We start from the raw sequence: 55,684 nt of genomic DNA, 5'->3' as shown, positions 1-55,684 counted from the left end.
GGTGCTTGCGGCTCGACTTGTAGGAGCAGTGCTCCGACCACATGACCGAGAAGACGCCGAGCTCGACGAGGTTGGGCTCGCGGTTCAGGCGGCGGACGATGAGGTCGTACTCCTCGCGCTTCAGGCCGAACTCGGCGGCGGTCTCGACGAGGGATTTCTGCGGGGCGGCGCTCATGGGGCGCCTTCTAACCGGACTCTCCGGCGCGCGCGATAGGGGGAACGGCGCAGGGCCGGCGGGCGCACGCGGCGCGCCGGCCCTGCGGGGCTCAGGGCGCCGCCGGCTTCAGCGGATAGACCGGGTAGGCCGGCCGCCTCGGCGTGGGCGCCGGCTCCTTCTTGAGGGCCTCCATGGCGAGCGCCACGGCCGCCTCGAGCTGCGGGTCGTGGCCCTGGGCGACAGCCTTCGGGTCCTGCTCGACCACGTGGTCGGGCGCGACGCCGTAGTTCTCCACCTCCCACTCGCCCTTGGGGTTGAAGAAGCCGACGCTCGGCGAGGTGACCTGGGCGCCGTCCATCAGCACCGGCGTCTGGCCGATGCCTACCAGGCCGCCCCAGGTGCGCTTGCCGACCAGCGGGCCGATGCGGTTTTGCTTGAACATCCAGGGCAGGGCGTCGCCGCCGGATCCCGAGACCTCGTTGGCGATCATCACCTTGGGCCCAAGGATGGCGTGGGCCGGCGTCCGTTCGATGGCGCCGTAGCGGGGCGCCCACCAGCTCTGCAGCCGGCGGCCCAGCACCTCGACGATGTAATCGGCCATCTGGCCGCCGCCGTTGAAGCGCTCGTCGATCACCGCCCCCTGCTTGTCGGTCTGGGCGAAGTAGTAGCGGTTGAAGGCGGTGAAGCCGCCCTCGCCGGTGTCGGGCAGGTAGACGTAGGCGAGCTTGCCGCCCGAGAGCTGGTCGACCTTGCGGCGGTTGCTGTCGATCCAATCGAGGTTGCGCAGGCGGTATTCGCTGGCCACCGGCACGACGTTGACGTTGCGCGCGCCCTGGCCGTTCGCGGGCCCAACGCGCAGCGTGATCACCCGGCCGGCCGTGCCCTCCAGCGGGAGCTGGATGTCCGTGGCGGCGGGGAGCGGTTTGCCGTCGATGGCCAGGATGCACTCGCCCTCGCGGACGTTGAGGCCAGGCTGGGCCAGCGGGGCCACCGCGTCCGGCGACCAGGCGCCGCCGGTGTAGATCTTCGAGACGCACCAGCGGCCGTCCCGGATCACGTAGTCGGCGCCGAGCAGGCCGCCGGGGACGCGGCGCGCCGACGGCACGGCCCCGCCGAACCCGCGCAGGTGGCCGACCGAGAGGCCGGTGAGCCCTTCCTGGAAGACGTAGTTCAGGTCGGAGCGCGACAGCACGCCGGCGGCATAGGGGGCGAGGCGCTTCTCGGCCGCGTCGATGTCGAGGCCGTGGAAGCCCGGGTCGTAGAAGTAGGCGCGCTGGATGCGCCAGACCTCGCGGTACATCTGCGCCCACTCGGCTGGCGGGTCGACGCGGACCTCGAGGGCGTCCAACGACAGGGCGCCGTCGCCGGCCTTGGGCGGGGCGTTGGCGGCGACGATCGCATAGCTCGGCGGCTTGCGCGGCGCGCCGGGCGCAGCGCCGCCGGGCGGGGCCGGAGCCCGCGTGCCGAGCAGGATCTTCTCGCCGTCCGCCGTCAGCTCATAGCTCGCCACCCGCTCGGCCAGCTTCTCGACCTTGCGGTCCTCCAGCGTGAAGCGGTTCAGCACCAGGTCCGGCGGCGCGCCGTTCTCGCCTTCGCCGACCTGCTCCTGGAAGTAGATGACCCCCGGCTTGCCGGCCGACAGCACGGAATAGGCCCGCGCCGGGATGGGCAGGGCCACCGTCCGCTTGGTGATCTCGGCGAGCGGCCGGCCTTCCAGGTCGACCTCGATGGCCTTGGCGGCCACCGGCCTCGCGGCGCCCTTCGGTCGCGCCTTGCGGGCCGCCTTGGCTTCGCCCGCCTGGCCGGCCGGGGTGGCGTCGGCGTCAGCCTCGTCCGCCGCCTTGGCCTCGGCCGGGCTCTTCTCGTCGTCAATCTGCGGAGCGACGGGCGAGAGCGTGTCGCCCTTCAGCGTAAGCGCGTAGATCGACCGCGTCGGCGTGTAGAGGTTGCTGGTCATGTCCAGGCCGTAGACGGTCGGCCCGGCGTTGTTGCTGCCCAGGAAGTAAAGCTGCTTGCCGCTGCGGTCGAAGGCGGGCTGCCGCGCGTCGGCCATGGGGTCGGTCACCTGGGTGACCGTGCCGCGGTCCGCCGACCACAGGAACAGCGCGTTCAGCCGGTTCGGCATCGAGCGCGGGAAGGCGAGCCACCGGCTGTCCGGCGACCAGGCCATGGAGCTGCTGGTGTTTGAGAACCCGCCGTAGGTCCCCGGCTCCCCCACCGTGGTCAGCTTGCCGGTGGCGAGGTCGAGCACATAGCTGCGCAGCCGGTTGTCGTAGAAGGCGATCTTCCGGGAGTCCGGGGACCAGAGCGGATCGAAGAAGTAGGCGGGCTCCGCCACCAGCGGGAACTTGCGCACCTGCCCCTCGCCGGCCTGGGGCGCCACGTGCAGGGCGTAGCGGCCGGACTCGTCCGAGAAGTAGGCGATCGACTGGCCGTCGGGGCTCCAGGCCGGCTCGCGCTCCATCACCCCGGGCGTGTTGGTCAGGTTGCGGACGGGGCCGTTCTTGGCCGGCGCGGTAAGGATCTCGCCGTGCGCCTCGACCGCCACCCGCAGGCCGGTCGGGGAGACGGCCACCTTCTGGACCTCGCCGGCGACGTTGAGAATCCGGGGGCGAACGTCCGGCATGTCGCCCGCCACGGTGACCGAGACCGGCCGCGGCTCGCCGCCGCCGGGCTCCAGCAGGAAGAGCTCGCCCAGGCGATCGAAGATCAGCGCCTGGCCATCGGTGGCCAGCGTGCGGATCTCGGGACCCGTGTTGCGGTAGACCTCGGCCACTTGGCGATTGGCAGGGTCATAGCTGAACACCGAGGCCGGGCCGTTGCGGTTGGACAGGAAGTAGACCTTGCCGGCCAGGAACACCGGCGAGAAGTCCGCCGCCTCGGCATGCGGCACCTGCACGGAGTCGAGGCCCGGCAGCGAGGTCAGCCAGATGGTGCTCGCCCGGCCGCCGCGATAGTTGCCCCAGGAGACGTAGCGGTTCAGCTCGAAGCCGCTCGCCGGCGCCAGTGGGTTGTAGGCGATCATCCCGCCGTCGGCCGAAAGCTGGCCCGCATAGGCCATGGGCAGGGGGAGCGGCGTCGCCTGGCCGCCGGCCGCGGGTGCCTGGAACATCTGGGTGTAGCGGCTGGCGGCCGTGCGGTCCGAGCGGAACAGCACCTTTGCGCCGTCCGGCGACCAGCCCGTGGCCACGTCGGCGCCGGGGTGCCAGGTCAGCCGCTTGGGCACGCCGCCGGTCACCGGCACGGTGAAGACGTCGATGTTGCCGTCGTAGTCGCCGGTGAAGGCGATGGTCGCCCCGTCGGGCGAGAACATCGGCCCGCTCTCGGACCCGACGCCGGTGGTGAGCCGGGTGGCTCGCCCGCCGGCCCGCGGGACGGTCCAGATGTCGCCGCCGTAGGTGAAGGCGATCAGGTCGCGGCTCAGCGCCGGCTGCTGGAGGATCTGCGGCGCGGCCTGCGCCGCCCCGGCGGCAGCCAGCACGAGGACGCTCGCCGAGGCGAGCCGGTGGAGAAGATTGAGACGCAAGTGCCCGCTCCCGTTGTGTGGGTTGAAGCTTCGGCCACGCAGCATGCCCGGGTCAATCCGGACCCGGATCAGCCGGGACCGGCAAATTACAGATGTAGTTGCGAATTTGCAGCGCCTGCGGTCTACTCCCGTCGGGGCGGAGAGACCGGGACATGGCAGGCGCGCGGATCTCGGGTTCGGACTTCGGCGGCTCGTTCCACGCCGCGGGGATGATCGGCCTGCTGGCGATGCTGCTGACGATCCCCGGCTACATCCTGCTCAGCGGCTGGCTGGAACGTCGGGCCGAAATCCGCGCCTGGACCATCGACGGGCCGCCGTGCCCGCAGCCCGCGATGCTCGATCCCAAGGTGGTGGGGACGCGGCCGGCGAAGGTGTTCAGCTACCGCGGGGCGCGCTTCGCCCGCCAGTCCGGCCATGCGAGCTGCGTGGCGCTCGACGAGGGGGGGGCCTTCGAGCGGCGCCTCTACACCGTCTGCCAGTTCAATGCGCCGGCCGGACTTGCGGTGACCACAGACGCCGGGACGTGGCGGTTCCAGCCAGGCGCCGGTCGCAACATCACCGTGACCGTGCGAGGGGGACGGGCGGCCTGCGTGCTGAACGGCTGGTTCGAGTTCTAAACCTTTGGATCAACCGTAAGTAGACTTGTGACCCGCGTTCTCTCGCCGCGGTCTCCTTCGAGGATATTTCACGGGGGTAACAACTTGTTCGTCAATTGCACAGTATTCGTTTGGCTAACGTCAACTTAGCCAAGAATACTTAGGGCGCTATGTTCCTGGACGATCTCCGCATCTCGCGCAAGCTGGCTCTCGGCTTCGCCGCCGTGGTCCTGACGCTCATCGGCATGGGCGGCTGGACCTTCTACACGCTCAACGCGCTCGGGCAGGCCCGCGCCGAAGCGGCCCAGGCCGGCGAGGTGACGGCGCGGCTGGAGGAGGCGAAGTTCTACCTCGCCCGCCAGGAAAACAGCTACCGCGGCTACCTGCTGTCGGCGAACCCCTACTATCTGGAGCGGATCGCCAAGCACCGCGGCAACTTCAAGAAGCGCCTGGCGGCGGCCAGCGAGCTCGTGAAGAACGAGCCCGAGGCGGTGAAGACGCTGCGCGACGTGGGCGCGGCGGCCGACAACTGGCACGCGCAGATCGTCGAGGCCGGCCAGGTCCTGGCCGCAGACCCGATCACCCGTCAGCAGGCGGTGGACATGGTCGGGCCGGACGGCGCCGCCGACGGCCTGATCGCCCCGGCCGAGGACGGCATCGAGGCCCTGTTCGAGGCCAAGAGCAAGGAAGGCGAAGCCCTGGAGGCCCGCCAGGCGGAGGTGACTCGCAACGCGTACCTGACGCTCGCCGGCTGCATCGTGCTGGCCGCGCTGATCGCCGCCGGCCTGGGCATGCTGCTGACCCGCGCCATCGCCCGGCCGGTGACCCAGCTCACCGAGGCCATGCGCAAGCTGGCCGCCGGGGACTACACCGTCGAGGTCCCCGCCCAGGGCCGCCGCGACGAAGTCGGCCTGATGTCCGACGCGGTCACGGTGTTCAAGGACGCCGGCATCGAGAAGCTGCGCCTGGAGGGCCTCACGGCCGAACAGCGCAAGGCCGCCGACGAAGAGCGCGCCCGCAACGAGGCCGCCAAGGCGCGCGCCGCCCAGGAGCTGGCGGACGTGGTCGCCGCGCTGGGCACGGGCCTGGAGCGCCTGTCGGTGGGCGACCTGACGCACCGCATCGACCGCGCCTTCCCCGACCAGTACGAGAAGCTGAAGGCCGACTTCAACGAGGCCATGAGCCAGCTCGAGAACGCCATGGCCGTGGTGCTGGGCAATGTGCGCGGCATCCGCTCAGGCTCGAGCGAGATCGCCACCGCCGCCGACCACCTGTCGCGCCGCACCGAGCAGCAGGCGGCCAACCTCGAGGAGACCGCCGCGGCGCTCGACGAGATCACCGCCACCGTCCGCAAGTCGGCCGAGGGCGCCACGGAATGCGCCAAGGTGGTGCAGGAGGCCCGCTCCGACGCGCAGTCGAGCGGCACCGTCGTCGCCGAAGCGGTCGCCGCCATGGGCGAGATCGAGAAGTCGGCCGGCGAGATCGGCAGCATCATCGGCGTGATCGACGAGATCGCCTTCCAGACCAACCTGCTGGCGCTGAACGCCGGCGTGGAGGCGGCCCGGGCCGGCGAGGCCGGCAAGGGCTTCGCGGTGGTGGCGATGGAAGTCCGAGCGCTCGCCCAGCGGTCCGCCGAGGCCGCCAAGGAGATCAAGGGCCTGATCTCGGCCTCCACCGACCACGTCGGCCGCGGCGTGGAGCTGGTGGACCGCACGGGCTCGTTCATCGAGCGTATCGTCGAGCGGGTGGCTCAGATCGACGGCCTGGTCACCGAGATCGCCGCGGGCGCCCAGGAACAGTCCAAGGGGATCGCCGAGGTGAACAATGCGGTGAACCAGATGGACCAGCTCACCCAGCAGAACGCCGCCATGGTGGAGGAATCCACCGCCGCCAGCCACGCGCTGAGCCAGGAGGCCGACGTGCTGGACCGCTCGGTCGCCCGCTTCAAGGTGACCGGCCAGCCTGCCGCGGCCCCGGCCCCGGCCCCCGCGTCGACCCCGGCCCAGCGGTCTGTCCCCATGATGAAGACGGTCGGGAGCGGCCCCGCCGCGGTTCGCAAGCCCGCGCCGTCGCCGGCCACGTCCCCCGCCGCGGCGGAGGACAACTGGGAAGAGTTCTGAGGTCCTGGCTGGCCGCCTATTCGGCGGCCAGCATCACCGGCGGGCGGCGCGCCTCTTCCATGTCGCGCTGCAGCCGGGCGAGCTCGCGGGCCAGCGGCGCGTGCACCGGGCGGCGACCGTCGGCCTCCGGCGCGCCCAGGAGCCCCGTCGGGCAGAGCCGGGCGTCGTTCCAGCCCGGATAGTTGCAGATGGGATAGAGGCAGATCCCCTGCACGGGCACGCCGCTGTCGCGGGCCTGCTCCACCTCCGAGGCCACATAGTGGATCCAGGCCGAGCGGGCGGAGCCTTCGGCGCCTGTCTCCGCCACGATGATCGGCCGGCCGTAGCGGCTGGCGATGTCGGTCAGCATGGTCGAGAACGGCCGCCAGGAGTGGTGGCCGAGGGGCACGAAGTTGCCGGCGGGCGTCCACTGGTTGTGGGAGTAGAAGTTCAGGCCGACGATATCGAGCACTTCGGCGTGGCCGCCGAGGTCCGGGTCGCGCCGGCCGGCGAGCATGTCGAACGCCTCCCACTGGGCGTCCGCCATGCGGCGCGCCGCCGTGACGTCGTCCGGGTGCATCGACTGCGGAACGATGTGCACGCAGGGCTCGCACCACAGGATGCGGGCGCGTGGATCGACCCGGCGGACCGCGTTGGTCGCGGCCACCGCCGCACGCACGAGCTGGCGCTTCAGCTCGGGACCCTGACCCTGTCCGTACGGCGCCCACTCCCCCTGGTCGCCGGCCATGTAGGCGAAATAGGAGATCTCGTTCATCGGGCACCACAGCGGGACCGCGTCGGTGTGCTCGGCGTGGACCCGGGCGGCGGCTTCGGCGAAGGCCGCCATACGTTCCACGAAGTCGGGCGACCAGATGTCGAGCCAGTCCGGGTGGCCGTAGTGCCAGAGGTCCCACACCACCTGGACGCCGGCCTCGGCCGCGGCGCGCAGCATGGGCCGCCAGCTCGACCAGTCGTACTGCCCCCGCGCGGGCTCGATCAGGTGCCAGCGCAGGCCGTCGCGCGCGGTCGCCAGGCCATTCGAGGCGATCGCCGCATAGTCCTGCGCGGTGAAGCGGTCGTGGCCCTGGGCGATCAGCGAATCGACGCGCGCGCCGTCGCGCCGCCGGTGCGTGGCGCAGTCGAAGCCGCCCATGAAGAAGCTGGAGAAGGGGGATTGGGGCGTGCGGTCCACGGAGCCTCCTTGGTCGCGAGGCGATCCATTAGCGCGCTAAGTGTCGGCCGAGGGGCTGACATTTGGGCGCTGCGACCGGGCGTCGCGGGCAGGGCCGTCCGGGCGCCGCGCTCCCGCCGCCTTGACCCTCGCCCCGGCGCATCGTCTCCTCCCGCCGCGTCTTGGGGAGGGGATTTCGGATGATTGGCGGGCGAGGAGTCTGGGCAGCGGCCATCGTGCTGGCGGCGGCGCCGGCGGTTCAGGCGCAGGAGGCGCCCTCGGCGGCGTTCCACAGGCTGCTCGACGAGCACTGGGCCTGGTACCTGAAGAACAACCCGCAGCACGCGACCGTACTGGGTCACAAGGCCTACGCCCGCGATCTCGGCGACCCCTCGCTCGCCGCCATGGACCGGGAGGCCGCCGACGCGGCCGCCTTCATCCGCCGGCTGGACGCCATCCCCGTGGCGCAGCTCTCGCCCACCGACCGGGTTAGCCACAGCATCCTGCGGCTCGATCTCGCCAACCAGGTGGAGCGGAACCGGCACGTGCAGCGGGCCCAGCTCTTCTCCAACCGCCGCGGCTGGCACCTGTCGTTCGCCCGCGACGCCACCGACACGCCGCTGTTCAACAAGGCCGACCACGAGGACTACCTCGCCCGGCTCGCCGCCTATCCGGCGTTCAACCGCAAGGCCATCGAGACCACCCGCAGCCTGGTGAAAGCCGGCGCCACCCACCCCTGCGCCGCCATGGGCGGCTTCGAGCGGTCGATCACCACCCACATCGTGGACGATCCCACCACCTCGGACTTCTACGCGCCGTTCCGCAAGCCGCGGCCGACGACCATCGCCGAGGCCGACTGGTCCGACATGTCGGCCCGGGCCCGCACGCTGATCTCCGCCCAGGTGGTCCCAGCCTATCGTGAGTTCCGCGACTTCTACGTGAAGGAATACCAGCCCCGCTGCCGCAAGGACTTCGGCGACGCGGGCATGCCGGGCGGGGCGGAATGGTACGCCTTCAAGGTCCGGCTGATGACCACCACCAACCGCACGCCGGACGAGATCCACCGGCTCGGTCTCTCCCAGGTCGCCCGCATTCGCGGCGAGATGGACGAGGTGGTGAAGCGCTCCGGCTTCGCCGGCGATCGCAGGGCCTACGCCGAGCACCTGCGGACCGATTCGCGATACTATCCGAAGACCGCTGACGAGCTGATGCGCGAGGCCTCGTTCCTGGCCAAGAAGATCGACGGCGAGATGCCCAAGCTGTTTGGCCGACTGCCGCGGCTGCCCTACACCGTGAAGGAGGTGCCGGCCTCGATCGCCGCGGGCACGACCACGGCCTACTACACGCGCGGCAGCGAGGCCTCGGCGCTCCCCGGCGTCTACTGGGTCAACACCACCAAGCTCGACCAGCGGCCGCTGTTCGAGATGCCGGCGCTGACGGTGCACGAGGCGGTGCCGGGCCACCACCAGCAGCGCAGCATTCAGCAGGAGCTGGACCTGCCGGAGTTCCGGCAGCACGCCGCCTCGTTCACCGCCTTCTCGGAAGGCTGGGGTCTCTATTCCGAGCGGCTCGGCATCGACATGGGTCTCTACGACACGCCGGCGAAGGACTTCGGCCGGCTGTCCTACGAGATGTGGCGGGCCTGCCGCCTGGTGGTCGACACAGGCCTGCACTCGAAGGGCTGGACCCGCGAGCAGGCCATCGAGTTCATGGTCGAGAACACCGCCCTGTCCCGTGCCAACATCGAGGCGGAAGTTCACCGCTACATGGTCGATAGCGGCCAGGCGCTGGCCTACAAGACCGGCGAGCTGAAGTTCCGCGAGCTGCGCGAGAAGGCGGAGACGGCCCTCGGCCCCAGGTTCGACCTGCGGACCTTCCACGATGTCCTGCTGGAGAACGGCGCGGCCCCGCTGGATGTGGTGGACGCCCATGTGAACGCCTGGATCGCGGCGCAGGCCCAGCCGCGCTGAGGCCTGCCGCCCGGGCCGGCCCAGCTAGCGCCGCGGACGCTTGTCCCGGGGCGGCGCGCCCGCCGGCGGGCCGTTCGGCCGGCCGCCGGGCTTGCGCGGCGGGCCGCGGCGGGGACCGGCCGGACGGCGCTCCTGCGGGCCGGGCTCGCCGGCCGGCTCGATCCTCAGGTCGCGGTCGTCGGTGGCCTTCTGCACCGCCTCGCGGAAGCGGCCTTCCGCGGCGCGCGAGATCTGGAACTTGGTCTCGCGGTCGAAGATGCGGATCTGGCCGATGTCCTGCTTGGTGACGTGGCCCAGGCGGCAGATCAGCGGCACCAGCCACTTCGGGTCGGCGTTGTTGCGCCGGCCGAGCGACACGCGGAACCAGGCCGCGTCGGCGACCTCGTAGCTGGAATCTTCGCTGCGCGGCGGACGCTCCCCGCGGACCGGCCGCTCGCGCTCGGGGGGCGCGTCGAGGATCTCCTCCGGGTCCGGCAGGCGGGCGCGGTACACCCGCAGCAGGGCCGCGGCGACGGCTTCCGCGCCACGTTCCTCGATCAGGCGCCGGACGAGGTCGAGGTCCTCGGGCGCCGGCGCTTCGGACAGCGCCGGGTCGGCCAGCAGGCGCTCCTGGTCCCGCGCGCGCACCTCGTCGGCGGTGGGCGGGCCGGACCACTCGGCCTGGACGCCGGCGGAATCCAGCAACTGCTCGGCCTTGCGCCGCCGGTTGTGCGGCACGAGCAGGACCGAGGTCCCCTTCTTGCCGGCCCGGCCGGTTCGGCCCGAACGGTGGAGGAGGGCGGCCTTGTTGATCGGCAGCTCGGCGTGGATCACGAGGCCGAGGTCCGGCAGGTCGAGCCCGCGGGCGGCCACGTCGGTGGCGACGCAGGCTCGCGCATGGCCGTCGCGAAGCGCCTGCAGCGCGTCAGCGCGCTCCTTCTGCGACAGCTCGCCCGAGAGCTGGACCGCCGCAAAGCCGCGCTCGCGCAGCGCGCCGTAGAGGTGCCGGACCGACTCCCGCGTCGAGCAGAAGATCAGTGCGCCCGGCGCCTCGAACCAGCGCAGCAGGTTGACGATGGCGTTCTCCACCTCGGTGGGGGCGACGCGCACCGCGCGGTACTCGATGTCGCCGTGCGCCTCGTCGCGCCGGATGGTGTCGATCCGGTGCGCCTCGCGCTGGTAGCGGCGGGCGAGCGCGACGATGTCCTTGGGCAGGGTGGCGGAGAACAGCAAAGTCCGCCGCTCCACCGGCGTGGAGTCGAGGATCTCCTCGAGGTCCTCCCGGAAGCCCATGTCGAGCATCTCGTCCGCCTCGTCGAGGACGGCGACACGCAGGTCCTTGAGGATCAGGTTGCCGCGCTCGAGGTGGTCGCGAAGGCGGCCCGGGGTGCCGACCACGATATGGCTGCCGGCGGCGAGCGCCCGCTGCTCGCGCCGCGCGTCCATGCCGCCCACGCAGGTGACGATCTTCGCCCCGGCGGCGCCGTAGAGCCAGCCGAGCTCGCGGGCGACCTGCAGGGCGAGCTCGCGGGTGGGCGCGATCACCAGGCCGAAGGGCTCCTCGGCGGGGCCGAACGCGTCGGCCTCTCCGAGAAGCTGGTGCGCCGCCGCCAGGCCGAAGGCCACGGTCTTGCCCGAGCCCGTCTGGGCCGAGACCAGCAGGTCGCGGTCGGTGGGCGCGTCGAGGACGGCCGCCTGGACGGGGGTAGGCTCGGCGTAGCCCTGGGCTTCGAGCGCGCGCGCCAGGGCAGGGTGGGGCGTCGGAAACGGCATCGGGCGGTCCTTGAGAGCGCCTCGATAGAACGTGGCGTAGGCGAAACGGAGCGGGCTCCTAGCAGAAACCCGCCCCTTCGGCGAGCGCGGCTATTTTCCGGCCACCACCGGCAGCTCGATCATGCTGGCCTGGGCACCGGTGTGGAACACCCGCTGGGTAGCCTTCCGGTAGTCCTGCGGCCTGGCGAAGAAGATGTTCGGCACGAAGGTCTGCGGGTTGCGGTCGTAGAGCGGGAAGAGACTCGACTGCACCTGCACCATGATCCGGTGGCCCGGCTGGAACACGTGGTTCGTGGTCGGCAGCTCGAAGCGGTACTTCTGGACCTTGCCGGCCGGGATGGCCGTCGGCTTCTCCAGGCTGTCGCGATAGCGGCCGCGGAAGATCTCCAGCGCCACCGGGAGCTGATAGCCGCTCATGTCGAGGTCCGAGGGCACGAAGTCGGGCTGCACGTCGATCAGCTTCACCACCCAGTCGGAGTCGGTCCCGCTGGTGGAGGCGAACAGGTTCACCACCGGCTCGCCCGAGATCTGCAGCGGCTCCGTGAGCGGCTCGGAGACATAGGTCAGGACGTCGGGCCGGCTGGCGGCGTGCCGCTGGTCGGACACCAGCCAGAAACGCCACTGGTCCGACTGGTCCGCGCGGACCGGCCGGGGGATGTAGGGCACGGGCTTGGCGGGGTCGGAGACGTACTCGTCGAAGGCCGGGCCGCCCGCCGGCCGCTCGAAGCCGACCTTCAGGCCGGGCTGCAGGTAGAGCGGGCGCATCTTCGCCTCGCAGCCGTTTTCGCAGGCCAGCGGCCATTTCGGATAGCTGCGCCACTCCATCGTTCCGGTCTGGAAGATGGTCACCGGCGCGATGTCGGCCTTGGGGGCGCCGGTCTTCAGGTGCTGGTCGAGGAACGGCTTCAGCACCTTGCGGCGGAACTCGGTGGCCGTGTCTCCGGGCAGCTTGATCGCGCCGAGCTGCCGCTGCTCGTAGTTGACGCCGGAGTGCCGCCACGGCCCCAGCGCCAGGAAGTTCATGTCGTTGTTGGTGTCCTTCGGCTCGGTCGCCTCGTAGGCGTGCAGCGCGCCGTATATGTCCTCCTGGTCGAAGAGGGCGCCCACCCACAGCGTCGGCACCTTCAGCGGCCGCTTGGCGAGGATCTTGTCCAGCGCCTGCTCCTGCCAGAAGGAGTCATAGGCCGGATGCTCGGTCATCTTGCGGAAGGCCGGGAGCTGGTCGATCCCGGCCCGCCTGGCGAACTCGCCCACCGAGCCCGCCCGAAGGAAGTTGTCGTAGTCGTCCAGCGCCTCGCGCGGGACGCCGTCCCCCTGGCCGCGGACGGTCATCTGGTTGAGGAACCAGTCGAACATGGTCTGGCGGAAGGCGCCGTTCTGGAACCAGTCGTCGCCCATCCAGCCATCGATCATCGGGCTCTGCGGTACGGCCGCCTTCAGCGCCGGATGGGGATCCACCAGGGCCATCGCCGTCGTGAAGCCCGGATAGGACGAGCCGATCATGCCGACGCGGCCATTGGATTCCTTCACGTTCTTCGTCAGCCACTCGATGGTGTCGTAGGCGTCGGTGACGTGGTCGACCGGGGTGCCGTTGAGCGGCCCCCGAACGGGCCGGGTGAGCACGTAGTCGCCTTCCGACCCGTACTTGCCGCGGACGTCCTGGTAGACCCGGATGTAGCCGTCGGCGAGGAAGGGCTCGTCCATCTGGCCGCCGGTGGCCGCCGCGTAGGGCGAGACGTTCCGCTGGCTGGCCCGCTTGGCGTTGTAGGGCGTGCGGGTGAGCAGGATCGGCGCGTCTTTCGCGCCCTTGGGCACGATCATCACCGTGTAGAGCTTCACCCCGTCGCGCATGGGGATCATCACCTCGCGCCGCTCGTAGTCGTAGCGGTCGGTGGGCGCCTTGAAGCTGCCGGTGATGTCCGGCGTCATCGGCGGCGTCTGGGCCGTGGCGGCGGTGGCGAGGGCGAGGACGGCCGCGGCGGCGGCGAGGAGGGTGCGCTTCATGGACCGCGACCCTAGCGGGGTCGCGGGCACAAGCTCAAGCGCAGGCGCGTCGTATCAGGCGCTGGCCAGGGCGCTCTGGAAGAGGATGGCGCCGTCGGCGCTGCCGAGCTCGGCCTCGAAGGCGCGGTCCGGGTGCGGCATCAGGCCGAGCACGTTGCCGCGGCCGTTGACGATCCCCGCGATCTTGCGCGCCGAGCCGTTGGGGTTGTCGAGGTAGCGGAAGACCACCTGGCCCTCGCCCTCCAGCCGGTCGAGGGTAGCGTCGTCGGCGAAGAAGTTCCCCTCGCCGTTGCCCACGGTCATCGTCACCTCGCGGCGGCCTTGGTACCCCGCGGTGAAACGGGTCTGGGCGTTGGTGACCTCCAGCTCGACGGGCTTGCAGACGTACTTCAGCCCCTCGTTGCGCAGCAGGGCGCCGGGCAGCAGGCCCACCTCGCAGAGGATCTGGAAACCGTTGCAGATGCCGACGGTGGCGACGCCGCGCTCGGCGGCCGCCTTCACCTCGGCCATCACCGGCGAGAGCGCCGCCATGGCGCCGCAGCGCAGGTAGTCGCCGTAGGAGAAGCCGCCGGGCAGCACGATGAGGTCCAGGCCCTTCGGCAGCTCGCTGTCGCCGTGCCAGACCATGGACACCTCGGCGCCGGTGGAGCGCTCGATGGCGACCTTGCAGTCACGGTCGCAGTTGGATCCGGGGAAGACGACGACGGCGGCTTTCATGGGGGGCTCACGTGGCGGTGGAAGGGGCGAAGGTCAAGCGTCAGCAGGTGCGTCACTGGCGTCGCCAGCTCTTCAGGCTGTCCAGATAGGCGTGCAACTGGTCGTAGCCGGCCCGATCGCCGTAGGGGCAGCCGGTGGTGACCACGTCGGAGCCCTTCACCTGCTGCATCATGATCGCCGGATGCCCGGGCGCACCGGCGCGGGTGATCAGGTACGACGCCTTGCCGTCGTGGGTGGAGTAGTAGTCGTAGGGCTCGGCGGGGTCGCCCGGGGCCTTGTTGAGCGGCTGGGCGGTGACCGCGGCCGAGAGCGCCTCGAATGTCTGGGCGCAGTCGAGCGCCAGCGGCGCGGCCGACGGCGGCTCGCGCTTGGCGCACGCACTGAGGGTGAGGATGGGAAGGAGCGCGAGGGGCAGGGCCCTCACGCCACCTCCACGCGATAGCTTTCGATCACCGTGTTGGCGAGCAGCTTCTCGCACATCGCCTTGACCTCGGCCTCGGCCGCCGCGGGGTCCGAGCCCTGCAGGTCGAACTCGATGGTCTTGCCGACGCGGACGTGCTCGACGCCGCCCCAGCCCAGGCCGTGCAGCGCCTGCTCGACCGCCTTGCCCTGCACGTCGAGGACGCCGGGCTTCAGGAACACGTGCACCTTGGCTTTCACTAGTGGAGGCCCCCCTGAATCACGGTGGGCATCTCCTTCATGATCCCGAGCCGGCGCGCAACCTCGGTGTAGCTCTCGATGACGTTCCCGAGGTCGCGCCGGAAGCGGTCCTTGTCGAGCTTCTCGTTGGTCGCGGTGTCCCACAGCCGGCAGCTATCGGGGCTGATCTCGTCGGCCAGGATGATCCGGGAGAAGTCGTTCTCCCAGATGCGGCCGAACTCGATCTTGAAGTCCACGAGCGTGATGCCGACGGCGCCGAACATGCCGGTCAGGAAGTCGTTCACCCGCAGGGTGAGCGCCATCATGTCGTCGATCTCCTGGGTCGAGGCCCAGTTGAAGGCGGTGATGTGCTCCTCGGCCACCATCGGGTCGTGGAGCTTGTCGTCCTTCAGGTAGAACTCGATGATCGAGCGGGGCAGGGCCTGGCCCTCGGGCAGGCCGAAGCGCTTCGACAGCGAGCCTGCGGCCACGTTCCGGCAAACCACTTCCAGCGGGATGATCTCCACCTCGCGGATGAGCTGCTCGCGCAGGTTCAGCCGCTTGATGAAGTGGTTCTGAACCCCGATCGAGTTCAACCGCGTCATGATGTACTCGCTGATGCGGTTGTTGATGACGCCCTTGCCCTCGAGCACGGCCTTCTTGGTCGCGTCGAACGCAGTGGTGTCGTCCTTGAAGTACTGGATCAGAGTGCCGGGCTCGGGACCTTCGTAGAGGATCTTGGCCTTGCCCTCGTAGATCTTCTTACGGCGGGTCATTCTCAAGCCTTCTCCCAAGCGAGGCGCTTACCGGTCGGCGGAACGAAAAACGCGCGCGTCTGATCCAGTGCGCGCGCGGGTCCGACTCGGCCTCTCGCTCAATATAAGGCCCGCGGAAATTAGCGGATGCGGAAGCCGCGCGCAAACGTGGGGACACACCGCCGCTTTCGATTGCGGCCCGGCGCCTCACGGGATATGTGGTCGCCCGCTTTTCGCGCCGCGCCCGGGGACCACATGACCACCTTCGACGACCGTGAACGGGGTTTCGAGAAGAAGTTCGCGCTCGATCAGGAGCAGGAATTCAAGGCCACGGCCCGCCGTAACCGCCTGCTCGGACAGTGGGCCGCGGGCCTGATGGGCCTGCAGGAGAGCCGCGTGGACGAGTACGCCGCCGCGGTGGTGAAGTCGGACTTCGAGCAGCCGGGCGACGACGACGTGCTGCGCAAGGTCTTCGAGGACCTGAAGGGCGCCGGCGTCACCGTCACCGAGGGCGAGGTCCGGATGAAGATGGCCGAGCTGCTGGCCCAGGCGCGCGAGAGCGTTCGCGGCGAAGGCTGAGGCCGCCGCAGCCTTTGCGGAGATCGATCAGGGCGCGCCCGTGCGGCGCGCCCTTGTCGTTTGCGCCTCAGGCCTTGATCTGGCTATCCAGGTACTTGCGGATCCCGGGGCCGAACGGCGGCCGCAAGGCCTGCAGCGGGCCGATGTCCTTCTTGATCTGGCTGAACACCGCCTTGCGGTGGCTGAACTCGCGGAAGCCGTCCTGGCCGTGGTAGCTGCCCATGCCGGACGGCCCGACGCCGCCGAACGGCAGCTCCTCCTGGGCCACGTGCATGATCACGTCGTTGATGGTGACCCCGCCGGGCGTGGTGGACGACAGGACCTTCTCCTGCTCCGCCGCATCGGCGCCGAAGTAGTAGAGGCCGAGCGGCCGGTCGCGCCCGTTCACATAGGCGATCGCCTCGTCCACGGTCCGGTAGCTCTTCACGGGCAGGACCGGCCCGAAGATCTCCTCCTGCATCACCTTCATGTCGTCGGTGGGATCGAGGATCAGGGTGGGCGCGATCTTGCGGTGCTCCTGCTGGCTGAGGTCCTCGTGCTCGGGCTTCAGCTCCACCACCTTGGCCCCCTTGGCGCGGGCGTCCTCCACATAGCCCATGATCCGGTCGTAGTGCCGCTGGGCGACGATCGAGGTGTAGTCCGGGTTGTCCTTGATGGTCGGGAACATCCGGGCTGCCGAGGCGCGGGCGGCCTGCACGAAGTCCTCGACCTTGTCCTGCGGGGCCAGCACGTAGTCGGGGGCGAGGCAGATCTGGCCGGCGTTCAGCGTCTTGCCGTTCATCACCCGGGCCGCCGCGACCTCGAGGTCGGCCGAGCGGCCGAGGATCACCGGGCTCTTGCCGCCGAGCTCCAGGGTGAGCGGCACGAGGTTCTCGGCCGCGGCCCGCATCACGTGCCGGGCGATGCTGGTCGCGCCGGTGAAGATCATGTGGTCGAAGGGCAGGCGGGCGAACGCCTCGCCCACCTCCGGGCCGCCGGTGACCACGGCGATCTCCTCCTCGGAGAAGGCGCGGGCGAACATCGCCTTCATCAGGTCCGAGGTGGCGGGGGTATACTCCGAGGGCTTGATCATGGCCCGGTTGCCCGCCGCCAGGATGCCGGCCAGCGGCGCGAAGGTCAGGTTCACCGGGAAGTTCCACGGGCTGATCACGCCGACCACGCCCTTCGGCTGGTAGCGGACTTCGGCCTTGGCGCCGAACAGACCCAGGATCGGCGGCGTGGTCTTGCGCTTCTCCGGCTTCATCCAGCGGCGCAGGTGGGCCTTGGCGTGGCGCAGCGGGCCGATGGAGCCCGCCACGTCGGTGAAGGCGGTGGCGTCGCGGGAGCGGGAGCCGAAGTCCGCGTCCAGGGCGTCCTCGATGGCCTTGCGGTTGTCCACGAGGAGCTGGATGCAGCGGTCGATCCGCTCGATGCGCTTCTCGGCGCTCGGCGCGCCGTCGCGCAGGTGGGCGGCCTTCTGGGCCGCCAGGATCGCTTGCATGTCCATGGTGTGACGTCCTCCCTGGTCCGGGAGCAGACGCGCGTTACGCTGGGGCCGTGAAGGCGGCCAGGTAGGGCCGGCTGACCCGCTTGGGGACCACCATGGACCAGGCCTCGCGGACCAGCAGCGCCAGCTCGGCCGCGTCGAGGTCCTCCAGCTTGACGTAGCTCCAGGCGCCGGTCGCCACCCGGCAGGGCTGGAAGGTCTCCGGCCGCACCTCGAACAGGAAGTGCTGGTGGTTCTTGTCCAGCTTCAGGACCGCCCGGCCACGCGACTGAAGCGCGAAGGTCTTCTTGCCCACGTTGAACCACGGCTCGTCCCACTGGGTGAGCTCCTCGGCCCCGGGCAGGCTGAGCGCGATCCGACGCAGGTCGTCGAAGGTGGCCATGCGCCGAGGCTAGCCTCCGCCGTCGTCGCCGTCATCCGGCAGCGGGGCCAGGATCTCGCAGACGACGCCGGTGCGCGCGAACTCGAGCCGTACCTCGCCGTTCAGCTCCCGGGCCAGCCCACGCTCGATCAGCCGGCTTCCGAAGCCCTGCCGCGTCGGCGGCGTGACGGCCGGGCCGTCCCGCTCGCGCCAGACGAGCCGCAGCGACCGGTCCTCCAGCGCCCAGCGTATCTCGACCTGGCCTGCCGGCGAGGACAGCGCCCCGTACTTGGCCGCGTTGGTGCCGAGCTCGTGCAGGGCCATAGCCACCGACAGCGCGGTCTGCGGCGGCAGCGTCCGGGGCGGACCATCCACCTGGAACCGCGAGTCCCCGTAGGGCTGGATGGCGCTGGCCACGATCTCGGCCACGCCCGCGCCTTCCCAGGTCCGCCGCGTGAGGATGTCGTGCGCCCGCGAGAGCGCGAGGAGCCGGTTCTCGAAATCCGCCTGCGCCTGGGCGAGCGATGGGGCGTTGCGCAGCGTCTGGGAGGCGATCGACTGGATGGTGGCCAGGGTGTTCTTCACCCGGTGGTTCAGCTCGTTGATCAGCAGCCGCTGGCGCGCCTCGTCACGCTTGCGCTCCGAGATGTCGGTCTGCACCGACAGGAGCCGGACGGGTCGCCCGCGCGCGTCCTGCTCGATCCGTCCGCGGTTGTGGATCCAGCGCACCTCGCCGTCGGACGGGCGCACGATGCGGTACTCGCGGTCGAAGGGGCCGCCGCGCGCCTGGTCCTCGAGGAAGCCCTGGCGGACGCGCTCGCGGTCCTCCGGATGGACCCGCGTCAGCCAGTCCTCGGAATAGGTTCCGCCCTGGCCGGACTCCGGCGGCAGACCCTGGAGCTGCAGGTATTCCGGCGAGCGGTGGATGCGGCCGGAGACCATGTCCCAGTCGAAGGAGCCCACGGCGCCGGCCGCCTGGACGAGCCGCAGCCGTTCCTCGTTCTCGCGCAGCCGGTTCTCGGCCCGCGCCCGCTGGACCGCGCCCCAGGTCCGCTCCACCAGCTCCTGGGCCATGGCCTGATCATCGTCGCTCCACACCCGCGGTTCGCCCATGTGCACCGACAGGAGCGCCACGAGGCGGTCCGCCTTCACCAGCGGGATGGCGAGGACCGCGCCGATGCCGATGGCCCGGAAACTGGCTGCGTTGCCTGCGGTGATGGGGTCCGCGGCGACGTCGTCGATGCGCACCGGCTGGCCGGCGCGAAGCCGCCCCGCCAACTCCGGCCCGAAGTCCTCGAGCCTGTAGCGTCCGCCGAAGTTCGGCATGTCGCCCTCGGCCCAGTCGTCCTCGATGATGATCCAGTTCTGGTCCGCCTCCATCTCGGCGAAACCCACGCGCCCGGCGGCCAGGGCCTGGCCCAGCAGGCTCGCGGCGGCGTGCTTGATTTCACGGGGCTCGGTGAGAGGGCGCAGGCGCTCGGCGATGGCGAGCTGGAACTTCAGCCTCCGCTCGCCCAGCACCTTCGAGGTGGTTTCCGTGCAGGCGCAGAACATGCCCCCCACGCCGCCGCTCTCGTCGCGCACCGGGCTGTAGGAGAAGGTCCACCAGGTGTCTTCCCAGTAGCCGTGGCGGAACATCCTGAGCAGCAGGTCCTCGGACCAGGTGGCCTCGCCGGCCAGCGCGGACTGGATCAGCGGCCAGATGTCGTCCCAGATCTCGCTCCAGATGTCGTGAAAGCGGCGGCCGAGGGCGGCCGGATGCTTGTCGCCGAGGATGGTGGCGTAGGCGTCGTTGTAGATGAAGCCGAGCTCGGGGCCCCAGGCCACGAACATCGGATGGCCGGAGTTCAGCAGGATGGAGACCGAGGTCCGCAGCGACTGCGGCCAGGTCTCGGGCGGGCCCAGGGGCGAGGTCGACCAGTCGTGGGCGCGCAGGCGCTCGCCCATCTCGCCGCCGCCCAGCAGGAATCCGTGCCGTGGCCGCACCTGTTCGTTCAGCGTCCCACTCCGCCTTCGGTCGTTTGCGCCGAACGCCCCCGCGCCAGCTAAGCGGAAACCGCCGGGGCGCGCTAGGGTTGCTGGCCGAAGACCCGGGCGAAGATCCGGTCGACGTTCTTGAAGTGATAACCGGGGTCGAACAGCTCGGACAGCTCCCCGCGGCTGAGGGTCACTTCGGGGTCGGCGTCCAGGAAGTCGAGGAAGGCGCCCTCGCCGCGCCAGACCCGCATGGCGTTGCGCTGGACCGCGGCGTAGCTCGCCTCGCGGCTCAGGCCCTTCTGGGTGAGGGCGAGCAGGACCCGTTGGGAGTGCACCAGGCCGCCCAGCCGATCGAGGTTCTTCGCCATGTTCTCCGGGTAGACCACGAGGCGTTCGACCACGTTCGCCAGCCGGCGAAGCGCGAAGTCGAGGTGGACGGTGGCGTCCGGGCAGATGCCGCGCTCGACGGAGGAGTGGCTGATGTCCCGCTCGTGCCACAGGGCCACGTTCTCCATGGCCGGCGTCACCGCGGAGCGGACCAGGCGAGCGAGGCCCGTCAGGTTCTCGGTCAGGATCGGGTTGCGCTTGTGGGGCATCGCCGACGAGCCCTTCTGGCCGACGTCGAAGAACTCCTCGGCCTCCAGCACCTCGGTGCGCTGCAGGTGACGGATCTCGACGGCCAGGCGCTCGATCGACGAGGCCACCACCGCCAGCGCCGCGAAATAGGCCGCGTGCCGGTCGCGCGGAATCACCTGGGTGGACACCGGCTCGACGGCCAGGCCCATCTTCTCCGCCACGTACTCCTCCACCTCGGGGGCGACGTTGGCGAAGGTGCCCACCGCGCCGGAGATGGCGCAGGTGGCGATCTCGAACTTCGCCATCGCCAGCCGCTCCTTGGCGCGCTGGAACTCGGCGTAGTGGCCGGCGAGCTTCAGGCCGAAGGTGGTGGGCTCGGCGTGGATGCCGTGGCTGCGGCCGACGGTGGGGGTGAGCTTGTGCTCGAACGCCCGGCGCTTGAGGGCGGCCAGCACCAGGTCCACGTCCTCGATCAGCAGGTCGGTGGCGCGGCTGAGCTGGACGGCCAGGGTGGTGTCGTTGACGTCCGACGAGGTCATCCCCTGGTGCAGGAAGCGCGCCTCAGGCCCCACGATCTCGGTGACGTGGGTGAGGAAGGCGATCACGTCGTGCTTCACCTCGCGCTCGATCTCGTCGATCCGGTCGGCGTTCCAGACCGCGTCGCGGCCCTTCTCCCAGATGACCCGCGCAGCCTCGGCCGGGATGACGCCGAGCTCGGCCATCTTGTCGGCGGCATGGGCCTCGATCTCGAACATGATCTTGAAGCGCGTCTGGGGGTCCCAGATGCGGGCGGCCTCGGGGCGGGCGTAGCGGGGGATCATGGACGCCGCATATCCCGGCGGGGGGACGGAAAGTCAAATTCTGAGCGTGGAAAAGTTGAGGGCGGCGGCCCGGCCGCCGCCGCCCTCGCTCTGGCCGAGCTACTGGCGATAGCTCAACCGGAGATAGAAGAACTGGCCCGGCGCGTCATAGGCGTTCGGGTCGTAGTTGTTCAAGCCGCAGGTGATGCAACCGGGCGGATCCTTGTCGAAGAGGTTGTTGACGCCGACGGCGACGCGCACGTCCTCGCTGAGGAAGGTGGGGGTCCAGCGAAGCTGGGCGTCGGCGTAGAGCCGGGACTCCAGCTTGTTGTCCGCGCCGGTCTCGTCCACCGAGGAGATGTAGCGCAGGCCGAGCGTCGCCCCCCAGTCGGCGCGGTCCCAGTCCGCCATGAAGTTGGACTTCACCTCCGGATAGGCCTGGTCCGGGCTGCCGCGTTCGGTGCCTTCGCGCGACACCGGGGCGAGCCCGGCGGCGGTGGGGACGAACTCGGTGAAGTCCAGCAGCCAGGTGGTGTACCAGCGCAGGCCGAACGACCCCGCGGCCCAGTCCGGCGAGCGCCAGATGACGTTCAGGTCCAGCGCCTCGGTGTCGATGCCGCCGATGTTGATCAGCGGGTTGGCGATGCCGACCACCTGGCCCGACGCCGTGCGGGTGATGGTGGCGCAGGCCAGCGCATCGCCCGTCTGGGCGCAGCGGTCGAGCAGGGCCTGCCCGTTCTGAGCCTGGATGGCGTCGTTGAGCTCGATCTTCGAATAGGCGAGCTCCACCGAGCCGCCGCTCGCCCAGCTCGTGTCGCGCAGCCAGCGGGGTTCATAGACGACCGAGGCGTTCCAGCTCTCGCTGGTCTCGGGCCGCAGCGCCGCGTTGCCCGAGGTGATCACCGAGATCTGCGGATTGAGCTGCACGTAGCTGCCGTTGGCCGGCACGCCCGCGGCGATGCAGTTGGCGCGGACGTTGGCCGGCGTGGCGGCGCTGAAGCCCGAGCAGGGGTCGACGACCTCCTGGTCGAAGCGCGAGGCCGAGCCGAACAGCTCGCCGATGGACGGCGCGCGGAAGCCCTCGCCCCACGAGCCGCGGACCAGAACGTCCTCCGTTGGTCGCCAGGAGAGGCCCGCCTTGAAGGTCTCGTCCGAGCCGCTGGTGGAGTAGTCGAAGAACCGCGCCGCCACCGAGGCCTCCAGCCGCTGGATGAACGGCATGTCGGCGACCAGCGGGATCCGCAGTTCGCCATAGGCCTCCTTGATGGTGATCGAGCCGCGGGCCGGCTGGGCCGGGATGTCCGACGAGAGGCCCGCAGCGACGATGGCGTCGGGCTGGAAGTAGCCCTCGGTCTCCCGCCGCTCCACGCCGACCGCGAAGGCCAGCGGCCCGGCCGGCAGGTCGAACAGGTCGCCGGTGAGGTTGGCGGAGACGTCACGCAGCTCCTGCTGCGAGGTGTCCTGCTGGGTGAAGCCGATGAAGGCGAGCATTTCGGGCGTGATCGTGCCGGCGCCGCCGAAGATGTTCAGCGGCACGCAGGAGCCCGTGCAGGCCGCCGCCGGGCCGAGCGCCTGCTGCACCCGCTGCGCGTTGACGTTGCCGGTGAAGGTCTGTTCGGCGTGGTTGCGGGAGATCACCCCGTTCACGTCCCAGTGCCAGTTGCGGCCGCCCACGTCCCAGTCGCCCTCAAGGGTGGCGGTGACGTTCCAGGTGTCGACGCGCTGCTCGTAGTGGCGGGGGCCGGCCTCCACGAGGCGGCGGCCGATGAAGGCGTAGGTGCCGGGGCCGAGGGTGAAGCCGAACGGATTGTAGCGCTGGGTGGCGTCGATCACGACCGTGTCCAGCAGGTTGCCGTTGCCGGCGTCCGGGCCCACGAACAGCGGCAGGGGCGCGGCCTGGTTGGCGGAGCGGCGCTCCACGTAGCTGGCCCGCACGCGCAGCCGCACATCGTCCGAGAAGTCGTGGCGCAGCGAGCCGAACACGCTGGTCCGCTCCAGCGGCGTCAGGATGTAGTTGTAGGGCTGGAAGTTGAACCGGTCCGCCGTGGTGAAGGCCTTGTAGCTGCCGGCCGCGCTGGTCGGATCGCCGGGGATGTAGGTGGCCCGCTGCCCCACGCCGAGCGCCTGGCGCAGGGTGACGTCGAAGTCCGTGCCGGTGTTCGGGTCCGAGATGATGAACCTGCCCAGCGGCGTGCCCGACGAGCAGCTCGTGTCGCACTCGGTGGCGTAGGGCGACGGGAAGCGCGAGATGGACCGGTCGGCGGCGTAGATCGGGTCCTGCTTGAACCAGCCGCCGCCGACGACGACCTGGGTCCGGTCGGCGCTGACGCCCCAGGAGACGTTGTAGTCCTGGGTGAAGCCCTCGTCGTCGCCGGTCTGGCCGATCTGGGCGCTGGCCTGCAGGCCGTCCTGGTCCTGGCGGGTGATGATGTTTACCACCCCGGCGATGGCGTCCGAGCCGTAGATCGGGGAGGCGCCTTCCTGCAGCACTTCCATGCGTGCGATCATGGCGGCGGGGATGGTGTTGAGGTCCACCGAGCCCGGCACGCCCGAGGCCGCCGCCCCCGGCACCCAGCGCAGCCCGTCCACCAGCACCAGCACGCGCCGCGAGGACAGGTAGCGCAGGTCGATCTCGGCCGAGCCCGCGCCCACGCCGCCCCCGTCGGGCGGGTTGCCGAAGTTGCCGGAGTTGTTGAACCGGGCGTTCAGGCCGCCGCCGGCCGACGGGATCCGCTGCAGCACGTCCGCGGTGGAGGTGAGGCCGGACTTGGCGATCACCTCCTGGTCGATCTGGACCACCGGCTGGTCGCGCTCCAGCGGGCTGGTGCGGATGCGCGAGCCGGTGACGACCACCTCCTCGACGGAGGTGTCCTGCGCGTGGGCGACGCCGAACGAGCCGCCGGCGGCGAGCGCCGTTGCGGCCAGAAGGGCGGCGCCCCTCAGGTGACGATGCATGATGTTCCCCCTCAGGAACCCGGCGATGCCCCTGTCCGGCCCCACGCCGCGAGACTCGCCGTTCATGGAACGAGGATACGGAGGGGGCGCGCTCGCGCGTCAAGCGAGCGGCAGAGGTGTGGCAACTCGCGGCTGATCGCCTGTGGCGGCGGCGCCTCAGCAGTTTTGGCGAGGCGTCGCGCCTGTTCGAGCGTCAGGCCGCCGCCTGGGCGGCCTTCGCGCGGGCGATGTCGCGGGGCAGGGTGATGGCGGCCAGCAGGTAGTGGACCCCGGCCCAGGCGTAGATCAGCAGGTTCGAGACGATGCCGTAGCGCGTGCCCTGGGCCATGGCCGCCTTGCAGGCGGCGTCCAGGGCGGCTGGCCCGCCTTCCGGCCCGATCCCGCCCGGGCAGGCGGCGTTGAAGCTGCCCAGCCCGCCCGCGTTCGCCCAGGCCTGCTGGGCGAAGAGATCGATGCACCAGCCGGTGAACGGCGGGCCGAAGCCGAGGGCGATCAGGTTCAGCACGAAGAAGAGCAGGGCCACCGCCGTCGCCCGCATCCGTACGTCCATGGCGTTCTGCACCACCCCGAAGGTCGGGCCGAGGTAGGTGTAGTGCAGGATCCCCGGCAGCAGCAGGATCGCCCAGGCGAGCTGATAGCTCTCCCGCGTGTAGGCCAGGATGTAGAGCGGCGTGGCGGCGATCAGGCCGATGGCCGGCACGAGCGCGTACCAGCGGACGCTGCGCTTGGAAGCCCAGTCGGTGAGCACCCCACCCAGCAGCGTGCCGAGACCGTTGGACACGCCGGCGATGAGGCCGATGGCGAGGCCCACGGTGGCCAGCCCCAGGCCGAACTCGCGGATGAAGTAGGGCGGGGCGTACTGGCCCGTGCCGTAGCCGGCGAAGCTCGCCATGGTGATGCCGGCGGCCATGTGGAACATGCCCCAGGAGCCGAACAGGCGCTTGGCCACCACCAGCATGCCGGGCGGCTTCTCCATAGTAGGCGTCGGCGCGGCGGAGATCGCTGCGGGAGCCGCGTCCGGCGCGCCGGCTTCGGACGCCTCGCGGCCGAGCGCGCCGGGCGTCTCGTCAAGCGCCACGCCCGTCTCGGCGGCGGCGAGCTGGCGGTCGCTCCAGCCCCGGGGCGGCTCCTTGATGAACAGCTTGATGGCGATGGCCACCAGCACGCCGGGCAGGCCCACCAGCATGAATGCCGCCTGCCAGGAGACGTTCTGGGCGATCCAGCCGCCGGCGATGGCCCCGAACATGGTCCCGAACGGAATGCCCAACGAGTAGATCGAGAGCGCCGAGGCGCGCTTCTTGGGCTCGAAATAATCGCTGATCAGGCTGTGGGCCGGCGGGCTGAGCCCCGCCTCGCCCACGCCCACGCCCACCCGGTAGAGCAGGAGCTGAAGGTAGCTGGTCGCCGTGCCGCAGAGCGCCGTGAACGCCGACCAGATGACGATGGCGATGGAGATGATGGTCACCCGGCTCTTCCGCTCCGCCAGCCGGGCGATCGGGATGCCCAGCGCGGTGTAGAGCAGGGCGAAGGACAGGCCGCCGAGCCAGCCGAGCTGGGCGTCGGTGAGCTTCAGGTCCACCTTGATGGCCTGGCCGATGGTCGAGATGATCGTGCGGTCGATGAAGTTGAAGGTGTAGGCGACCACCAGGAGCGCCAGGACCGTCCCCTTGTAGCCGTCGGTGTAGGCGGGCGCGGGCGTGGAAGCCCGGTCGGATGCGGCGCTCATCGGCGGCAGGCTCCCTGGTGCGGTCCCCTGCCGCTTCGGGGCGGCGGGGTTGTCGTTGCCGGCAGGTTAGGGGGAGAACGGCGCCGAGGGGAAGGGGCCCTTGCGGAAGGGAACGGCCGTTCAGGCCTCCGGCCCGCCGGGCAGGCGGGCCTCCAGCTCGGCCACCCGGGCGCGGAGCGGTGCGGTCAGCGCCTCCACCTGCTCGAGGGTGAAGCGCGGCGTGATGTGCTGCGGGCAGTTCCAGTCGAACGCCTCCAGCGCGATCACGAAGGCCCTCTCGACGTGGGCCCGATAGCCCGGCGCCTGCAGGGCGGCCATCAGCGCGGGATCTTCCTCGGCCTCCACCACCCGCACCCGGCCGAGCAGCTTGAGCCGGGCCTGGTTCGGGTAGTCCATGAGGATCAGCGACACCCGGTCGTCGCCCTTCAGGGCGCCCAGGCTGACGTACTGGCGGTTGCCGCGGAAGTCGGCGAAGGCCAGGGTCCGATCGTCCAGCGGCGTCAGGAAGCCCGCAGGCCCGCCGCGGTGCTGGACATAGGGCCAGCCGGTCTCCGTCACCGTCGCCATGTAGAAGCTGTCGCGCGCCGCGATGAAGGCGATCTCCTGCGGCCCGAGCCGATCCCGGGCCTCGAACTCCGGCGCCTCGAACCGCGCATAGGCCCCCCGCGAACCCAGCCTCGCCTGCTCCGCCTTCACTCGTGGCGTGAACATCAGCCTGGAAAAGGCGTGGGCCATGGGCGGCGCTCCGGTTCGGCGCGGCGGCGGCCACGCATTGACGGTGAAGGTGGGGAGCAGGCGCGGGCGCGGCAACGGGCGGCTAGGCCACTTCGAACGCCGGATGGAAGCTGACCTTGGCCGCGGGGCGGGGGCCGGCGAGCGTCAGGCGCTGGAAGGCGCCGGGCGGGGCGCGGCCGGCGTAGAGGTCGGGGTCGGGCTCGAAGCCGAAGCGCCGGTAGTAGGCGGGGTTCCCGAGCAGGACGCACCCGCCGGCGCCCTGCGCCCGGAGCCGCTGCAGCCCCTCGCGGATCAGGGCCTGGCCGACGCCGCTGCGCTGGCGCGCCGGCCACACTGAGACCGGGCCCAGCGCGAACCAGCCGGCCGCGCTGACGGGGGAGAAGGCCACGTGGCCCAGCACTTCGTCACCGTCCGCGGCCACCAGCGAGATGGCCAGCGCGCCGGCCGCCCTCAGGGCCTCGATCACCCGGGCCTCGGTCTGCCCGCTGAACGGCAGACCCTCGAACGCGGCCTCGGTCAGGGCGTGGATGACGGCGGCGTCTGCAGGACGCTCCGGGCGGATCTGCATGATGGAGAACCTGTCGAGGGCCCAGGCCCGCGCCGCGCGGCGGCCCCTTACCGCTTCTTGCCCAGCTCGGCGGCGATATCCTTGGTGAGGCGGCCGACCTTGCGGTGGGCGGCGGTGAGCTGCTCGCGTGTGACGCCCCAGCGCTTCATCCAGTACTCGACGGCCTGGCGCTCGGAGAGGTCGAGCCGCTCCTTGTCGATGAAACCACGCTTGTCCTTTAGGCCGGCCATGCAGCTCTCCTCCGCTTGCGGGGAGCTTCGCCCGGCGGCGGCCCGCTGACCACCCCTTGCGCGCGTGACAACGGGGCCGGGGGCTCTGCTAAGCTCGGCGGCCCCACAACCTGGAGCGGCGCGGCCGAGCCGTGCGCCGGCGCCCGATGACCGCGTTCCACCACCTGCTGGCCAACAACCTCGTCGCCAACATCACCAACTTCACGGTGTGGTTCGCCCTGACCTTCTGGGTCTATCTGGAGACCCGCTCGGTGTTCGCCACCGGGATGATCGCGGGCGTCTACCTGGTCTTCACCGCGGGGTTCGCCATCTGGTTCGGCAGCCTGGTGGACCACCACCGCAAGAAGCTGGTCATGCTGAGCTCGAGCGTGGCGTCGTTCGCGCTCTATGCCGTGTCGCTGGCGGTCTACCTGCTGGCTCCGCCGGGCGCACTGGCCGAGGTCGCGGGCGTGTGGCTCTGGCTGTTCATCTTCGTGGTCATGCTGGCGGTGATCGCCGGCAACATCCGCTCCATCGCGCTGCCCACCCTCGTCACCATCCTGATCCCGGAGGACCGCCGGGACCGGGCGAACGGTCTCGTCGGCATGGTCACCGGCGTGGGCTTTCTCACCACCTCGGTGATCAGCGGTTTCCTGGTGGCCTGGGGCGGAATGGGCGCGGTGCTCGGCTTCGCGCTCGGACTGACGGCGCTGGCCTTCGCCCATCTCGCCCCCGTGCGGGTGGACGAAGGTCGACCGGCGACGGCCCAGGCGGATGCGCCGGCCGGTCCGAAGCGGGTGGACATCGCCGGCACCATCCGCGTGGTCGGCGCCGTCCCCGGCCTCTTCGCCCTGATCCTGTTCGCCGCCTTCAACAACTTCCTGGGTGGCGTCTTCATGGCCCTGATGGACGCCTACGGCCTGTCGCTGATGCCGGTGCAGGCCTGGGGCCTGCTCTGGGGCTTCATCTCCATCGCCTTCATCCTGAGCGGGGTGGTGATCGCCCGCACGGGGCTCGGGAAGAACCCGCTGCGCACCCTGATGCTGGTCAATCTGGTGAGCTGGGGCGTCTGCTGCGTCTTCACCCTGCAGTCCTCGATCCCGATGCTCGCCGCCGGCTGCTTCGTCTGGATGCTGCTCGGCCCCTATGCCGAGGCCGCCGAGCACACCACACTGCAGAAGGTGGTGCCCCTGGAGCGACAGGGCCGGGTGTTCGGCTTCGCCCAGTCGGTGGAGCAGGCCGCCTCGCCGCTGACCGCCTTCCTCATGGGGCCGCTCACCCAGTTCGTGTTCATCCCGCTGATGACCACGGGCGCCGGGGCCGAGGCCATCGGCGACTGGTTCGGCCGCGGACCCGAGCGGGGGATCGCGCTCGTGTTCACGCTCTCGGGGGTGTTGGGGGTCGTGGCGACGATCGCCGCCTGGAACTCGCGCTACTTCCGGCAGCTCTCGCGGGCCTATGCCGGCGAGGGCGCGGCCGCGCGGGCCTAGCCGCGCCGGGCGGCGAGGGCGACCACGCCGGCCCCGGCGGCGGCCACCAGGGCGTCCTCCACAAGGCCGCTGCGGGTCTGTCCGAAGCGGGCCATGGCGCGCTTGCGGCCGGCCAGGGTGAGGTAGGCGAGCGGGATGGCGGCGGCGACCGCCAGCGCGGCGCCCGCCTTCTCGCGCCCGCGCGGGGCCAGGGCGGCCCCGGCGACCCCGGCGCTCATCGCCCGCGCCAGCAGGCCGAGGAAGGCGGTGCGGTCCGGGGCCGACTTCAGCTTGTCGCCGGCCAGCTCGCCAGCGCCCATCGCCAGCGCGCCGAACCGGAACAGGGGCTGGTCCAGCAGCACCAGCCGCCCCGGCGTCCGGCGTCCGGCCAAACGTGCGGCGGCGAGCGCGGCCATCGGCGTCATCGCGCGGGCGCTGGCCACGGCGCCGATCAGGGCGGAGGAAAGCAGGCTGGGGGTACGCATGGCGCGTGAACACCGCAACGGGGCGGACGGTTCAGCGAACCGCCCGCCACCGCCGGCGCCCCGCGGCGCTTCGCGCGCCTCAGACCTGCGCCAGGCCGCCGTCGACGAAGACCTCGCCGCCGGTCATGAAGCTGCTGTCTGAAGAGGCCAGGAAGGCCGCCACGGCGCCGGTCTCGCTGGGATCCCCCATGCGGCCGATGGGTGTGGTGGCGCCGAGCGCGGCGAGTCCTTCCTCGCCCACGACCTCGAGGGCGAGCTCGGTCAGGGTCGGTCCCGGGGACAGGACGTTCACCCGGATGCCCGTGCCCTGCAGGTCCAGCGCCCAGGTGCGGGCGAGGTTGCGGATCGCCGCCTTGCTGGCGCTGTAGACGCTGAACTGCGGGGTGCCCATCACGCCGGTGGTGGAGCCGGTGAGGATGATCGAGCCCCCGGGCCCCATCAGCGGCAGGCCCCTCTGCACGGTGAACAGCACGCCCTTCACGTTGATGTCGAAGGTCTGGTCGTACTGCTCGGGCGTGATCTCGCCGAGCGGGGCGAACGACCCGGTGCCGGCATTGGCGAACAGGATGTCGAGACCGCCGCGCTCCGCCTTCACCTGCCCGTAGAGCCGGTCGAGGTCTGCGAGGTCGGTCACCGAGCCGCGCACCGCCCGGGCGTTGGGGCCGAGCTGGGCCAGCGCTGCGTCCAGCGGTTCCTGCCGCCGGCCGAAGATGTAGACGAAGGCGCCTTCGTCGACGAACCGCTTGGCGGCGCCGAGACCGATCCCCGTTCCGCCGCCCGTGATCACCGCGGTCTTTCCATCCAGCCGTTTCATGATGTGCTCCTGGTTGAGGTTGCCATCAGCTGGCGGCGCACACACCTATCGACAAGTATGCACCTTTTGGTAAGTACCTAGGAATGTCAGATCCTGCCGATCCCGTCGCCTCGAGCCCGGCCCCGCTGGTGGCGAGCTGCACGGCCAACCTGCCCGGCTTCACCTGCGGCCTGGACGCCACGCTGCGGGTCATCGCCGGGAAGTGGAAGCCGCTGATCCTCTACTTCCTCGCCCAGGGCGGCCCGACGCGCTACGGCGAGCTGCGCCGGGCCATTCGGGACGTCAGCGACAAGATGCTGATCCAGCAGCTCAAGGAGCTGGAGGCGGACGAACTCGTGAAGCGGACCGACTACAAGGAAGTCCCGCCGCGCGTGGACTACAGCCTCACTCCGCTCGGGGTCAGCCTCGCCGAAGCCCTGGTCCCGCTCTGCACCTGGGGCACGGAGAACATGGCCGAGGTCAGCCGGGTCTTCGCTCAGCGGGCGGCGTGGAACGCCGGGCGGGGCTCGACGGGAACCTCGGGCTAAGGGGGGCGTCGCCCTCCAGAGCCGGCGGGTTTCCGGCCATTCGCCCGACCGGCCGCGAGCTCGCCGTCGGACCCGTCCGTAGACCGACGATCGCGAAGCGCCTAAGACATGGGTCGCCGAACGATGCGCGCCAGTCCGGGGGGACCATGCCGACCTATTTCAGCTCCACCGAGTTCCGGGCGCCGTTGCGCGCCGGCTTCGAGAACGCCTCGCACCACGAGATCGCGGTGGGCGACTTCACGGGCGACGGCAAGGTCGACTTCGTGGTCAGCTACTTTCTCTACCCGCTGGAGGACCGCAGCGTGCCGGTCCGCGTCATGGTGGGCGACGGGCAGGGCGGCTTCACCGACCAGACGGCCACGTTGTTCGGCGCCGCCGCGCCGCGCACCGTGCATGCGCGCGAGGCCGTGGTGGGGGACTTCAACCGGGATGGCCGAGCGGACCTGTTCATCGCCGACCACGGCTATGACGCCCAGCCGTTCCCCGGCGCACAGAACGCCCTGGTGCTCTCGTCGGGAGCGACCGGGCTGGTGAACGCCACCGGTCAGCTTCCCGCGATCGCCGACTACTCCCACTCCGCGGAGGCGGCGGACATCGACCGTGACGGTGACCTCGACATCTACGTTGGCAACGGCGGCGGCGGGACGGGCTATACGAAGCCGTTCTTCCTCATCAACAACGGCCAGGGCGGCTTCACCCGCTCGGACGCCCAACTGCCGGCCACGGTGCTCAACGGGGCGAACCACTGGACGGAGGCCTTCGTGGACGTCGAGGGCGACGGAGACCTCGACCTGTTCCTCGGCTCCAGCCTCAACAGCGGCTCGCGGCTGCTGCTGAACAACGGCCAGGGCGTGTTCACCGAGTCCGGCCGGAATCTGCCGCGAGGCGCGGCCAACGCCGACGGCGTCGAGGCGGTGGTGATGGACGTCAACCGTGACGGCCGCCCGGACCTGCTGGTCGGCTATACCGTGCCCACCGGCGGCGATATTCAGCGGCAGTTTCAGGTGCTGCTGAACGACGGGCAGGGTGGCTTCACCGAGGGCACGGCGGCCACCCTGCCCGCGGCGATGCTCTCCGGGACCTGGGTGCGGCGCTTCCACCTGACCGACGTGAACGGGGACGGCCTCACCGACATCGTGCTCTCCGACCGGTCGACCGCCCCGGTGCACCTCAATGACGGCGCCGGCCACTTCGTCGCCATGCCCGGCCTGCTGCCGGGCAACGAGTTCGACCAGATCACACCTCTGGACGTGAACGGCGACGGCCGCACGGACTTCGTCGCCGTGCGGGGCAAGTGGGACGGCCAGGAGCAGTTCCGGGTGGACATCGCGGGCGCCCTGCCGACCAACCAGGCGGGCGCCGCTGTGGCGGAGAGCTTCATGGCCGGCGCGCGGGCGACCACCGTCAATGCGGGCGCGGGCGACGACGTCATCGTCGGCGGCGCCGGTGACGACTACCTGCGCGGCGACGAAGGCAATGACCGCATCGCCGGCGGCGACGGCTTCGACGACGTCCACGGCAACATGGGCGACGACACGGTCTCCGGCGGGCGTGGGCCCGACTGGGTGGTCGGCGGCAAGGACAATGACCGGCTGTTCGGCGAGGACGGCGACGACGTGGTCTACGGCAACCTCGGAGACGACACCCAGGAGGGCGGGGCCGGCGCCGACTGGGTGCGCGGGGGCCAGGGGAACGACGTGCTGACGGGGGGCGCGGGCGACGACTGGATGAGCGGCGACCGCCACGACGACACGCTCACCGGCGGGACCGGGGCCGACATCTTCAACATCTTCGGCGAGGCCGGGACCGACCTGGTCACCGACTTCAACCGGGCCGAGGGCGACCGGGTGAAGGTGGAGCCCGGCTTCACCTACACCGTGGCGCAGTCCGGGGCGGACGTGGTGATCTCGCTGAGCGGCGGCGCTCAGATGCGGCTGGCCGGCGTGCAGATGTCCAGCCTGACCGACGGCTGGATCTATACCGGCTGAGCCGACTTCGCCGCGGCGAAGCGGCGCTCAAAGTCGCGGGCGAGCTGGCCGATGGTGATCTCGCCGAAGCGGGCCAGAAGGCGCTCCTCCGCCTCGCGCAGCGTTTCGCAGACCGCGTCGTTCACCGCCTGCTCCACCAGGCAGGCCGGATCGTCGTTGGCGATGCCGATGGCGAAGACGGCGGGCTCGCCCAGCGCCTCGTGGACATCGCGCAGGGTGATCTCGTCCAGCGGACGGGTGAGGACCCAACCGCCGCCGTGTCCCTTCTCGGACGCCACGTAGCCGCGCTCCCGCAGACCCGCGAGGGTCCGTCGCACGACCACCGGATTGGTGTTGAGCATCCGCGCGATGAGCTCGGAGGTCACGGGGCCGTCGTGCCGGTCCATGTGGATCAGCACGTGCAGCATCCGGGAGAGGCGGCTGTCGCTGCGCATCCGCGGACCCTAGCTCAGGAGGTCACGGAACAAAAGAAGTTGCGTAAAAGAGTGCTTGGCGCGATCATGTAACTCGTGAGATTGCATGAAGGAGCATTCCATGCGTTACGACGTGATCGTCGTCGGCGGCAGCTTCGCCGGCCTTTCCGCGGCGATGCAGCTGGCGCGCGCCCAACGCCGCGTGCTGCTGGTGGACGCCGGGCAACCGCGCAACCGGTTCGCGGAGGCCTCGCACGGCTTCCTCGGCCAGGACGGCTCGGCCCCGGCCCACATTCGCCGGCTGGGCCTGAAGCAGGTCGGCGCCTATCCGACGGTGGACCTGGCCCAGGACGTGGCGCAGTCGGCGCGTCGCGCCGGCGACGGGTTCCGCGTGACGCTGGCCGAAGGCGGGGAGGCGGAGAGCCGACGCGTGGTGCTGGCCACCGGGGTCGCGGACGACCTGCCGCTGCCGTCCATGCAGGCGCGCTGGGGCGTCAGCGTGCTGCACTGCCCCTACTGCCACGGCTACGAGGTCCGCGATCGGCCGCTGGCGGCGATCGCCAACCACCCCATGGCCGCCCACCAGGCCCTGCTGCTGCCGGACTGGGGCCCCACGACCTACTTCACGCAGGGCTGGTTCGAGCCCTCGCCCGAGGAGGCGGCGCAGCTCGCCGCCCGCGGCGTGGCCATCGAGCGCACGCCGGTGGTGGAGCTGCTGGGCGAGGGCCCCCGGACCGAGGCCCTGCGCCTGGCTGATGGGCGCGTCGTCCCGGCCGAGGCGGTGTTCACCGCGCCCCGGACCCGTATGGCGAGCCCGCTTGCCGAACAGCTCGGCTGCGCCTTCGAGGACGGCATGACCGGCCCACACATCGTCGTCGATCCCATGAAGCAGACCAGCGTGCCCGGCGTGTTCGCGGCGGGCGACGCCGCCCAGCCGATGCACAACGCGACGCTGGCCTCGGCCGCGGGCGTGATGGCCGGGGTGGCGGCCCACCGCTCGCTGGTGCTGGCGGAGGCGGCCTAGCCGACTTCCGCGGGTGCGCCGACCTGCCGCTCCACGAGGCGGCCGCGGGCGAGCCGGCGGTTGGCCTCGCCGACCAGGGCCAGGGCGCGGTTGAAGGCATCGCCGCAGTCGGGGTCGGCCTGGCCGCAGGCGGCGAGCGCGGCCAGCCGGCCTGTCGCCGGATCGGCGGCCACGTCGAAGGGGCCGTCCCGGAGCATGGCGCGGAGGCCCGAGAAGACCTCGTCCGGCAGAGGCGCCGCCTCGAGAGCCCGGGCGCTGGGCGCGAAGCCGCCGCCCACGGTCAGGCTGAGCATGTAGGGATCGACCGGGCCGAGTCGCAGGCCGCCGTTGGCGGCGACCTCGATCAGCGGCAGGTAGGGGGCGAGCCCCGGCACGACGTGGTTGGGCAGGCTGCGGCGGCGCCAGTAGGCGCCGGCGATGCGGGCGTAGTGGCCGTAGTCGGCGATGGGCCGGAAGTCCGCCGCCGCGAGCGGCAGGATCTCGACCTTGGGCTTGGTGACCACCACGGTATCGTTGGCCACGTCCACGTAGAGGACTCCGACGAGCAGGGCGTTCTGGAAGTAGCGGCCGCGCAGGTCGCCCCAGGCGCGGCGCACCTCGCCGCCCGCCATCGTGAAGGCGCGCAGCGCGGCCAGAGCCGTGGCGGCCGCAGCGGGAAGAGCGGCGGGATCGAGTCCGGCCAGGCGGCGCTGCACCGCCACGGTGATCTCCAGGCACTGGCCGAGCGGGTAGGCCGCCTCCCCGCGGAAGGGCTGGGCGGCGCGCAGGGCCGGGTCGAGCTCGGCGCGTACGTGCAGGAACAGGGCCTCGAGCCCTCCGAGCACCGGCGCCAGGAAGCGATCGGTCAGCGCCTGCTGCCGCTTCGCATCGCGCACCTGCGGCCGCGTCGCCTGGCCGTAGGCGACGTAGTCGGACATCGAGCCCAGCAGCCGCAGCGCGCCGGCCGGCACGCCCAGCCGCGCCGTGATCGCCGCGAGCCGGGCGCGGTCCGGGTGGAGCTGGGGAAGCTCGGCATCGGGTACGCGCAACATCGGCGCCTTCTAGCGGCGCCGCCGCCGCGCCGCACCGGGACGGTGGGTCGCGGCGGCGGAAACGCCTCAGCTCACCGTGTCTTCGCGAATGGTCCGGCGGGCGAGCCAGAAGCAGGCGAAGGCGGCCAGACCGAACCCGGCGGAGATGATCAGCGCCCAGCGGACGCCTTCCGCCACGCCGGCCGCGCAGGTGGCCTTGGCGGCCCCCACGGCGGTCTTGCAGGCGCCGACGCTCAGGCCGTCCGGCCCGAGGAAGCTGTTGGCCATCAGGTCGGACAGAACGCCGACCGCCAGCGGGCCGAGGCCCAGGCCGATCAGGTTGATGATGAACAGCAGGAGGGCGGCGGCTGTGGCGCGCATGTGCGGCGGCACCACCGACTGGCCGGTGCCGTAGACCGGGCCGTACCACAGGGTGCCCAGGAAGGCGTTCACCGCCAGGATCAGCAGGGCGATGGCCGCCGAATCGATGGTCACGGCGGTGATGTAGACGGGGATGGTGATCAGGCTCGCGATCGCCGGGGTGACCATGTAGGCGCGCAGGTCGGTCTTGCCGTACTTGTCGGCGATCACGCCGCCCAGCCAGGCGCCGAGCGTGCCGGCCGCGCCGCTGATGACGCCGAGCGCCAGGCCGATGAAGCCGATGGGTCCGAGCTCGATGCCCAGGACATTCCCCCAGAAGTCGGCGAGCTGGGCGATCTCGGCGCTGTGGTTGCGGAGGAAGAAGGAGGCGGTGAATGGCGCGTGGCCGTAGCCGATGAAGGCCTTGATGGCGGCGGCGAAGGCGATGAACCAGAAGGTGTTGCGCTTGGCGAGGTAGCGGACCGTGTCGCCGAACGAGGCCATGTTGGCGGTCACCTGGGCCGCGTGCTGGGCCATCAGCCGCCGGGGTTCCTTCAGGGTGAAGATGGCCAGCGCCGCGAAGATCAGCCCGGGGACGCCGGCGATCAGGAAGGCGGTCCGCCAGCCGTAGGCGTCGGCGATCATCCCGCCCATGATCAGCCCGAGCAGGGAGCCGATGGGCGTGCCCATGGAATAGAAGGCCAGCGCCGAGGCGCGCTTCTCCTTCGGCACGTAGTCGACGATCAGCGAGTGAGCCGGCGGCGTGCAGCCGGCCTCGCCCACGCCCACGCCGATCCGGTAGAGCACGAGCTGGGTGAAGTTGCCGGCCGTGGCGCAGAGCGCCGTGAAGCCGCTCCACACCGCCACGGACGAGCCGATGATGATCGCCCGGTTCTTGCGCTCGGCGAGCCGCGCCAGGGGGATGCCAAGGAAGGTGTAGAAGACCGCGAACGCCAGGCCGCTCATCAGGCCGAGCTGCCAGTCGGCGAGCTTCAGGTCCTCCTTGATCGGCTCGGCCAGGATGTTGATCACCTGCCGGTCGAGGAAGTTGATCACATAGATGCCCAGGAGCAGCCACATGGCGTAGCGGGTGTAGCCGCGGCTGAACGGGACGGTCGTGGCGGCTGCGGGGGCGGCGTGCGGCTCGACATCCGGCGTGGCGGTGCTGGTCATGGCCTAATGGGCTCCGGCTGGTCTGAAAATGGCTTCAAGCGGCAAGGGGACAGGCGCGGGGATGGCGCGGGTCGCGGACGCCCGGAAATGCACGGCGCGCGCGGCTTCGTCGGGGGCCAGAGTCCTCGTCCGGCATCCTGCAAGTTCCTACCCTGGTCTTGTCGTTCTTGCGGACCACTAGACGGGAGCCCGCCGGGTTCGGCAATAGGGGCCTTCGGAACACGGGTACGGGAGCGCGGCCATGGAACTGGTGATCGGGACGAAGAAGTGGTCCACGTGGTCGCTGCGGCCATGGCTGGTCGCCAGGCGCGCCGGGGCGCCGTTCACCGAGACGCTGATCGCCCTGCGGCAGGCGGACAACCAGACCGAAGCCGAGATCAGGCCGCACTCCCCCAGCGGCCTGGTGCCGGCCCTGAAGGTCGACGGCCTGGTCATCGTCGACAGCCTGGCGATCTGCGAGTTCCTGGCCGAGCGCTTCCCGGGCAAGGGGCTGTGGCCGGCCGATCCGGCCGCTCGGGCGCTCGCCCGCTCGGCCGCCTGCGAGATGCACGCCGGCTTCTCGTCCCTGCGCGGGGAGTGCCCCATGGACCTCAGCGCCGAGCCCCGCGACGTGGAGCTCTCCGAGGCCACCCACAAGGACATCCGCCGGATCGTCGCCCTGTGGAGCGACCTGCTGGGCCGGTTCGGCGGCCCGTTCCTGGGCGGACCCGAGTGGGGCATCGTAGACGCCTTCTACACTCCCGTGGCGACCCGCTTCCGCACCTATGGCGTGCGGTTGTCGGACTTCGGAGACGACGGCCGCTGCGGGGAGTACGCCGCCCGCCTCCTCGCCCAGCCGGAGTTCCTGGACTGGGAGCGGGATTCCCGCGCGTGAGGCGGGTTGCGGCGCTGCTGCGGGCGGTGAACGTCGGCGGCACGGGCAAGCTGTCCATGGCGGACCTGCGCCGACTGCTGGACGCGCTGGGCTACGCCGAGCCCCAGACCCTGCTCGCGAGCGGCAACGCGGTGTTCGGCACGGATCGACCGGCGGCCGAGGTTGAGGCCGAGCTGAAGGCGGCGCTCGCGGACCGGCTCGGCGTCTCCACCGACGTCTTCGTGCGCGAGCACGCCGAATTCGCGGAGGTGATGGCCGGCAATCCGTTCGCGGACTTCGCCCGCGACCAGCCCAGCCGTCTGATGGCGGTGTTCCTGGACGGCGAGCCGCCGCAGGACCTCTCGGCCCTGGAGCGGCTGGCGGTGTTCGGGGAGCGCATCGCGCGCGGCCCGCGCTGCCTCTATATCGCCTATCCGGACGGCGCGGGGCGCTCGAAGCTGGCCAACGCCCGCGGCACGGCGGCGGGGCGCGGCACGGCCCGCAACTGGAACACCGTGGGCAAGCTGAGGGACCTCACCGCCTGACAGGCGGAGCCTTGGGGCCGGTTCGGGCGTTGACGCCGGCGAGCCAACTCCAGGGAGAGACCGTTCCATGAGGATGATGTTCGCCGCCGCGGCGCTCGCCGCGCTTTCGCTCGCCGCCTGCAACCGCCCGACCGGCACCGCGCCGCAGGATTCGTCGGTGGCCGCGGCCATGCCCGACACCGAGGCCGCCAAGAGCGACAACATGGCCCTGAGCGCCCCCGACGCCGGCGCCACCGGCCGCGTGCCGGCCGACGGCTCGGCCCCCACCGTCTCGCCGACGCCCAACGTGGGCACCGCCGGCGCCTCGCCAGGGGTGGTCGGCGCGCCGTCCACCGAGAACCCGCAGCTCAAGCAGCAGTAGGGCCGCGGAACCTGGCGGTCCCGGGGCGGGTTGGCCTCGGGACCAGACCAGGAGGACGCGATGAATCAGCAACGGGGCCAAGACCAGACGGACCGGCCGAGCGGCGACGCGGTGGAGGGCAGCCTCACCGACGGCGGCTCCTTGCCCGGATCGGGCGGAGAGAACCGCAGCTTCGGCGCCGAGCGTGACGAGACGGGATACGGTCAGGAGACGGGGCCGCTGGCGAGCGGCGACACCGGCGGGGCCTCGGGCTCCTCCGGCTCCACCGGCGCGTCCTCGGCGGGCGAAGGCGGCGGCGGCGACGCGCACCTGGGCTCGGCGGGGACCGGCGGCACGGCCGCCGGCGACCAGCAGACGGCGGCCGACAACAACCAGGGCATGAGCTCGGGCGGCGAGCCCTCCACTGGCCCGTCCCAGGCCGGCTACGGCAACGGCGGCGGCCGATAGGCGCCGCCAGCGACGGCCCGGTCGGGCCGCCGACCTAACGCCATCAAGGATCGGTCGCCCCTGGCCAGCCCTCGCTGGCCGGGGGTTTCTTCGTGCGGCGCCAAAAGAAAACGGCCGCCCCTCGCGGGGCGGCCGTCGATCCCTGAACGGGAGGAGGCCTAGTTGGCGGCGCCCATCTGCTGAGCGAGCTGCTTGGCCTGGTCGAGGTGGGCCTGGATCTTCGGCGTCACCTTGGCGGCGTGGGCCTTCAGGTCGGCGTTGTCGCCATTGTCGGCGTAGCCGCGGTGCAGGGTCAGCGCCTCTTCGTGCGCCGCGACCTGCTGGGTCAGGTAGACCTTGTCGAACTGGTCGGCCGGGGCGGCGTTGAGATTGTCGATCATGCCCTGGCGGCGCTGGTCGAGGTTGGCCGGCGGGGTCTGGCCGGCGGCGGTGACCATCGGCTTCATCTCGTTCATGGCCGCGGTGTGGTCCGTCTGGATCATCTTGGCCAGCGACTTGACGTCCGCCGACTTGCCCTTCTGCTGGGCGATCTTGGCGGCTTCGATCTCGTACATGTCGCCCATGCCGGCGTTCATGACGTAGCCCTGGAGGGTGTTCGCGCCGGCGGTGGCGGCGGAGACCTGGCCGACGGCGGCGCCGACGGTGTCCTGCGCGGCGTTCACCGCCGGGGTCTGGCCGCCCGCGGCGGCCGCGGCGTTCTCGGCGCCTTCGTTGCTCTTCTGGCAGGCGGCCAGCGACAGGGCGGCGACCGCAGCGGCGGCCATGTAGATTCCACGTTTCATTGGTCGGCGTCTCCCGTTTGACGTTGGTGCTGAAACCCGAGCGGCGGAGCTTGGTTCCGGCCGGCGTGGAAACAGGCTCCCGCGTGTGGGGCCGCGGGAGCCTTGCACGTCCAAAGCCGTGGGGCGCGCCGTCGCGGCCCAGGCGAGACAACCGCCAGCCGGCCCTGCGGTTCCCGCGACCGACCGGCTGTTCAAGGAATATCCTTTGATATCAACAGGAACGCCCCGACAGCCGACGGCTTCTGGCAAGTAGATGAACAGTTCGGGGGTTTTCTTGAGCACGTCCGGCGCTGACACCCGGCCCGCAGGCGCCATGCGGGTGCTTGAACGCGCGGTCTATCGCGGGCCGCATCTCTTCGGCGACATCCCCATGATCCGCTTCCAGCTCGACCTCGGCGCGCTGGAGGCGTTCCCGTCGAACATGATCGAGGGCTTCGCCGACGGGCTGCTGGCGCGGCTGCCCACGCTCCAGAACCATGCCTGCAGCCTGGGGCACGCGGGCGGCTTCGTGCAGCGGCTGCGGGAGGGCACCTGGCTCGGCCACGTCGCCGAGCACGTGGCCATCGAGCTGCAGTCGCTGGCCGGCATCCCCGTCACCAAGGGCAAGACCCGATCGGTGAAGAACCGGCCGGGCGTCTACAACGTGCTCTACGAGTACCTCGAGGAGGAGCCGGGGCTGCTGGCCGGCCGCCTGGCGCTGGAGCTGGTGGACTCGCTGTTGCCGGATGAGCTGGCCGGGGTGCGCGGGCTCGACGCGCTGCACGGCGATCGCGGCCCGTCGCCCGTCGATGTGGCGCGCGCGGTGGAGCAGTTGAAGCGCCTGGAGCGCCGGACGGGCCTTGGGCCCACCACCGGCTCGATCGTGGCGGAGGCCCGCCGCCGGGGCATCCCGGTCATGCGGCTGGACGAGAAGAGCCTGGTGCAGCTCGGCTGGGGCCGGAAGCAGCAGCGCCTGCGCGCCAGCATCACCGGCAGGACCAGCTTCATCGGCGTCGACACCGCGTCCGACAAGGACCTGACCAAGACCCTGCTGGCGCGCAGCGGCGTGCCCGTGCCGCGTGGGGTGGTGGTGCGCACCGCCGACGAGGCGGTGCGCGAGGCGCGGCGGTTGGGCGGGCCCGTGGTGGTCAAGCCGCTCGACGGCAACCACGGCCGGGGCGTCACCACCAACCTCACCGAGGAGGCCGAGATCCGCCGCGCCTTCGAGGTCGCCGTCGAGCACAGCCGGCGGATCGTGGTGGAACAGTTCTTCCGCGGCAACGACCACCGCCTGCTGGTGGTGGGCGGCGAGCTGGTGGCGGTGGCCGAGCGCGTGCCGGCCCACGTCATCGGGGATGGCGAGCACACGATCCGCGAGCTGGTGGCCGAGGTGAACAAGGATCCGCGCCGGGGGGAAGGCCACGAGCAGTTCCTCACCCGCATCAAGCTGGACGAGCAGGTGGACGCCCTGCTGGCCTCCCGTGGCCTGACGGTCGACAGCACGCCGAAGGCGGGCGAGGCGGTCCACCTGCGCTACACCGCGAACCTCTCCACCGGCGGCACCGCGGTGGACCGCACCGACGAGATTCATCCGGACAACGCCTGCATCGCCGTGCGCGCGGCCATGACGCTCGGCCTCGACATCTGCGGGATCGACTTCATCTGCGAGGACATCTCGAAGTCCGTCCGTCAGACCGGCGGCGGCATTGTCGAGGTCAACGCCGCGCCGGGCTTCCGCATGCACCTGCAGCCGACCGTCGGCCGTCCGCGGCCCGTGGCCCCGGCCGTGGTGCGGATGCTGTTCCCGCCCGGCGAGACCGGCCGCATCCCAACCTTCGCGGTCACCGGCACCAACGGGAAGTCCACCACCTCGCGGATGCTGGCGCACATCCTGCGCCAGTCGGGGCTGACGGTCGGGCTCACCAACACCTCGGGCGTCTATGTGAATTCCGAGCAGGTGCTGAAGGCCGACGCCTCCGGGCCGAAGAGCGCACGCATGGTGCTGCACGACCCGATGGTCGACGCCGCCGTGTTCGAAGTCGCGCGGGGCGGGCTGCTGCGCGAGGGGCTGGCCTTCGACCGATGCGACGTGGGCTGCGTGACCAACGTCCAGCCGGACCACCTGGGCCTGAAGGGCGTCGACACCCTGCAGGACCTCGCCTGGGTGAAGTCGGTGGTGGTGGAGAACGTGGCCGACCACGGCGTCTCCATCCTCAACGCGGACGACGTGCTGACCGCCCGGATGCGCCGCCGCGCCGGCGGCCAGGTGGGCTTCTTCTCGCTGCGCGGCGGGCGCGAGATGCCGCCGTTCCTGCGGCGTCACATCGAGGACGGCGGCCTGGCGGTGGTGCGCGAAGCCGATGGCGCTGGCGGCGAGCTGGTCGTCCACCAGGACGGCCGCCGTCGGCTGCTGATGCGCGCGGCGGAGATCCCGGCGACGCTCGGCGGGCTCGCCGAGTTCAACGTCGCCAACGCGCTGTGCGCCGCGGCCATGGCGCTGGGCCACGGGATGAAGATGGACACGGTCCGCCTGGCGCTCGCCACCTTCGGCACCGCCTTCGAGCAGAACCCCGGTCGGCTGAACATCTTCGACGGCCACGGCTTCCGGGTGATCGTCGACTACGCTCACAACCCGGCCAGCCTGATCGCGCTCCGCGACCTCCTGGTGAAGCTGCGGCCGAACTACGGGCGGCAGATCGGCATGGTCACCGTGCCGGGCGACCGGCGGGACGAGGACATTCGCGAGATGGGCGAGGTGGCGGCCATGACCTTCGACGAGCTGGTGTTCCGGGAGGACCCAAGCCGGCGTGGGCGCGCCGAGGGCGAGATCATCCAGTTGCTGGTCGAGGGCGCGCGACGCGCCGGGGCGTCGGACGCACGCATCCATCGCGTTCCCGACGAGTTCAAGGCGGCGGAGCACTGCATGTCCATGGCCCGGCCAGGCGACCTCGTGGTGCTCACCCCCACCGAGGTCGAGGACATGTGGACCCACGTGCTGAACTTCCGTCCGCCGCGGCGCGCGGCCGCTTCCTTCGAGACAGGCGACCATGGCCAGGCGCAGGACGAGGATCGCGCGTCGTGGCGCTACTACCCGGGCGAACGCAGCTTCGCGGGGCCGCATGCCTGAGAATGGTGTGCTGATCGCCATCGGCGGTCACGAGGACAAGGAGGGCGACCGCCTCATCCTCAAGTACGTGGCCGAGCGCCTGCAGGGCGGAGTGCTGGTGCTGGCCACGGTCGCCAGCCACCAGCCCGAAGGCTACTTCGAGATGTACGAGGAGGCCTTCCGCGACCGAGGCATCGAGCTGCGCGAGCTCTACGTCAACGAGCGGCGCGAGACGGGCGACCCGGAGAAGCTCGCGCTGTTCGACGGCGCCGCGGGCGTGTTCTTCACGGGCGGGGACCAGCTTCGCATCTCTAGCCAGATCGGCGACACGCCCATCGAGGCCCGCGTCCGGGAGATCCTGGATCGCGGGGGCGTGGTCGCCGGGACGTCCGCAGGCGCCTCGATGATGAGCGAGACCATGCTGGTTCGCGGACCCAGCGCCGAATCCTACCGGATCGGCGACCTGCACATGGCGCCGGGCATGGGGCTGGTGCGCGACATGATCATCGACCAGCATTTCGCCGAGCGCGGTCGCATCGGCCGGCTGCTCGGCGCGGTGGCGCACAATCCGCGGGTGCTGGGGGTGGGCATCGACGAGGACACCGCGGCCGTCATCGAGAAGGGCCGGCTGACGGTGCTGGGCCGGGCGGCCGTCTACATCGTCGACGGCGCCGAGGTGGGTCACTCCAACGTGGCGGAGGCCGAGGCCGACTATGCGCTGTCGATGCACGACGTGCGCCTGCACGTGCTGACCGAGGGTGACGAGTTCGACCTGAAGAGCCGCCGGCCCAAGGGCGGCATGCCGCACGAGGACTGGGGCTGGCGGCCGCCGAAGAGCTAGAAAAGCAGCCGGACCAGGGCGAACAGCGAGGCGGAGACCGCAGCGAGCTCGAGGACCCGGCTCCAGCGGATCTCGTAGCGGACGGCTGGCCGGGGGGAGTCGCGGAACGGGGTGTCGGTCATGGCGTCACTCGAAGGAAGTCCTCGCCGCCCGGCCACGCGCACTTGGGGGAGTGGGGGAGGCCGCGGGGCTGGGGCTAGGTGCCCGCGGCCGCGAGGCCGGGCGACGAGGATCGCTGCAAACTAACTAGTTGCGTATTTACTGTAGTCGAATCTCAGCGGCGCGCAACCCCCGAATGCTGCCGTCGTGAAGGGCCGCTCAGGCTCACGACCGTTTGACAATCCATGGCCCCTCGACGGGCTGCGCAGCGGAAAGCTTCGCGTTAATCTTTCCGCCTGACGCCATGGAGGTGACGCCATGAGTGAGTACTGGCTGAAGGCCCTCGCGGCGGCGGAAGCCGCGGAGGAAGAGGCCCGCCAGCTTCGCCGGCGCTACGGCCCCGACGCCGAGCGGCGGCTAGACGAACTGACCCGCGACGCCGCGGCCCGGCAGGGCCGGCGCGAGAGCATCGACGACGTGCGCAAGGCGCTCCGCTGGACCTGACGCCTACTGCGTCTGCAGGGCCTCGCCGGTGATGGCGTAGCCGCCCTGCAGCCAGTCCACGATCTCGCGCGCCGCCGGATGGTCGGTGGCCGCGTAGCGCTCAACAAGCCGCGCCTTCCGCTCGTCCGACAGGCGGTCGAGGCCGGTGTCCTGCAGCGTGGGCAGGTCGGCGGTCACCTGGCGCGCGAGGGTCTCGCCCAGCACCTCGGCGGCGGCCCGCCGGAACGCGGCCAGGTACTGATAGCCGTCTCCGCGGGCGTAGCTCTCCGCCAGGGTCAGCAGGGGAATGCGCGACAGCACCGGCTGCGAGGCCGGGTTCACCGCGTGCGCCGAGAGGTGGTCCGCCAGCGACCCCGGCCGGCCGGTGAACGCCCGCAGGTGCAGGTGCTGGCTCATCCGCGGCCCGTCGTTGACCGGGTAGTTGTCCCACAGGAACGGCCGCCGGCGGAGTTGCTGACCCACCCGTTCGAGGTGGCCGGGCGTGTATTCGAGGCTGCAGACCTCCTCGCCGGTCCACATGACGTGGACCACGGGCTCGAGCGCGATGCCGAGCTCCTCGAGGTAGGTGGCGGGCCGCTGGCCGAACACCCGGTCGAGCACCGGATCGTCGCTGTAGTAGCTGGGGCACATGATCAGCCGCGACGCCTTGGTCCGCGGGCCGATCCAGTGGACGATCTCGGCCTGTCGGGCGGCCAGGTCGGGCAGGTCGCCGCGCATATCGTCGAACAGGATGGCGAGGTCGTCGATCCCGGCGTCGTCCAACTGGGCGAGCTTGGCGGTCAGCGCCACCTTGGCGGCGGTGTCGAACCCGAAGTGCAGCTCGAAGGGGGTGAGCCCGACGCCGAACCGCACGTCGGCCTCGCGGCACGCGGCGCCGAAGGCCTTGAGCGCCGCCAGCTCGGCGTCGGGGTAGGGTTCCCGCCAGCGGCGGCGCAGCCAGGGGTCCGCCTTGGGCGCGTAGAGCCAGAAGCCGTAGCCGCGTGGCCCCAGGAAGCTGACGTTCGCCGTCCGCTCGGCCCAGGTCCAGGGACGGCCGAAGAAGCCTTCGATGACACCGATTTCCACCGACATGCCCCGGAGGCTAGCGGCGTTCGCCAGTTTGTGGGAAGCGGGGCCGCATGAGCCGGATCATCGCCCTGGGCGAATGCATGGTGGAACTCTCCCTGGGCGAGGGCGGCGCGGGCCGCATCGCCTACGCCGGGGACACCTTCAACACCGCCGTCTACCTCTCGCGGCTGGGCCACGACGTGGCCTATGCGACTGCGGTGGGGGCGGACGATCCGTTCAGCCGGGCGATCCTGGCCCTGATGGCGGAGGAGTCGATCGCTGACGACCTGGCGCTCCGCATCGACGGCCGGCTGCCCGGCCTCTACGCCATCGAGCGCGATGCGTCCGGCGAGCGGCGGTTCTTCTACTGGCGCAACGAGGCGGCGGTCCGCGACTACTTCGACCGTGTGGACGTGGACGGCCTTCGGGCGGCCTTTCTCGGGGCCGACATGGTGTTCCTGTCGGGCATCAGCCTGGCGGTGGCCGGGGAGCGCGGCCGCGCCGTTCTCAGCGAACTGCTGGCGGACGCCCGGGCGGCCGGAGTGGCGGTGGGCTTCGACCCGAACTACCGGCCCAGGCTCTGGACCGATGCGGCCCAGGCGAAGGCGGCGGCCGAGGCGGTGATCCCGTCGTGCACCCACGTCTCGGTGAGCGGCCCCGACGCCGAGGCTCTGTGCGGCGTCTCCGCGGAGGCGGTGGCGCAGGCCTGGTCTGCTCACGGGGCCGAGGTGATCCGCCGCGAGGAAGACCGCACGGTGGCGATCCACGCCGATGGGGCGGCGGACATCCTGCCGCCGGGGCCCGGCGCCGCGAAGGTGGTGGACACCACAGGGGCGGGCGACAGCTTCAACGGCGGCTACCTCGCCGCCCGGCTGGCCGGCGCTTCGGCCCGCGAGGCTGTCGAGGCCGGCCGCCGCCTTGCCGGCGTGGTCGTCGGCCATCCAGGCGCGATCATCCCGAAGACCGCGATGCCTTGATCCCCCGGTCGCTGCCCCAAGGGGGCGACCCGCCGAAAGGTTAGGCGCCGCCGGTGCGGACCCAGCCGTCCACGACGCCGTCCAGCACGCTCATGGGGACCGCGCCGGTTTGGATCAGCAGGTCATTGAAGCGACGGACATCGAAGCGCGGGCCGAGCGCGGCGCGGGCCTTGTCGCGCATGCGGTTGATCTCGGTGTGGCCGATCTTGTAGCCGCACGCCTGGCCCGGGGTGGCGCAGTAGCGGTCGATCTCGCTGGTCATCGCCGCCTCGGTGCGGCCGGTGTTCTCGACCGCCCACCGGACGGCTTGCTCGCGGCCCCAGCGCTTGGCGTGCAGCCCGGTGTCGACCACCAGGCGGACGGCGCGGAACCGCTGCGCCTGCAGGTAGCCGAGCTGCCCCGCCCAGTCGGCGTCGTAGGCGCCGGTCTCGTCGGCGAGCTGCTCGGCGTAGAGCGCATAGCCCTCGACGTAGGCGTTGATCCCCGACAGCAGGATGCGGATCAGCGGCAGCTTGCCGGTCTCCGTGAGATAGGCCCCCTGCCAGGCGTGGCCCGGCACCGCCTCGTGATAGGTGAGGGTAGGCAGGGTGAACTTGGGCCAGTTCGAGGTGCTCTTCAGGTTGATGTAGTAGATCGACGGCCGCGAGCCATCGAGCGAGCCGAAGTTCATGTAGCCCTGACCGGCGCCGTCCTGGATCTCCGGCGGCACCCGCTTCACCTGCACAGGCGCCTTCATCTGCAGAGTGAACGCCTTGGCGAGCCTCGGCCGCGCGCCCGCGATGATCCCGTTCAGGTAGTCCAGCAGCTCGGCGCGGCCGGCGTCGGTATCGGGGAACAGGTGTTTCGGATCCCGGCCGAGCGCCGTCACCCGCTCGCCCACCGTGCCCTTCGTCAGCCCGTGGGCCTTCAGCAGGGCGTCCATGCGCGCCTCGATGGCGCGGTTCTGCTCCAGGCCGATCTGGTGCACCTGCTCGGCGGTGAGGGCCGTGGAGGTCCCCTCGCGGAGGCACCAGCGGTAGTAGGCCTCGCCCTCGGGCAGCCGCCAGACCCCGGCCTCGTGACCGGCCTTCGGCGTCAGGGCGGTGAGCGCCGCATGCTGGCGGGCGAGCGCCGGGTAGATCTCGGCCTCGACCATCCGCGTGGCGCGGGCCTCGAGGTCTCCCGAGAGTCCCTTCTCGCGCGCCCGGCGGGCGAGCGAGGCCACCAGCCGCGAGCGGGCCGGCGGCACGCCCAGCAGGCCCTGCTGCTGGGCGAGGATGTTGGCGAGGATGAAGTCCGGCGGGACCACGCCCAGGCCGGCGTCCTTCTCGATCCGGGCCGTCTCGTCGCCCACCACCTTGGCCATCTCGTGCAGGCGCGAGAGGTAGTCGTCGGCGTCGTCCTCGGTCTCCACCGCGTGCTGGCTGTCGAGGAACTCGGGCGTGACGGCGTAGGCGCCGTCCTGCTGGCTGACCACGTAGGGGGTGGAGCTCTCGCTCATCGCCGAGGCCAGCGTGTTGTCGCCGTACGCGAACGGTTCGGCGTCGGCGCCGAGCTGCAGGGCGTAGGCGGTGACCTGCTTGTGGATCCGCGCCTGCGGCGAGAGGCTCGGGTCCGGGACGGCGGCCAGCGCCCGCAGGCCATCGCGGCAGAAGGCGCGGTCGTCGATCACCGAGGCCCAGGCGGCGTCGGCGAGCTGCCCCTTCAGCCCGGCGCGGGCGTCGCGGTCGAGGCCCAGGCTGGTGGCCTGCTCGGGATTGCGGATCAGCATGCGCTCGGCGAGGTCGTCGAGCAGCCGGCCGAGCGCCTGGTCGGGCGTCTCGGGCGGCAGGGGATCGGCCGGCGTCACCTGGGCGGCGGCGCGTCCGGCCAGTGCGGTCAGGCCGGCGGCCCCGGCGGAGAGGAGGAGATCGCGGCGGTCGAGGCGCATGGCGTGTCCCGGCAGGTGGCGTTCAAGCGGGACCGTAGGGCGGCCGCGGCTGTCCGGCTAGTTGTAGGCGACCGTGACGGTGAAGCTGTTGGAGTAGGCTCCGAGCACCGTGCTGGACGACAGCGTCACCTGGCCGCCGATGTTGAAGGTGACCGTCCCGCCGCCGCTGATCTGGCCGCCGCCCATGCTGGAGGTGAGGTAGACAGTCAGGGTTTCCGAGCCGCCCGAGCGCGTCAGGTTCACGCTGTTGGGGTAGGTGACGTAGATGTTGGCGTTCGGCTGGCCTTCCACCGTGAAGCCGGCGCGGCTGGTGGTGTTGCCATTCAACTGAGAGAGGTTCGAGGCGTTCACCGCACCGGTGTTGGCGTCGATGCTGATCGAGCCCGAGCCGCTGGACGGCCGGAACACCGAGCCGAACGACAGGTCGGAGGTCTTCGTCACGTTCAGCACCGGCTGCATCACCGTGATGCTGCCCGTGGCCGACTGGCTCGTCTGAGCGCAGGCCTGGCCAGCGGCGGCCAAGGCCGCGGCGGCGATCGCGATCCCGAGCAGATGACGGCGGATGGTCACTGGCTTCCCTGTTCCGAACAGCGTCCCCCGTCGCCGTGGGACGCGCCTACTCCACACCTGCGCCGTGAGCAACTTCCGGGCCAGGCTTTGCAACCCACCCGCGCGAGCCTTGTGCGATGCACAACTTTCGGCCCTCAAAATTGGTGAACAAGGATACGCGAGCTTGGCCGTGGGGCAAGCGCCCCGATTCCGCGATCACATCAGGCCGAGCGCCCGGAAGCTGGCCACGCCGTGGCGGCCGACGACCAGGTGATCGTGCACGCTCACCCGCAGCGGCCGCGCCGCGTCGATCACCTGACGTGTCATGTCCACGTCGGCCGACGAGGGCGTCGGGTCGCCCGAGGGATGGTTGTGCACCAGGATGAGCGCGCTGGCGGAGAGCTCGAGCGCCCGGCGCACCACCTCGCGGGGATAGACCGGCGCGTGGTCGACCGTGCCGCGGTTCATCACCTCGTCGGCGATGAGCTGGTTCTTCTTGTCCAGGAACAGGACACGGAATTGCTCGCGCGTCTCGTGGGCGAGGGCGGTCTTCACATAAGCCAGCAGGGCCGACCAGGAGGAGATCACCGGCCGCCGGCCAATCTGGTCGCGCCCGGCCCTGAGCGCCGCCTCGTGCAGCAGCTTGAGGTCGAGGGCCACGCCGTCGCCCACGCCCTTCACGGTCTTGAGTTCCTCGGCCGTGGCTCCCAGCACCGCCGCCAGGGAGCCGAAGCGGGCGAGCAACTGCTTGGCCAACGGTTTTACGTCCCGCTTGGGGATCGAGCGGAAGAGGAAGAGCTCCAGCACCTCGTAGTCGGGCAGGGCGGCGAGCCCGCCGGCCAGCGCCCGCTCGCGCAGCCGCTCGCGATGTCCGTGGTAGTGCGGCTTCGGCGCGGGCGCCGGCGCCGCCGTCCAGAGTTCGGCGAGCGGGCTTGCATCTTCGACGGCGGTCCGGCGGTCCATAATCAAACAATGTTCCGCAAATGTTCCGGCGTGGCAAGGGGGTCCCTCCCACGACGGGGAGGGACTGGGCTCAGCCCGCGGTCACCTTGATCGCATTGTCATCGGAGTTGCGGTCGATCTGCTTGTTGTAGGGATCGACGCCGGCGAACTTCGGCTCCCGGTCCACCGTCAGTGTCAGGGTCTGAGACCCCGTGCGGAACGGATGGGTGCGGAAGTAGGCCACCGACTTGGACGTGAAGCCCGCCTTGCCGGGCTCGTCGGTGAAGACGCCCACGTCGAACACCTCGCCGGACATCGGCGCGGGCGTCTCCTTGCCCTGGCCGTCGGCGTACATCTTCCTGGCCTCGACGGTCAGGGTGACGTCGTAGCGGCCGTCGGCGCGCTTCTTCACCGCCGCCGTCTTGGTCTTCAGGTCGTAGACCGTGATCTTCTCGAAGAGGTCGGTGATCAGTTGCTGGGCGACGGGGTCGGCCCCGGCCTGGGCGCGCAGCAGGTCCACCAGGTCCTGGGATCGGGGGTAGGGCGCGCCCTCGAAGGCGTACTGCTGGACGAGCTGGCGCAGCGCCGCGTTGACCTTGGCCTCGCCGATGCGGTCGGCGAGCAGGTACATCACGATGCCGCCCTTCTGGTAGTGGATGTAGTCCTGGTTCTCGACCCGGATCAGCGGCAGCTCCTCCACGGCCTCGCCGCCGCGCCGGCGCAGGTAGCCGTCCAGCTCCCGCTTCAGGAACCGGCGGATGCCGTCGGGACCGTGGATCTCCTCCATGACCTTGAGCGCCGAGTAACTGGCCAGGGTTTCGGTCAGCATGGTGCCGCCCTGCATCTCGGCGCTGATCACCTGGTGGGCCCACCACTGGTGGCCGAGCTCGTGGGCGGTGGCGTAGGTGACGAAGTCCACCTTCTCCGGATCGCGGTTGTCCGAGATGAAGCCGATCGCCTCGGAGTAGGGCATGGTGTTGGCGAAGGCCTGGGCGAAGGTGGCGTAGCCGGGGAACTCCAGGATCCGCGCCTGGCGGAACTGGTAGGGCCCGAAGTTCGGCTGGTAGTAGTCCAGCCCCACCTGCAGCGCGCGGATCATCCGATCGACGTTCCAGGGGTGCTGCGGGTCGTAGTAGATCGCCAGCTCCACGCCCTTGTGGTCGACGGTCTTCACCGCGTAGCGCGCCGACTGCACCGAGAAGAAGTTCAGCACCGGCGCGTCGGTTACGTAGCGCACCGTCCGACGGCCGTTGCGGGTCACGTCGCTGGTCCGGTAGCCGGGCGCCACCGGCGTCTGATCGGCCACGGTGGTCACCGTGATGTCGGCGTTCACCCAGTCGGCGTTGGCCAGGTAGTTGCGCGCCTGGGCCGAGCGGTCCTCGAGCTTCGGCGGCCGGAGCTCGGCCGGCAGGCCGTACTTGCGGCGCTTGGCCCGGTCCTGCAGCACGCGGCCGCGGTCCATGCCGATCACCGGCGCGAACTCGAAGTTGTCGACGAAGGTCCCGTTATCCACCAGCCGGGTGGTGTTGCCGCTGTTCTTGAAGCCCCGCTGCTGCATCAGGGTCTCGAAGGTGAGCAGGGCGGTCTCGCCCGGCTGCAGCGGCCGCTCGAAGGTGAAGATGCGGTAGTTGAAGTCGTCGAAGGTCCTGAGCTTCGCGGGGACCGACAGGCTGGCCTTGGTCAGGCGCGTGTCGCGGTCCAGCCGCAGGTGCAGCTCGCGCAGCGGGACCTGCCCGTCATTGACCAGCCGATAGCTGCCGCGCGTCACCAGCCGGGGCTCGTGCGGATAGAGGTCGAGGTCCAGCTTCACGTCGGTGATCGAGGGCTGGGGGACCTTCTCGTACTTCAGGAACTGCTTCTCGTAGGCGGCGAGCCACTTCTCGCCGTCGATGCGGGTCCGGTACGGATTCCAGACGTTGGTGTTCAGGTAGATGAAGCCGCCGAGGCCGACGAAGGCCACGGCCGAGACGGCGGCCAGCGCGCCCGCCGGGCCCTTCAGCCGCCGGGGCAGCCGCTTCAGGCGCGGCAGGAGCCGGGTTTCCGTCCCCCGTCGCCAGAGGCCGTAGGAGAGGACGAGCAGGATCAGAGCGAAGGCCGTCCAGTAGGCCCGGAACCAGGCCGCGAACGCGGCGAAGTCACCCTGGCCGTTCAGGTCCGACAACGGCTGCTGGGGCGTGCCGCCGTAGTTGTAGAGGTTATGCTCCAGCCCGATGTTGGCGAGGGTGATCTGGGCGATCACGTAGAGCAGCATCAGGCCCCAGCCGATGAACTTGTGGGGCGCGATGGCTTGCAGGAACACCGCCAGCACGGCCAGCAGGATCCAGTCCACGGCGTTCGGAACCACGTACCACAGCAGGTACTTGCCGAGCTGGATGTCGGTGAAGCCCTTGGAGAGCTGGACCGCGACGCCGGCCAGCACGCTGACCAGCAGGGTCGCCAGCAGCACCAGCGCGAGCGCCAGGGTCTTGGGCGCGACGAAGGCCCAGTCCGGCACGGCCGTGGCGTCGACGATCTCGTGCGTCTTGCGCTCGCGCTCGCGCCACACGAGCTCGCCGGCGTAGTAGATGGCGATGATCATCACCATGAAGGTGAAGGCGCCGTTCAGCGTCTCGATCACCCAGCTCGTCACCGGATAGATGTCGGCCCCGCCGCGCTCGGCGCCCAGTACCAGGCCGCCCACGGCGTTGAACAGGCCGAGCAGCAGCAGCACCACGAAGGCCGGGCTCTTGAACACCTGGCCCATCTCGAAGCGCGTGCGCTTGACGAGCTGCGCCCAGGCGGCGGCCGCGCCGAAGCTGGGGGCGGGCAGGGGGCCGGTGCGCGGCGTCGGCGGTTCGGCTTCGGCCTGGGCCCGCAGCTTCTCCAGCCGCCGCGCCGTCTTGCCCTTGGTCTCGAACCGGAAGAGCCCATAGGCGAGCGCCAGGAACGCGCATGCGACGCCCAGCCAGATCAGCCGGTTGGTCAGCAGCGCCCCGGCGATCGGCGGCAGCATGGTGTTGGATTCGGCGGCCGTGTAGTAGCGCACCGCGTTGCCGAAGGCCGCGAGGCCGAACGGCTCCACCAGCGCGGCGATCTCCCGCCGCTCGGGGTCCCGGAGCGCCGCCATCATGACGATGTAAAGCACCAGGAAGGCGGCGACGCCGACGTAGGTGGCCATCATCGAGCGGGTGGCCGTGGCCAGCGAGAAGAAGATCGCCGAGACCAGGAACAGCGCCGGCAGGGCGAAGGCGACGTAGGCGTAGGCGTAGTCGGCCAGGCGGTTGGGCCCGAGCGTCTCCGGGTCCACCCAGAACATCAGCGAGCCCACGAACATGCCGGCGGGGACGAACAGGAAGGCGAGCGCCACGGCCAGGAAGGCGCCGGTGAAGCGCCCGAAAAGGTAGTCGAACTTCCGGACCCGCGTGGATCGGATGATCGGGCCGTAGCCGGTCTCGTCGTCGCGGACGATCACATTGGCCACGAAGGCGGTCGAGGCGAACATGAAGAAGATCGCCATGTTCAGGACCACGGCGACGATGGCGACCGGCGCGTTCTTGTGGATGTTGCCGCCTGAGCCGATCTGGATCTGGTCGATGGTCATCGAGCCGAAGACCAGCAGGAAGAAGATCAGGCCGGCGATCCAGAAGATCGGCTGCCGGGTCTGGTAGCGCAGCTCGAAGGCCGCGATCTTGCCGAACATGGAGGGCGCTCCGGGATCAGGCGGCGCGCCGCGAGGCGGCAAGCGTGGAGAAGTAGACATCCTCGAGACCGCCCGCGACCGGGGCGTAGCCGGCGTCCGGCGGGCTGTCGGCGAGCACGTGGACCACGGTGCGGCCGGCCGACAGCCGGGTGGAGATCACCTGGTGCTGCGCGGCGACCGCCTCCAGCTCGTGGCGGTCGATGGTCTTGGTCCAGATGCGGCCGGCGAGGTCGGCCATGAGCTGGCTCGGCGCGCCTTCCTTCAGGATCCTGCCGCCGGCCAGGATCGCCATCCTGGGGCAGAGGTCGGCCACGTCCTCGACGATGTGCGTCGAGAGGATCACCACCACGTTCTCGCCGATCTCGGCCAGCAGGTTCAGGAAGCGGTTGCGCTCCTCGGGGTCGAGGCCGGCGGTGGGCTCGTCGACGATGATCAGTTGCGGCTGGCCGATCAGCGCCTGGGCGATGCCGAACCGCTGGCGCATGCCTCCGGAGTACCCGGCCACCGCCTTCTCGCGCACGTCCCACAGGTTCACCTGATGCAGCAGGGCCTCGACGGTCTCCTTGCGCTCGCGGGCGTGGGCGATCCCCTTCAGCACCGCCATGTGGTCGAGCATGTCGTAGGCGTTCACCCGCGGATAGACGCCGAAGTCCTGCGGCAGGTAGCCGAGGGTGCGGCGCAGCTTCTCGGGCTCGGCGATCACGTCGATGTCCCCGAAGCGGATCTCGCCGGACGACGGCGTCTGCAGCGTCGCGATCGAGCGCATCAGGGTCGACTTGCCGGCCCCGTTGGGCCCCAGCAGGCCGAACATGCCGCGCGGGACCTCCAGGTCCACGCCGTCCAGCGCCCGCGTGCCGTTGCCGTAGACGTGCGTCAGGTTCTTGATGGAAAGCATCGGTTTCACCACCCCTCGTTGCGGGGAGGCTGCACCGTGGCCGCGCGGCGGCGCAAGTTAGGGATGCGTAACGTTTGCCAGCAGGGGTGTTACGTCGGCTCCCGCTCGAGCGGGGACGTCAGGCGCCCTGGACCGGCGGCTTGAAGATGCCCGCCGGCGAGCCGGTGAAGATCTCCACGCCCGTCTCCGTCACGCCCACCGAGTGCTCGCACTGAGCCGACAGCGACTTGTCGCGGGTCACCGCCGTCCAGCCGTCGGAGAGCAGCTTCACCGAGTGTTTGCCAAGGTTCACCATCGGCTCGATGGTGAAGAACATGCCCGGCCGCAGCAGCTCGCCGGTGCCCTTCTGGCCGAAGTGCAGGATGTTCGGCGCGTCGTGGAAAACCTTGCCCAGGCCGTGGCCGCAGAAGTCGCGGACGACCGAGCAGCGCATGCTCTCCACGTACTGCTGGATGGCGTGGCCGATGTCGCCGGTGCGCGCGCCGGGCTTCACGGCCGCCAGGCCCCGCTCCAGCGCCTCGTAGGTGACGTCGATCAGGCGGCGGGCGCGCGGCGCCACCTCGCCCACGCCGTACATCCGGCTGGTGTCGCCGTGCCAGCCGTCCACGATGACGGTGACGTCGATGTTGGCGATGTCGCCGTCGCGCAGCACCCGCTCGCCCGGGATGCCGTGGCAGACGATGTGGTTCGGGCTGATGCAGGTGGTCTTGGTGTAGCCGCGGTAGCCCAGGCAGGCCGGGATGGCGCCGTGGTCGAGGATGAACTCGCGCGCCAGGTCGTCCAGCTTCTCGGTGACCACGCCCGGCACGACGTGCGGCGTCAGCATGTCTAAGCACTCGGCGGCGAGCCGGCCGGCGCGGCGCATGCCCTCGAAGTCGTCGGGCGAATGGATCTTGATCTGGCCGGTGCGGTATTCGCCGTCGAGGGTGTCGGTCATGGGGAAGCTCGGTTGCGGCAACCCGCGGGGGCGGCCCAGGACGCCTATGTGACAACCCCGAGCCGGAAGTTCAACGTGCCAGACCCGCGGCTTGTGGCCCGCCGTGCGCCGTGCCAGCGTCGCGCACGCCGTTTCGAGGGGGCTCGTCCATGCGTCTCGTTCCGTTCCTGCTGGCCGCCGCTCTGGCGGCGCCTTCCGCCTGGGCCCAGGGAACGCCGAAGCCGCCCGTCGCCGCCCAGCGGCCGCACGCCGTGCAGGCGCCCGCCGGGACGCGGAACGACGAGTACTACTGGCTGCGCGACGACACCCGGAAGAACCCGGAGATGCTGGCCTACCTGGCCGCCGAGAACGCCTACGCCGACGCGGTCCTCGCGCCGCAGCGGCCGGTGAAGGAGATGCTGAACGCGGAGTTCGTCGGCCGCATCAAGCAGGACGACGCCTCCGTGCCGTTCCGGCTGCGGGGCCACTGGTATTACACCCGTTTCGAGACCGGGAAGGACTACGCCGTGGTCGCCCGGCGGGCCGGCTCGATGCAGGCGCCCGAGCAGGTGCTGATCGACCAGAACGCCCGCGCCGAGGGCCAGGGCTACTACACCGTCGGCCAGTGGGCG

At 70.8% G+C, this 55,684-nt stretch carries 49 protein-coding genes (2 of these 49 only partly in view); 17 read left to right on the top strand and 32 right to left on the bottom strand.

Features of this window, described 5'->3' with window-relative positions; all coding sequences use genetic code 11:
- Window positions 1-175, bottom strand: the 5' end (the start) of a protein-coding gene (purL, locus tag ACE3Q8_RS04140) for a phosphoribosylformylglycinamidine synthase subunit PurL (RefSeq protein WP_374468974.1). The gene continues 2,027 nt to the left of window position 1, outside the view; the window shows 175 of its 2,202 coding nt (coding positions 1-175); the start codon lies at window positions 173-175; its stop codon lies beyond the left edge, outside the window.
- A 91-nt stretch (window positions 176-266) separates the two neighbouring features.
- Window positions 267-3,683, bottom strand: coding sequence for a PDZ domain-containing protein (locus tag ACE3Q8_RS04135; RefSeq protein WP_374468973.1), 3,417 nt, complete (start codon window positions 3,681-3,683; stop codon window positions 267-269).
- Between the two features lie 152 nt (window positions 3,684-3,835).
- On the opposite strand from ACE3Q8_RS04135, the gene ACE3Q8_RS04130 reads away from it, so the two are divergent.
- Together ACE3Q8_RS04130 and ACE3Q8_RS04125 are read left to right on the top strand one after the other, a co-directional pair.
- Window positions 3,836-4,300, top strand: a complete 465-nt coding sequence (locus ACE3Q8_RS04130; protein ID WP_374468972.1) for a hypothetical protein — start codon at window positions 3,836-3,838, stop codon at window positions 4,298-4,300.
- Between the two features lie 149 nt (window positions 4,301-4,449).
- On the top strand, window positions 4,450-6,399 hold the full coding sequence (locus tag ACE3Q8_RS04125) for a methyl-accepting chemotaxis protein (RefSeq protein WP_374468971.1): 1,950 nt from the start codon (window positions 4,450-4,452) through the stop codon (window positions 6,397-6,399).
- 16 nt (window positions 6,400-6,415) lie between these two features.
- On the opposite strand, the gene ACE3Q8_RS04120 is transcribed toward ACE3Q8_RS04125, so the two are convergent.
- Window positions 6,416-7,570, bottom strand: coding sequence for a family 1 glycosylhydrolase (locus ACE3Q8_RS04120; RefSeq protein ID WP_374468970.1), 1,155 nt, complete (start codon window positions 7,568-7,570; stop codon window positions 6,416-6,418).
- 179 nt (window positions 7,571-7,749) lie between these two features.
- Here ACE3Q8_RS04120 and ACE3Q8_RS04115 point away from each other — a divergent pair, with 179 nt between their 5' ends.
- Window positions 7,750-9,519: a DUF885 family protein gene (locus ACE3Q8_RS04115; protein ID WP_374468969.1), complete on the top strand. Its 1,770-nt coding sequence runs from the start codon at window positions 7,750-7,752 to the stop codon at window positions 9,517-9,519.
- A gap of 24 nt (window positions 9,520-9,543) precedes the next feature.
- Here the strand turns inward: ACE3Q8_RS04115 and ACE3Q8_RS04110 are convergent, their stop codons facing one another.
- From ACE3Q8_RS04110 to purC, 6 genes are all read right to left on the bottom strand, one after another.
- Complete coding sequence (locus tag ACE3Q8_RS04110; protein WP_374468968.1) at window positions 9,544-11,271, bottom strand: DEAD/DEAH box helicase; 1,728 nt, start codon at window positions 11,269-11,271, stop codon at window positions 9,544-9,546.
- 90 nt (window positions 11,272-11,361) lie between these two features.
- Window positions 11,362-13,275 carry a CocE/NonD family hydrolase gene (locus ACE3Q8_RS04105; protein ID WP_374468967.1) on the bottom strand — a complete coding sequence of 638 codons (1,914 nt, stop codon included), beginning with the start codon at window positions 13,273-13,275 and terminating at the stop codon, window positions 11,362-11,364.
- Window positions 13,276-13,329: 54 nt separating this feature from the next.
- Complete coding sequence (gene purQ, locus ACE3Q8_RS04100) at window positions 13,330-13,992, bottom strand: phosphoribosylformylglycinamidine synthase subunit PurQ (protein WP_374468966.1); 663 nt, start codon at window positions 13,990-13,992, stop codon at window positions 13,330-13,332.
- 52 nt (window positions 13,993-14,044) lie between these two features.
- Entirely contained in the window at window positions 14,045-14,416 is a 372-nt protein-coding gene (locus ACE3Q8_RS04095; protein WP_374468965.1) for a hypothetical protein, read from the bottom strand.
- Entirely contained in the window at window positions 14,413-14,652 is a 240-nt protein-coding gene (purS, locus tag ACE3Q8_RS04090) for a phosphoribosylformylglycinamidine synthase subunit PurS (RefSeq protein ID WP_374468964.1), read from the bottom strand. The genes ACE3Q8_RS04095 and purS overlap by 4 nt, the downstream gene beginning before the upstream one ends.
- Window positions 14,652-15,407, bottom strand: coding sequence for a phosphoribosylaminoimidazolesuccinocarboxamide synthase (gene purC, locus ACE3Q8_RS04085; protein WP_332048979.1), 756 nt, complete (start codon window positions 15,405-15,407; stop codon window positions 14,652-14,654). The genes purS and purC overlap by 1 nt, the downstream gene beginning before the upstream one ends.
- A gap of 234 nt (window positions 15,408-15,641) precedes the next feature.
- Here purC and ACE3Q8_RS04080 point away from each other — a divergent pair, with 234 nt between their 5' ends.
- Window positions 15,642-15,965, top strand: a complete 324-nt coding sequence (locus ACE3Q8_RS04080; RefSeq protein WP_374468963.1) for a DUF1476 domain-containing protein — start codon at window positions 15,642-15,644, stop codon at window positions 15,963-15,965.
- A gap of 67 nt (window positions 15,966-16,032) precedes the next feature.
- Here ACE3Q8_RS04080 and ACE3Q8_RS04075 read toward each other — a convergent pair whose 3' ends face one another.
- The 9 genes from ACE3Q8_RS04075 to ACE3Q8_RS04035 all read right to left on the bottom strand — a co-directional run bounded on the left by ACE3Q8_RS04075 (window position 16,033) and on the right by ACE3Q8_RS04035 (window position 27,379).
- Window positions 16,033-17,451, bottom strand: a complete 1,419-nt coding sequence (locus tag ACE3Q8_RS04075) for a coniferyl aldehyde dehydrogenase (protein WP_374468962.1) — start codon at window positions 17,449-17,451, stop codon at window positions 16,033-16,035.
- A 37-nt stretch (window positions 17,452-17,488) separates the two neighbouring features.
- Complete coding sequence (locus ACE3Q8_RS04070; protein WP_374468961.1) at window positions 17,489-17,833, bottom strand: MmcQ/YjbR family DNA-binding protein; 345 nt, start codon at window positions 17,831-17,833, stop codon at window positions 17,489-17,491.
- A gap of 9 nt (window positions 17,834-17,842) precedes the next feature.
- Window positions 17,843-19,798, bottom strand: coding sequence for an HWE histidine kinase domain-containing protein (locus tag ACE3Q8_RS04065; RefSeq protein WP_374468960.1), 1,956 nt, complete (start codon window positions 19,796-19,798; stop codon window positions 17,843-17,845).
- 83 nt (window positions 19,799-19,881) lie between these two features.
- A complete protein-coding gene (purB, locus tag ACE3Q8_RS04060) occupies window positions 19,882-21,186 on the bottom strand; it encodes an adenylosuccinate lyase (RefSeq protein WP_374468959.1) in 1,305 nt (434 codons plus the stop codon).
- A 99-nt stretch (window positions 21,187-21,285) separates the two neighbouring features.
- On the bottom strand, window positions 21,286-24,120 hold the full coding sequence (locus tag ACE3Q8_RS04055) for a TonB-dependent receptor (RefSeq protein WP_374468958.1): 2,835 nt from the start codon (window positions 24,118-24,120) through the stop codon (window positions 21,286-21,288).
- A gap of 193 nt (window positions 24,121-24,313) precedes the next feature.
- On the bottom strand, window positions 24,314-25,846 hold the full coding sequence (locus ACE3Q8_RS04050) for a spinster family MFS transporter (protein ID WP_374468957.1): 1,533 nt from the start codon (window positions 25,844-25,846) through the stop codon (window positions 24,314-24,316).
- Window positions 25,847-25,966: 120 nt separating this feature from the next.
- Window positions 25,967-26,581, bottom strand: a complete 615-nt coding sequence (locus ACE3Q8_RS04045; protein WP_374468956.1) for a pyridoxamine 5'-phosphate oxidase family protein — start codon at window positions 26,579-26,581, stop codon at window positions 25,967-25,969.
- Window positions 26,582-26,663: 82 nt separating this feature from the next.
- Window positions 26,664-27,149: a GNAT family N-acetyltransferase gene (locus ACE3Q8_RS04040; protein WP_374468955.1), complete on the bottom strand. Its 486-nt coding sequence runs from the start codon at window positions 27,147-27,149 to the stop codon at window positions 26,664-26,666.
- Between the two features lie 47 nt (window positions 27,150-27,196).
- Window positions 27,197-27,379 (bottom strand): DUF3606 domain-containing protein, encoded by a 183-nt coding sequence (locus tag ACE3Q8_RS04035; protein ID WP_374468954.1) that lies wholly within the window; start codon window positions 27,377-27,379, stop codon window positions 27,197-27,199.
- Between the two features lie 146 nt (window positions 27,380-27,525).
- Between ACE3Q8_RS04035 and ACE3Q8_RS04030 the strand changes: the two genes are divergently transcribed.
- The gene (locus ACE3Q8_RS04030) at window positions 27,526-28,848 is read left to right on the top strand and encodes an MFS transporter (protein ID WP_374468953.1); all 1,323 of its coding nucleotides are present in this window, start codon (window positions 27,526-27,528) and stop codon (window positions 28,846-28,848) included.
- On the opposite strand, the gene ACE3Q8_RS04025 is transcribed toward ACE3Q8_RS04030, so the two are convergent.
- Complete coding sequence (locus ACE3Q8_RS04025) at window positions 28,845-29,312, bottom strand: hypothetical protein (RefSeq protein ID WP_374468952.1); 468 nt, start codon at window positions 29,310-29,312, stop codon at window positions 28,845-28,847. The genes ACE3Q8_RS04030 and ACE3Q8_RS04025 overlap by 4 nt on opposite strands.
- Before the next feature lie 79 nt (window positions 29,313-29,391).
- Window positions 29,392-30,126, bottom strand: coding sequence for an SDR family NAD(P)-dependent oxidoreductase (locus ACE3Q8_RS04020; protein WP_374468951.1), 735 nt, complete (start codon window positions 30,124-30,126; stop codon window positions 29,392-29,394).
- Window positions 30,127-30,209: 83 nt separating this feature from the next.
- Here ACE3Q8_RS04020 and ACE3Q8_RS04015 point away from each other — a divergent pair, with 83 nt between their 5' ends.
- Together ACE3Q8_RS04015 and ACE3Q8_RS04010 are read left to right on the top strand one after the other, a co-directional pair.
- On the top strand, window positions 30,210-30,653 hold the full coding sequence (locus ACE3Q8_RS04015; RefSeq protein WP_374468950.1) for a winged helix-turn-helix transcriptional regulator: 444 nt from the start codon (window positions 30,210-30,212) through the stop codon (window positions 30,651-30,653).
- A 146-nt stretch (window positions 30,654-30,799) separates the two neighbouring features.
- Window positions 30,800-32,641 carry an FG-GAP-like repeat-containing protein gene (locus ACE3Q8_RS04010; RefSeq protein ID WP_374468949.1) on the top strand — a complete coding sequence of 614 codons (1,842 nt, stop codon included), beginning with the start codon at window positions 30,800-30,802 and terminating at the stop codon, window positions 32,639-32,641.
- Here the strand turns inward: ACE3Q8_RS04010 and ACE3Q8_RS04005 are convergent.
- Complete coding sequence (locus ACE3Q8_RS04005; RefSeq protein ID WP_374468948.1) at window positions 32,629-33,075, bottom strand: Rrf2 family transcriptional regulator; 447 nt, start codon at window positions 33,073-33,075, stop codon at window positions 32,629-32,631. The genes ACE3Q8_RS04010 and ACE3Q8_RS04005 overlap by 13 nt on opposite strands.
- Window positions 33,076-33,175: 100 nt before the next feature.
- On the opposite strand from ACE3Q8_RS04005, the gene ACE3Q8_RS04000 reads away from it, so the two are divergent.
- Window positions 33,176-34,078: an NAD(P)/FAD-dependent oxidoreductase gene (locus tag ACE3Q8_RS04000; protein WP_374468947.1), complete on the top strand. Its 903-nt coding sequence runs from the start codon at window positions 33,176-33,178 to the stop codon at window positions 34,076-34,078.
- Here ACE3Q8_RS04000 and ACE3Q8_RS03995 read toward each other — a convergent pair.
- Entirely contained in the window at window positions 34,075-35,109 is a 1,035-nt protein-coding gene (locus ACE3Q8_RS03995; RefSeq protein ID WP_374468946.1) for a hypothetical protein, read from the bottom strand. The genes ACE3Q8_RS04000 and ACE3Q8_RS03995 overlap by 4 nt on opposite strands.
- Window positions 35,110-35,175: 66 nt before the next feature.
- A complete protein-coding gene (locus ACE3Q8_RS03990; RefSeq protein ID WP_374468945.1) occupies window positions 35,176-36,621 on the bottom strand; it encodes a spinster family MFS transporter in 1,446 nt (481 codons plus the stop codon).
- A 241-nt stretch (window positions 36,622-36,862) separates the two neighbouring features.
- On the opposite strand from ACE3Q8_RS03990, the gene ACE3Q8_RS03985 reads away from it, so the two are divergent.
- From ACE3Q8_RS03985 to ACE3Q8_RS03970, 4 genes are all read left to right on the top strand, one after another.
- A complete protein-coding gene (locus ACE3Q8_RS03985; RefSeq protein WP_374468944.1) occupies window positions 36,863-37,495 on the top strand; it encodes a glutathione S-transferase family protein in 633 nt (210 codons plus the stop codon).
- Window positions 37,492-38,019, top strand: coding sequence for a DUF1697 domain-containing protein (locus ACE3Q8_RS03980; RefSeq protein WP_374468943.1), 528 nt, complete (start codon window positions 37,492-37,494; stop codon window positions 38,017-38,019). Before ACE3Q8_RS03985 ends, ACE3Q8_RS03980 begins: the two co-directional genes overlap by 4 nt.
- Before the next feature lie 67 nt (window positions 38,020-38,086).
- Window positions 38,087-38,380 carry a hypothetical protein gene (locus ACE3Q8_RS03975; protein ID WP_374468942.1) on the top strand — a complete coding sequence of 98 codons (294 nt, stop codon included), beginning with the start codon at window positions 38,087-38,089 and terminating at the stop codon, window positions 38,378-38,380.
- A gap of 60 nt (window positions 38,381-38,440) precedes the next feature.
- Complete coding sequence (locus ACE3Q8_RS03970; protein ID WP_374468941.1) at window positions 38,441-38,827, top strand: hypothetical protein; 387 nt, start codon at window positions 38,441-38,443, stop codon at window positions 38,825-38,827.
- A 158-nt stretch (window positions 38,828-38,985) separates the two neighbouring features.
- Here ACE3Q8_RS03970 and ACE3Q8_RS03965 read toward each other — a convergent pair whose 3' ends face one another.
- Window positions 38,986-39,609 carry a DUF4142 domain-containing protein gene (locus tag ACE3Q8_RS03965; RefSeq protein ID WP_374468940.1) on the bottom strand — a complete coding sequence of 208 codons (624 nt, stop codon included), beginning with the start codon at window positions 39,607-39,609 and terminating at the stop codon, window positions 38,986-38,988.
- A 274-nt stretch (window positions 39,610-39,883) separates the two neighbouring features.
- Here ACE3Q8_RS03965 and cphA point away from each other — a divergent pair, with 274 nt between their 5' ends.
- Entirely contained in the window at window positions 39,884-42,715 is a 2,832-nt protein-coding gene (gene cphA / locus ACE3Q8_RS03960; protein WP_374468939.1) for a cyanophycin synthetase, read from the top strand.
- Window positions 42,708-43,535, top strand: a complete 828-nt coding sequence (locus ACE3Q8_RS03955; protein WP_374468938.1) for a cyanophycinase — start codon at window positions 42,708-42,710, stop codon at window positions 43,533-43,535. The genes cphA and ACE3Q8_RS03955 overlap by 8 nt, the downstream gene beginning before the upstream one ends.
- On the opposite strand, the gene ACE3Q8_RS03950 is transcribed toward ACE3Q8_RS03955, so the two are convergent.
- Window positions 43,532-43,657, bottom strand: a complete 126-nt coding sequence (locus ACE3Q8_RS03950; RefSeq protein WP_374468937.1) for a hypothetical protein — start codon at window positions 43,655-43,657, stop codon at window positions 43,532-43,534. The genes ACE3Q8_RS03955 and ACE3Q8_RS03950 overlap by 4 nt on opposite strands.
- Window positions 43,658-43,952: 295 nt before the next feature.
- Between ACE3Q8_RS03950 and ACE3Q8_RS03945 the strand changes: the two genes are divergently transcribed.
- A complete protein-coding gene (locus ACE3Q8_RS03945) occupies window positions 43,953-44,138 on the top strand; it encodes a hypothetical protein (RefSeq protein WP_374468936.1) in 186 nt (61 codons plus the stop codon).
- Window positions 44,139-44,141: 3 nt separating this feature from the next.
- On the opposite strand, the gene ACE3Q8_RS03940 is transcribed toward ACE3Q8_RS03945, so the two are convergent.
- The gene (locus tag ACE3Q8_RS03940) at window positions 44,142-45,203 is read right to left on the bottom strand and encodes a beta-N-acetylglucosaminidase domain-containing protein (RefSeq protein ID WP_374468935.1); all 1,062 of its coding nucleotides are present in this window, start codon (window positions 45,201-45,203) and stop codon (window positions 44,142-44,144) included.
- Window positions 45,204-45,256: 53 nt separating this feature from the next.
- On the opposite strand from ACE3Q8_RS03940, the gene ACE3Q8_RS03935 reads away from it, so the two are divergent.
- The gene (locus tag ACE3Q8_RS03935; RefSeq protein ID WP_374468934.1) at window positions 45,257-46,162 is read left to right on the top strand and encodes a sugar kinase; all 906 of its coding nucleotides are present in this window, start codon (window positions 45,257-45,259) and stop codon (window positions 46,160-46,162) included.
- 40 nt (window positions 46,163-46,202) lie between these two features.
- Here the strand turns inward: ACE3Q8_RS03935 and ACE3Q8_RS03930 are convergent, their stop codons facing one another.
- The 6 genes from ACE3Q8_RS03930 to map form a co-directional block, all read right to left on the bottom strand.
- Window positions 46,203-48,071, bottom strand: a complete 1,869-nt coding sequence (locus ACE3Q8_RS03930; RefSeq protein WP_374468933.1) for a DUF885 family protein — start codon at window positions 48,069-48,071, stop codon at window positions 46,203-46,205.
- A 57-nt stretch (window positions 48,072-48,128) separates the two neighbouring features.
- On the bottom strand, window positions 48,129-48,641 hold the full coding sequence (locus tag ACE3Q8_RS03925; RefSeq protein WP_374468932.1) for a DUF4402 domain-containing protein: 513 nt from the start codon (window positions 48,639-48,641) through the stop codon (window positions 48,129-48,131).
- 195 nt (window positions 48,642-48,836) lie between these two features.
- The gene (gene radC, locus ACE3Q8_RS03920; protein WP_374468931.1) at window positions 48,837-49,583 is read right to left on the bottom strand and encodes a DNA repair protein RadC; all 747 of its coding nucleotides are present in this window, start codon (window positions 49,581-49,583) and stop codon (window positions 48,837-48,839) included.
- Between the two features lie 70 nt (window positions 49,584-49,653).
- A complete protein-coding gene (locus ACE3Q8_RS03915; protein WP_374468930.1) occupies window positions 49,654-53,241 on the bottom strand; it encodes a M1 family aminopeptidase in 3,588 nt (1,195 codons plus the stop codon).
- A 16-nt stretch (window positions 53,242-53,257) separates the two neighbouring features.
- Entirely contained in the window at window positions 53,258-54,136 is an 879-nt protein-coding gene (locus ACE3Q8_RS03910) for an ABC transporter ATP-binding protein (protein ID WP_374469102.1), read from the bottom strand.
- A gap of 118 nt (window positions 54,137-54,254) precedes the next feature.
- Window positions 54,255-55,073, bottom strand: coding sequence for a type I methionyl aminopeptidase (gene map / locus ACE3Q8_RS03905; RefSeq protein ID WP_374468929.1), 819 nt, complete (start codon window positions 55,071-55,073; stop codon window positions 54,255-54,257).
- Window positions 55,074-55,222: 149 nt separating this feature from the next.
- On the opposite strand from map, the gene ACE3Q8_RS03900 reads away from it, so the two are divergent.
- Window positions 55,223-55,684, top strand: partial view of a S9 family peptidase gene (locus ACE3Q8_RS03900; protein ID WP_374468928.1) — the 5' portion only. The gene runs 1,686 nt beyond the window's last position; only the first 462 of its 2,148 coding nucleotides appear in the window; the start codon lies at window positions 55,223-55,225; the stop codon falls past the right edge of the window.

This window comes from Phenylobacterium sp., from assembly GCF_041913825.1.
Lineage (GTDB): Bacteria > Pseudomonadota > Alphaproteobacteria > Caulobacterales > Caulobacteraceae > Phenylobacterium.
Note: the sequence above shows the minus strand (reverse complement) of the source record. Positions and strands in the feature narration are given on the sequence as shown.

Excerpts from the sequence above, each read along its gene's own strand:
- ACE3Q8_RS04130 (WP_374468972.1), top strand. The coding sequence starts at position 3,836 with ATGGCAGGCGCGCGGATCTCGGGTTCGGACTTCGGCGGCTCGTTCCAC.
- ACE3Q8_RS04125 (WP_374468971.1), top strand. The coding sequence starts at position 4,450 with ATGTTCCTGGACGATCTCCGCATCTCGCGCAAGCTGGCTCTCGGCTTC.
- ACE3Q8_RS04115 (WP_374468969.1), top strand. The coding sequence starts at position 7,750 with ATGATTGGCGGGCGAGGAGTCTGGGCAGCGGCCATCGTGCTGGCGGCG.
- ACE3Q8_RS04110 (WP_374468968.1), bottom strand. The coding sequence starts at position 11,271 with ATGCCGTTTCCGACGCCCCACCCTGCCCTGGCGCGCGCGCTCGAAGCC.
- ACE3Q8_RS04105 (WP_374468967.1), bottom strand. The coding sequence starts at position 13,275 with ATGAAGCGCACCCTCCTCGCCGCCGCCGCGGCCGTCCTCGCCCTCGCC.
- purQ (WP_374468966.1), bottom strand. The coding sequence starts at position 13,992 with ATGAAAGCCGCCGTCGTCGTCTTCCCCGGATCCAACTGCGACCGTGAC.
- purC (WP_332048979.1), bottom strand. The coding sequence starts at position 15,407 with ATGACCCGCCGTAAGAAGATCTACGAGGGCAAGGCCAAGATCCTCTAC.
- ACE3Q8_RS04080 (WP_374468963.1), top strand. The coding sequence starts at position 15,642 with ATGACCACCTTCGACGACCGTGAACGGGGTTTCGAGAAGAAGTTCGCG.
- ACE3Q8_RS04075 (WP_374468962.1), bottom strand. The coding sequence starts at position 17,451 with ATGGACATGCAAGCGATCCTGGCGGCCCAGAAGGCCGCCCACCTGCGC.
- ACE3Q8_RS04070 (WP_374468961.1), bottom strand. The coding sequence starts at position 17,833 with ATGGCCACCTTCGACGACCTGCGTCGGATCGCGCTCAGCCTGCCCGGG.
- purB (WP_374468959.1), bottom strand. The coding sequence starts at position 21,186 with ATGATCCCCCGCTACGCCCGCCCCGAGGCCGCCCGCATCTGGGACCCC.
- ACE3Q8_RS04055 (WP_374468958.1), bottom strand. The coding sequence starts at position 24,120 with ATGCATCGTCACCTGAGGGGCGCCGCCCTTCTGGCCGCAACGGCGCTC.
- ACE3Q8_RS04050 (WP_374468957.1), bottom strand. The coding sequence starts at position 25,846 with ATGAGCGCCGCATCCGACCGGGCTTCCACGCCCGCGCCCGCCTACACC.
- ACE3Q8_RS04045 (WP_374468956.1), bottom strand. The coding sequence starts at position 26,581 with ATGGCCCACGCCTTTTCCAGGCTGATGTTCACGCCACGAGTGAAGGCG.
- ACE3Q8_RS04040 (WP_374468955.1), bottom strand. The coding sequence starts at position 27,149 with ATGCAGATCCGCCCGGAGCGTCCTGCAGACGCCGCCGTCATCCACGCC.
- ACE3Q8_RS04035 (WP_374468954.1), bottom strand. The coding sequence starts at position 27,379 with ATGGCCGGCCTAAAGGACAAGCGTGGTTTCATCGACAAGGAGCGGCTC.
- ACE3Q8_RS04030 (WP_374468953.1), top strand. The coding sequence starts at position 27,526 with ATGACCGCGTTCCACCACCTGCTGGCCAACAACCTCGTCGCCAACATC.
- ACE3Q8_RS04025 (WP_374468952.1), bottom strand. The coding sequence starts at position 29,312 with ATGCGTACCCCCAGCCTGCTTTCCTCCGCCCTGATCGGCGCCGTGGCC.
- ACE3Q8_RS04020 (WP_374468951.1), bottom strand. The coding sequence starts at position 30,126 with ATGAAACGGCTGGATGGAAAGACCGCGGTGATCACGGGCGGCGGAACG.
- ACE3Q8_RS04015 (WP_374468950.1), top strand. The coding sequence starts at position 30,210 with ATGTCAGATCCTGCCGATCCCGTCGCCTCGAGCCCGGCCCCGCTGGTG.
- ACE3Q8_RS04010 (WP_374468949.1), top strand. The coding sequence starts at position 30,800 with ATGCCGACCTATTTCAGCTCCACCGAGTTCCGGGCGCCGTTGCGCGCC.
- ACE3Q8_RS04005 (WP_374468948.1), bottom strand. The coding sequence starts at position 33,075 with ATGCGCAGCGACAGCCGCCTCTCCCGGATGCTGCACGTGCTGATCCAC.
- ACE3Q8_RS04000 (WP_374468947.1), top strand. The coding sequence starts at position 33,176 with ATGCGTTACGACGTGATCGTCGTCGGCGGCAGCTTCGCCGGCCTTTCC.
- ACE3Q8_RS03995 (WP_374468946.1), bottom strand. The coding sequence starts at position 35,109 with ATGTTGCGCGTACCCGATGCCGAGCTTCCCCAGCTCCACCCGGACCGC.
- ACE3Q8_RS03990 (WP_374468945.1), bottom strand. The coding sequence starts at position 36,621 with ATGACCAGCACCGCCACGCCGGATGTCGAGCCGCACGCCGCCCCCGCA.
- ACE3Q8_RS03985 (WP_374468944.1), top strand. The coding sequence starts at position 36,863 with ATGGAACTGGTGATCGGGACGAAGAAGTGGTCCACGTGGTCGCTGCGG.
- ACE3Q8_RS03975 (WP_374468942.1), top strand. The coding sequence starts at position 38,087 with ATGAGGATGATGTTCGCCGCCGCGGCGCTCGCCGCGCTTTCGCTCGCC.
- ACE3Q8_RS03970 (WP_374468941.1), top strand. The coding sequence starts at position 38,441 with ATGAATCAGCAACGGGGCCAAGACCAGACGGACCGGCCGAGCGGCGAC.
- ACE3Q8_RS03965 (WP_374468940.1), bottom strand. The coding sequence starts at position 39,609 with ATGAAACGTGGAATCTACATGGCCGCCGCTGCGGTCGCCGCCCTGTCG.
- ACE3Q8_RS03955 (WP_374468938.1), top strand. The coding sequence starts at position 42,708 with ATGCCTGAGAATGGTGTGCTGATCGCCATCGGCGGTCACGAGGACAAG.
- ACE3Q8_RS03950 (WP_374468937.1), bottom strand. The coding sequence starts at position 43,657 with ATGACCGACACCCCGTTCCGCGACTCCCCCCGGCCAGCCGTCCGCTAC.
- ACE3Q8_RS03945 (WP_374468936.1), top strand. The coding sequence starts at position 43,953 with ATGAGTGAGTACTGGCTGAAGGCCCTCGCGGCGGCGGAAGCCGCGGAG.
- ACE3Q8_RS03935 (WP_374468934.1), top strand. The coding sequence starts at position 45,257 with ATGAGCCGGATCATCGCCCTGGGCGAATGCATGGTGGAACTCTCCCTG.
- ACE3Q8_RS03930 (WP_374468933.1), bottom strand. The coding sequence starts at position 48,071 with ATGCGCCTCGACCGCCGCGATCTCCTCCTCTCCGCCGGGGCCGCCGGC.
- radC (WP_374468931.1), bottom strand. The coding sequence starts at position 49,583 with ATGGACCGCCGGACCGCCGTCGAAGATGCAAGCCCGCTCGCCGAACTC.
- ACE3Q8_RS03915 (WP_374468930.1), bottom strand. The coding sequence starts at position 53,241 with ATGTTCGGCAAGATCGCGGCCTTCGAGCTGCGCTACCAGACCCGGCAG.
- ACE3Q8_RS03910 (WP_374469102.1), bottom strand. The coding sequence starts at position 54,136 with ATGCTTTCCATCAAGAACCTGACGCACGTCTACGGCAACGGCACGCGG.
- map (WP_374468929.1), bottom strand. The coding sequence starts at position 55,073 with ATGACCGACACCCTCGACGGCGAATACCGCACCGGCCAGATCAAGATC.